General features: G+C 67.8%; 53 protein-coding genes and 2 tRNA genes (1 of these 55 running past the window's edge). 19 read left to right on the top strand and 36 right to left on the bottom strand.

Annotation, left to right across the window (positions count from 1 at the left end; all coding sequences use genetic code 11):
- The 6 genes from ICN82_RS00530 to ICN82_RS00555 form a co-directional block, all read right to left on the bottom strand.
- Positions 1 to 101, bottom strand: the 5' portion of a protein-coding gene (locus ICN82_RS00530) for a succinate dehydrogenase, hydrophobic membrane anchor protein (RefSeq protein WP_193178867.1). The gene continues 271 nt to the left of window position 1, outside the view; 101 of the gene's 372 nt are visible here — the first part of the coding sequence; the start codon lies at positions 99 to 101; its stop codon lies off the left edge, out of view.
- A 10-nt stretch (positions 102 to 111) separates the two neighbouring features.
- Entirely contained in the window at positions 112 to 510 is a 399-nt protein-coding gene (gene sdhC / locus ICN82_RS00535; protein ID WP_193178868.1) for a succinate dehydrogenase, cytochrome b556 subunit, read from the bottom strand.
- Positions 511 to 850: 340 nt separating this feature from the next.
- Complete coding sequence (locus ICN82_RS00540) at positions 851 to 1,888, bottom strand: MaoC family dehydratase (protein WP_193178869.1); 1,038 nt, start codon at positions 1,886 to 1,888, stop codon at positions 851 to 853.
- Positions 1,888 to 2,091 (bottom strand): DUF1737 domain-containing protein, encoded by a 204-nt coding sequence (locus ICN82_RS00545; protein WP_193178870.1) that lies wholly within the window; start codon positions 2,089 to 2,091, stop codon positions 1,888 to 1,890. Before ICN82_RS00545 ends, ICN82_RS00540 begins: the two co-directional genes overlap by 1 nt.
- A gap of 6 nt (positions 2,092 to 2,097) precedes the next feature.
- A complete protein-coding gene (locus ICN82_RS00550; RefSeq protein ID WP_193178871.1) occupies positions 2,098 to 2,646 on the bottom strand; it encodes an NnrU family protein in 549 nt (182 codons plus the stop codon).
- Positions 2,646 to 3,527, bottom strand: coding sequence for an HpcH/HpaI aldolase/citrate lyase family protein (locus ICN82_RS00555; RefSeq protein ID WP_193178872.1), 882 nt, complete (start codon positions 3,525 to 3,527; stop codon positions 2,646 to 2,648). Before ICN82_RS00555 ends, ICN82_RS00550 begins: the two co-directional genes overlap by 1 nt.
- A 341-nt stretch (positions 3,528 to 3,868) precedes the next feature.
- On the opposite strand from ICN82_RS00555, the gene ICN82_RS00560 reads away from it, so the two are divergent.
- From ICN82_RS00560 to lpdA (ICN82_RS00615), 12 genes are all read left to right on the top strand, one after another.
- Complete coding sequence (locus ICN82_RS00560) at positions 3,869 to 4,189, top strand: hypothetical protein (protein ID WP_193178873.1); 321 nt, start codon at positions 3,869 to 3,871, stop codon at positions 4,187 to 4,189.
- Positions 4,190 to 4,309: 120 nt separating this feature from the next.
- Positions 4,310 to 5,272, top strand: a complete 963-nt coding sequence (mdh, locus tag ICN82_RS00565; RefSeq protein WP_193178874.1) for a malate dehydrogenase — start codon at positions 4,310 to 4,312, stop codon at positions 5,270 to 5,272.
- A 79-nt stretch (positions 5,273 to 5,351) separates the two neighbouring features.
- Positions 5,352 to 6,206 carry a putative nucleotide-diphospho-sugar transferase gene (locus ICN82_RS00570; protein ID WP_193178875.1) on the top strand — a complete coding sequence of 285 codons (855 nt, stop codon included), beginning with the start codon at positions 5,352 to 5,354 and terminating at the stop codon, positions 6,204 to 6,206.
- Between the two features lie 245 nt (positions 6,207 to 6,451).
- Positions 6,452 to 7,645 (top strand): ADP-forming succinate--CoA ligase subunit beta, encoded by a 1,194-nt coding sequence (gene sucC, locus ICN82_RS00575; protein ID WP_193178876.1) that lies wholly within the window; start codon positions 6,452 to 6,454, stop codon positions 7,643 to 7,645.
- A gap of 5 nt (positions 7,646 to 7,650) precedes the next feature.
- On the top strand, positions 7,651 to 8,088 hold the full coding sequence (locus tag ICN82_RS00580; RefSeq protein ID WP_193178877.1) for a hypothetical protein: 438 nt from the start codon (positions 7,651 to 7,653) through the stop codon (positions 8,086 to 8,088).
- 69 nt (positions 8,089 to 8,157) lie between these two features.
- Positions 8,158 to 9,042, top strand: coding sequence for a succinate--CoA ligase subunit alpha (gene sucD / locus ICN82_RS00585; RefSeq protein ID WP_193178878.1), 885 nt, complete (start codon positions 8,158 to 8,160; stop codon positions 9,040 to 9,042).
- A gap of 301 nt (positions 9,043 to 9,343) precedes the next feature.
- Positions 9,344 to 12,307, top strand: a complete 2,964-nt coding sequence (locus ICN82_RS00590) for a 2-oxoglutarate dehydrogenase E1 component (RefSeq protein ID WP_193178879.1) — start codon at positions 9,344 to 9,346, stop codon at positions 12,305 to 12,307.
- Positions 12,308 to 12,311: 4 nt separating this feature from the next.
- Positions 12,312 to 13,808 carry a 2-oxoglutarate dehydrogenase complex dihydrolipoyllysine-residue succinyltransferase gene (gene odhB, locus ICN82_RS00595; protein WP_193178880.1) on the top strand — a complete coding sequence of 499 codons (1,497 nt, stop codon included), beginning with the start codon at positions 12,312 to 12,314 and terminating at the stop codon, positions 13,806 to 13,808.
- A gap of 470 nt (positions 13,809 to 14,278) precedes the next feature.
- A complete protein-coding gene (locus tag ICN82_RS00600; RefSeq protein WP_193178881.1) occupies positions 14,279 to 14,872 on the top strand; it encodes an outer membrane protein in 594 nt (197 codons plus the stop codon).
- A 216-nt stretch (positions 14,873 to 15,088) separates the two neighbouring features.
- Complete coding sequence (locus tag ICN82_RS00605; RefSeq protein WP_193178882.1) at positions 15,089 to 15,358, top strand: hypothetical protein; 270 nt, start codon at positions 15,089 to 15,091, stop codon at positions 15,356 to 15,358.
- Between the two features lie 79 nt (positions 15,359 to 15,437).
- Entirely contained in the window at positions 15,438 to 15,836 is a 399-nt protein-coding gene (locus ICN82_RS00610; RefSeq protein WP_193178883.1) for an MAPEG family protein, read from the top strand.
- Between the two features lie 84 nt (positions 15,837 to 15,920).
- Complete coding sequence (gene lpdA, locus ICN82_RS00615; RefSeq protein WP_193178884.1) at positions 15,921 to 17,309, top strand: dihydrolipoyl dehydrogenase; 1,389 nt, start codon at positions 15,921 to 15,923, stop codon at positions 17,307 to 17,309.
- A 72-nt stretch (positions 17,310 to 17,381) separates the two neighbouring features.
- Here the strand turns inward: lpdA (ICN82_RS00615) and ICN82_RS00620 are convergent, their stop codons facing one another.
- The 13 genes from ICN82_RS00620 to ICN82_RS00680 form a co-directional block, all read right to left on the bottom strand.
- Positions 17,382 to 18,578, bottom strand: coding sequence for an MFS transporter (locus ICN82_RS00620; RefSeq protein ID WP_193178885.1), 1,197 nt, complete (start codon positions 18,576 to 18,578; stop codon positions 17,382 to 17,384).
- 350 nt (positions 18,579 to 18,928) lie between these two features.
- Positions 18,929 to 19,003 (bottom strand) — tRNA-Phe (locus ICN82_RS00625).
- A gap of 85 nt (positions 19,004 to 19,088) precedes the next feature.
- Positions 19,089 to 19,256 carry a DNA gyrase inhibitor YacG gene (locus tag ICN82_RS00630; RefSeq protein WP_193178886.1) on the bottom strand — a complete coding sequence of 56 codons (168 nt, stop codon included), beginning with the start codon at positions 19,254 to 19,256 and terminating at the stop codon, positions 19,089 to 19,091.
- Positions 19,253 to 20,284: a ribonuclease E/G gene (locus ICN82_RS00635; protein ID WP_193178887.1), complete on the bottom strand. Its 1,032-nt coding sequence runs from the start codon at positions 20,282 to 20,284 to the stop codon at positions 19,253 to 19,255. Before ICN82_RS00635 ends, ICN82_RS00630 begins: the two co-directional genes overlap by 4 nt.
- Positions 20,281 to 20,859, bottom strand: a complete 579-nt coding sequence (locus ICN82_RS00640) for a Maf family protein (RefSeq protein WP_193178888.1) — start codon at positions 20,857 to 20,859, stop codon at positions 20,281 to 20,283. Before ICN82_RS00640 ends, ICN82_RS00635 begins: the two co-directional genes overlap by 4 nt.
- Positions 20,860 to 20,867: 8 nt before the next feature.
- Positions 20,868 to 21,086, bottom strand: coding sequence for a translation initiation factor IF-1 (gene infA / locus ICN82_RS00645; RefSeq protein ID WP_011455993.1), 219 nt, complete (start codon positions 21,084 to 21,086; stop codon positions 20,868 to 20,870).
- Between the two features lie 154 nt (positions 21,087 to 21,240).
- Positions 21,241 to 22,110 carry a nitrilase-related carbon-nitrogen hydrolase gene (locus tag ICN82_RS00650; protein WP_193178889.1) on the bottom strand — a complete coding sequence of 290 codons (870 nt, stop codon included), beginning with the start codon at positions 22,108 to 22,110 and terminating at the stop codon, positions 21,241 to 21,243.
- Complete coding sequence (locus ICN82_RS00655) at positions 22,092 to 22,679, bottom strand: GNAT family N-acetyltransferase (RefSeq protein ID WP_407943734.1); 588 nt, start codon at positions 22,677 to 22,679, stop codon at positions 22,092 to 22,094. Before ICN82_RS00655 ends, ICN82_RS00650 begins: the two co-directional genes overlap by 19 nt.
- A complete protein-coding gene (locus tag ICN82_RS00660; protein ID WP_193178890.1) occupies positions 22,676 to 23,161 on the bottom strand; it encodes a UPF0262 family protein in 486 nt (161 codons plus the stop codon). Before ICN82_RS00660 ends, ICN82_RS00655 begins: the two co-directional genes overlap by 4 nt.
- Positions 23,158 to 24,468 carry a histidinol dehydrogenase gene (gene hisD / locus ICN82_RS00665; RefSeq protein WP_193178891.1) on the bottom strand — a complete coding sequence of 437 codons (1,311 nt, stop codon included), beginning with the start codon at positions 24,466 to 24,468 and terminating at the stop codon, positions 23,158 to 23,160. The genes ICN82_RS00660 and hisD overlap by 4 nt, the downstream gene beginning before the upstream one ends.
- 99 nt (positions 24,469 to 24,567) lie before the next feature.
- Positions 24,568 to 25,044 carry a DUF2948 family protein gene (locus ICN82_RS00670; protein ID WP_193178892.1) on the bottom strand — a complete coding sequence of 159 codons (477 nt, stop codon included), beginning with the start codon at positions 25,042 to 25,044 and terminating at the stop codon, positions 24,568 to 24,570.
- Entirely contained in the window at positions 25,041 to 26,306 is a 1,266-nt protein-coding gene (murA, locus tag ICN82_RS00675) for a UDP-N-acetylglucosamine 1-carboxyvinyltransferase (protein ID WP_193178893.1), read from the bottom strand. The genes ICN82_RS00670 and murA overlap by 4 nt, the downstream gene beginning before the upstream one ends.
- A gap of 3 nt (positions 26,307 to 26,309) precedes the next feature.
- Positions 26,310 to 26,453: a hypothetical protein gene (locus ICN82_RS00680; RefSeq protein ID WP_193178894.1), complete on the bottom strand. Its 144-nt coding sequence runs from the start codon at positions 26,451 to 26,453 to the stop codon at positions 26,310 to 26,312.
- A 113-nt stretch (positions 26,454 to 26,566) separates the two neighbouring features.
- Here ICN82_RS00680 and ICN82_RS00685 point away from each other — a divergent pair.
- Positions 26,567 to 26,641, top strand: a tRNA-Thr gene (locus ICN82_RS00685).
- Between the two features lie 446 nt (positions 26,642 to 27,087).
- On the opposite strand, the gene ICN82_RS00690 is transcribed toward ICN82_RS00685, so the two are convergent.
- Complete coding sequence (locus ICN82_RS00690) at positions 27,088 to 27,906, bottom strand: alpha/beta fold hydrolase (RefSeq protein ID WP_193178895.1); 819 nt, start codon at positions 27,904 to 27,906, stop codon at positions 27,088 to 27,090.
- A gap of 49 nt (positions 27,907 to 27,955) precedes the next feature.
- On the opposite strand from ICN82_RS00690, the gene ICN82_RS00695 reads away from it, so the two are divergent.
- Positions 27,956 to 28,270: an ArsR/SmtB family transcription factor gene (locus tag ICN82_RS00695; RefSeq protein WP_226898179.1), complete on the top strand. Its 315-nt coding sequence runs from the start codon at positions 27,956 to 27,958 to the stop codon at positions 28,268 to 28,270.
- A 163-nt stretch (positions 28,271 to 28,433) separates the two neighbouring features.
- Complete coding sequence (locus ICN82_RS00700) at positions 28,434 to 29,504, top strand: sulfotransferase family protein (RefSeq protein ID WP_193178897.1); 1,071 nt, start codon at positions 28,434 to 28,436, stop codon at positions 29,502 to 29,504.
- A 9-nt stretch (positions 29,505 to 29,513) separates the two neighbouring features.
- Here ICN82_RS00700 and ICN82_RS00705 read toward each other — a convergent pair whose 3' ends face one another.
- The 5 genes from ICN82_RS00705 to dld all read right to left on the bottom strand — a co-directional run bounded on the left by ICN82_RS00705 (position 29,514) and on the right by dld (position 38,288).
- Complete coding sequence (locus tag ICN82_RS00705; RefSeq protein WP_193178898.1) at positions 29,514 to 29,885, bottom strand: hypothetical protein; 372 nt, start codon at positions 29,883 to 29,885, stop codon at positions 29,514 to 29,516.
- A 392-nt stretch (positions 29,886 to 30,277) separates the two neighbouring features.
- Entirely contained in the window at positions 30,278 to 32,317 is a 2,040-nt protein-coding gene (lpdA, locus tag ICN82_RS00710; protein ID WP_193178899.1) for a dihydrolipoyl dehydrogenase, read from the bottom strand.
- 12 nt (positions 32,318 to 32,329) lie between these two features.
- Positions 32,330 to 33,595, bottom strand: coding sequence for a dihydrolipoyllysine-residue acetyltransferase (gene aceF, locus ICN82_RS00715; RefSeq protein ID WP_193178900.1), 1,266 nt, complete (start codon positions 33,593 to 33,595; stop codon positions 32,330 to 32,332).
- A gap of 24 nt (positions 33,596 to 33,619) precedes the next feature.
- Entirely contained in the window at positions 33,620 to 36,277 is a 2,658-nt protein-coding gene (gene aceE, locus ICN82_RS00720; RefSeq protein ID WP_193178901.1) for a pyruvate dehydrogenase (acetyl-transferring), homodimeric type, read from the bottom strand.
- 301 nt (positions 36,278 to 36,578) lie between these two features.
- The gene (gene dld, locus ICN82_RS00725) at positions 36,579 to 38,288 is read right to left on the bottom strand and encodes a D-lactate dehydrogenase (protein ID WP_193178902.1); all 1,710 of its coding nucleotides are present in this window, start codon (positions 38,286 to 38,288) and stop codon (positions 36,579 to 36,581) included.
- A gap of 151 nt (positions 38,289 to 38,439) precedes the next feature.
- On the opposite strand from dld, the gene ICN82_RS00730 reads away from it, so the two are divergent.
- The 3 genes from ICN82_RS00730 to ICN82_RS00740 all read left to right on the top strand — a co-directional run bounded on the left by ICN82_RS00730 (position 38,440) and on the right by ICN82_RS00740 (position 40,819).
- On the top strand, positions 38,440 to 39,051 hold the full coding sequence (locus ICN82_RS00730; protein WP_193178903.1) for a gamma-glutamylcyclotransferase family protein: 612 nt from the start codon (positions 38,440 to 38,442) through the stop codon (positions 39,049 to 39,051).
- A gap of 9 nt (positions 39,052 to 39,060) precedes the next feature.
- Entirely contained in the window at positions 39,061 to 39,681 is a 621-nt protein-coding gene (locus ICN82_RS00735) for a TIGR02466 family protein (protein ID WP_193178904.1), read from the top strand.
- 118 nt (positions 39,682 to 39,799) lie between these two features.
- Positions 39,800 to 40,819, top strand: a complete 1,020-nt coding sequence (locus ICN82_RS00740; protein ID WP_193178905.1) for an LLM class flavin-dependent oxidoreductase — start codon at positions 39,800 to 39,802, stop codon at positions 40,817 to 40,819.
- A gap of 12 nt (positions 40,820 to 40,831) precedes the next feature.
- On the opposite strand, the gene ICN82_RS21440 is transcribed toward ICN82_RS00740, so the two are convergent.
- Complete coding sequence (locus tag ICN82_RS21440; RefSeq protein ID WP_193178906.1) at positions 40,832 to 45,937, bottom strand: PAS domain-containing protein; 5,106 nt, start codon at positions 45,935 to 45,937, stop codon at positions 40,832 to 40,834.
- Between the two features lie 122 nt (positions 45,938 to 46,059).
- Positions 46,060 to 47,523, bottom strand: a complete 1,464-nt coding sequence (locus ICN82_RS00750) for an aldehyde dehydrogenase family protein (protein ID WP_193178907.1) — start codon at positions 47,521 to 47,523, stop codon at positions 46,060 to 46,062.
- Positions 47,524 to 47,775: 252 nt separating this feature from the next.
- Between ICN82_RS00750 and ICN82_RS00755 the strand changes: the two genes are divergently transcribed.
- Complete coding sequence (locus tag ICN82_RS00755) at positions 47,776 to 48,888, top strand: aminotransferase class I/II-fold pyridoxal phosphate-dependent enzyme (protein WP_193178908.1); 1,113 nt, start codon at positions 47,776 to 47,778, stop codon at positions 48,886 to 48,888.
- 214 nt (positions 48,889 to 49,102) lie between these two features.
- Here ICN82_RS00755 and rplP read toward each other — a convergent pair whose 3' ends face one another.
- From rplP to rpsJ, 9 genes are all read right to left on the bottom strand, one after another.
- Positions 49,103 to 49,516, bottom strand: a complete 414-nt coding sequence (gene rplP / locus ICN82_RS00760; protein ID WP_138468560.1) for a 50S ribosomal protein L16 — start codon at positions 49,514 to 49,516, stop codon at positions 49,103 to 49,105.
- A gap of 11 nt (positions 49,517 to 49,527) precedes the next feature.
- Positions 49,528 to 50,259, bottom strand: coding sequence for a 30S ribosomal protein S3 (gene rpsC, locus ICN82_RS00765; RefSeq protein WP_193178909.1), 732 nt, complete (start codon positions 50,257 to 50,259; stop codon positions 49,528 to 49,530).
- Positions 50,259 to 50,639 (bottom strand): 50S ribosomal protein L22, encoded by a 381-nt coding sequence (gene rplV / locus ICN82_RS00770; RefSeq protein ID WP_193178910.1) that lies wholly within the window; start codon positions 50,637 to 50,639, stop codon positions 50,259 to 50,261. Before rplV ends, rpsC begins: the two co-directional genes overlap by 1 nt.
- A gap of 3 nt (positions 50,640 to 50,642) precedes the next feature.
- The gene (rpsS, locus tag ICN82_RS00775; RefSeq protein ID WP_193178911.1) at positions 50,643 to 50,921 is read right to left on the bottom strand and encodes a 30S ribosomal protein S19; all 279 of its coding nucleotides are present in this window, start codon (positions 50,919 to 50,921) and stop codon (positions 50,643 to 50,645) included.
- A 3-nt stretch (positions 50,922 to 50,924) separates the two neighbouring features.
- A complete protein-coding gene (gene rplB, locus ICN82_RS00780) occupies positions 50,925 to 51,767 on the bottom strand; it encodes a 50S ribosomal protein L2 (protein WP_193178912.1) in 843 nt (280 codons plus the stop codon).
- 283 nt (positions 51,768 to 52,050) lie between these two features.
- The gene (locus tag ICN82_RS00785; protein ID WP_193178914.1) at positions 52,051 to 52,347 is read right to left on the bottom strand and encodes a 50S ribosomal protein L23; all 297 of its coding nucleotides are present in this window, start codon (positions 52,345 to 52,347) and stop codon (positions 52,051 to 52,053) included.
- A complete protein-coding gene (gene rplD / locus ICN82_RS00790) occupies positions 52,344 to 52,964 on the bottom strand; it encodes a 50S ribosomal protein L4 (RefSeq protein ID WP_193178915.1) in 621 nt (206 codons plus the stop codon). The genes ICN82_RS00785 and rplD overlap by 4 nt, the downstream gene beginning before the upstream one ends.
- Positions 52,964 to 53,695 carry a 50S ribosomal protein L3 gene (rplC, locus tag ICN82_RS00795; protein WP_193178917.1) on the bottom strand — a complete coding sequence of 244 codons (732 nt, stop codon included), beginning with the start codon at positions 53,693 to 53,695 and terminating at the stop codon, positions 52,964 to 52,966. The genes rplD and rplC overlap by 1 nt, the downstream gene beginning before the upstream one ends.
- Positions 53,696 to 53,709: 14 nt before the next feature.
- A complete protein-coding gene (rpsJ, locus tag ICN82_RS00800) occupies positions 53,710 to 54,018 on the bottom strand; it encodes a 30S ribosomal protein S10 (RefSeq protein WP_108261210.1) in 309 nt (102 codons plus the stop codon).
- Between the last annotated feature and the right edge of the window lie 250 nt (positions 54,019 to 54,268).

Consider the following 54,268-nt stretch of genomic DNA (forward strand, 5'->3'; position numbering starts at 1 on the left):
ACCAGGGCGATGGAGCTGACCATCATGTGCCAGTGATGCTGCGTGCCGCCCCGGGCGGACCCCAGTCCCTGCGCGCGCTTGCGATCGGTCATGTATTTCATGATGCGCCCCTCAGAAGATCAGAAAGCCGAGAACGACCAGGACCGTCAGGACCGTGGCGAGGACGAACATGCCCATCCCCATCTTCCTGGAGATCTCGAGGTCCAGACCGTAGCCGAGATCCCAGATCACGTGGCGCAGGCGGCCGAGCAGGTGATAGAACATCGCCCAGAGCGCGCCCAGCATGATCAGGTAGCCGAACCAGCTGCGCAGGAACCCGTCCCATCCGGCGAAGGCGGAGCCCGACCCCGAGGCGGCCAGCAGCCAGGCCACGGGCAGGATGCTCAGGCACAGCAGGGCGATCCCGGTGATGCGCACCATGATCGACGACACGGAAGTGATCTGCGGACGGTAGTACTGTCCTATCATGAATGGGGAAAGCGGCCGGTTTCCCCGGTTCACATCTGCCATGGGTTGCCCTCTCGGAAGTTCGCCTTTGGTCGTGGCATCGGTCTTAGCACCTTTTGCTCCGATGTCATCCGCCCCACAATCGCAAAAGCGCGATCTTTTGGCGCAATTGGCGCTAACAGCGTGGATTTGTGATCACGCCCACCAATCGTGTGATCACAAACCAAATCCGACCAAAAGAGTCCCTCCCCTGCCGGCCCCGGGACGGCCCGAGATGAGTCGAAACGCCCCGCGGCGGCGGGGCGGAGGGGAGATCCCGCCCCGAACTGCCGGTACGGCGCAACGGCAGCCGCAATGCCTCCTCCCGCAGCGAAGCCGCCCCTTGCGGCCGCGCCGCGCCGCATCACGCCGGCATCAGCGCCCAGTAATCCAGGTCCAGCAAGATCCCGGGCAGGTAGCGCCCCCCTGCGTCGCGCAGCTCCCCCGGCGCCGCGGGGCCCGTCCCGGCCACCAGCCGAAGCCGGATGGCGCCGACCCCCGGCGCGGCGGTCGGCGCCTTGTCCAGCACCTGCGACCAGGCGCGGACGGTCATGCCGGCAAAGGCCGGATTCGCATGCGCCCCGGCATTCAGGCCGACGATCATCTGGGCATTCGCCAGCCCGTTGAAGCTGAGCGCGCGGGCCAGGCTGAGGATATGGCCGCCATAGATCAGCCTGCGGCCGTCCTCCCGGGCGGTGGCGTCGAAATGCACCCGCGCCGTGTTCTGCCACAGCCGGGTGGCCATCATGTGCTCGGCCTCCTCCAGCGTGACGCCGTCGACATGATCGATGATCTCGCCCAGCCGGTAGTCGGCCATGCGGTGCGGCTCGCCGGCCAGGGTGAAATCGTAGCGGGTGAAATCCAGCCCCGCGGGGACGGCCAGCGTCGCGGGATCGATCACGGCATCAAGCTCGGGGAGGACCGCCGCGGGGGCCGGCGCCCCGGGATCGCGCTTGCGCACCATCACCCAGCGGACATAGTCCAGCACCGGGTCGCCATGCTGGTTCAGCCCGCGGCTGCGCACATAGACCACGCCGGAGCGGCCATTGGAGGTCTCGCGCAGGCCGATCACCTCGGAGCTGGCCCGCAGCGTGTCGCCGGGGCGGACCGGGCGCAGCCAGCGGCCCTGTGCATAGCCCAGATTGGCGACCGCGTTCAGCGAGATGTCCGGCACCGTCTTGCCGAAGACGACATGGAAGGCGATCAGGTCGTCGACCGGCGCAGAGGCCAGCCCGCAGGCCTGCGCGAAGACGTCCGAGGAGTGCAGCGCGTGCCGCGCCGGATAGAGCGCGTGATACAGGGCGCGCTCCCCTCCGGACACGGTGCGCGGCACGGCATGGTCGATCACCTGCCCCACCGCGTAATCCTCGAAGAACCGGCCGGAGCCGGTCTTGGCGGCCATCACTGCGCCCCCAGTTTCATCTCCGGCGTATAGGGCGTGTCGATCTCCTTGGTCACCGCCTGGCCGCAGCGCATCACGCCGTTGGAGGCGTCGAAGGCATATTGCGGATCGCCATGCAGCTCCCAGCCCTTCGACAGGGCCTCGCTGACCTTGTGGCAGAAGGCGGAGGTGTCATCCTCGGTGAGGAAGCGATAGATTTTCATGGTCTCTCATCCCATCGGGTAGTGGCCGGTCCAGACATGCACCGCGACCGCGGCGGCATAGAAGACGATTCCGTAAAGAACCGCCTTGAGATCTCCGCGCCGGTCCTCGGCCGGTCTCTCCCAATGCGGCTCGGCGCGGTTGATGACGATGACCGACGCCACGGCCCAGCCCAGCATGCTGCCGAAAAGCAGGATCGAGGCGAGATCGCCATTCACCATCAGATGCGCCACCGCCCAGAGCTTGACCGCGCTCAGCATCGGGTGGCGGATGCGCCGCGCCAGCCCGCCCTTGGTCTGGCCCAGCATGAACAGGAAGACGGCGCCCAGCATCAGCACGTTGTTCAGATGCGTCATCAGCGCGGGCGGCGTCCAGACGGCGACATAGGGCGTCGCGCGGAAACCCAGCACCATCAGCACCACCGACAGCCCGACCAGCGCGGCGACGATCCCGCGGCCGGAGCGGCCCATCGCCTCGCGCCGCGCAGGGGCGAGCCTGCCGAGGAGATGCGCCCCGACCCACAGCGCGATCCCGGCGATGAGGGCAAGCCAGGCCATCAGGCGACCCCCTCTTCCAGCTTGGCGATGGCCGCGGCGCGCGCCAGGGTCTGTTTCGCGGTCACGATATGCAGGGTCTCGACGATGCGCCCGTCGACCACGGCGACCCCCTCGCCGCAGGCGGCGGCCTCCGCCTGCGCCGCAATCTGGCGCTGCGCCGTGGCGATTTCCTCGGTCGAGGGGGCGAAGGCGGCATTGGCGGCGGCGATCTGGTCGGGATGGATCAGGGTCTTGCCGTCGAAGCCCATGTCGCGGCCCTGCGCGCATTCCGCGGCCAGGCCCTCCGCATCGCGGAAGGCATTGTACACCCCGTCGAGAATCGTCAGCCCCGCCGCCCGCGCCGCCAGCAGGCACAGCTGCAGCGAGGTCAGCAGCGGTTCGCGGTCTGCCCGGTTTCTGATCATCAGTTCCTTGGCCAGGTCATTCGTGCCCATGACCAGCCCGCCCATGCGCGGCGCCGGCACGATCTCGCCGACATTGAGGATCCCGCGCGGGGTTTCCATCATCGCCCATATCTCTGTCGCTTCGCAGCCCGGCACGTCCTCCAGCATCGCGGCCGCCATGCGGATCGGCTCGGGGCTTTCGACCTTCGGGATCAGGATCGCATCGGGCGCGCAGGCCGCCATCGCGGCCAGGTCGTCGCGCCCCCATTCGGTGTCGAACCCGTTGATCCGGCAGATCTTTGCCCGCGCCCCATAGCCGCCTTCCTCCAGCACCTGCCGCAGCAGGTCGCGGGCGGCCTGCTTCTCGGTCAGGGCAACGGCATCCTCGAGGTCGAAGATGATCGCATCCGCCGGAAGGCGCCGCGCCTTGTCCAGCGCCCGGGCCTTCGAGCCGGGAATATAGAGTGTGGAACGATAGGGGCGCGCACGTTGGTCCATGATTCTTTCCTTCGGGGTGCCTGTTTTGTACTTATATTGCGCAGCCGGAAAACGCTCGCGGCCACTTGCCGCATCGCCGTCCCGGGGGGCGGACCATGACAGTTTTACGAAGCCATGCGGATCCCGGGCGCGCCGTGTTTACCTGATCTTCGAACCCCGGCGCCCAGGCTTCTGCCGCCGGCAGGGGCCGAAAGGAAGCCCGACATCCCGGCGCGACGAACCGGCCCGAGCACCCGGAGTGACCTAGAACCGGGGCGGCGCCTTCGCAGTGCCCTTTCCAGCGCCCCTCTCCGGCGCCCGGCCTGCGCAAGGGCTGCGCCCCTTTGGGAAAGGACGTAGCAATGAGGATATCCCTGACAAGCCTGTGCCTCGCGGCCATCGTCGCGGGCATGGCCCCCGCCCGGGCCGCGGACCAGCCGGCACGCAACTGCGCCGATCGCGGCGACGTGCTGAAACGGCTGTCGGGCAATTACGGCGAGACCCGGCAGAGCGTCGGACTGGGCGCCAACAACTCGCTGGTCGAGGTCTTCGCCTCGGACAAGACCGGCACCTGGACGATCACCGTCACCATGCCCGACGGCATGACCTGCCTGATCGCCTCGGGCCAGGCCTACGAGAAACTGCTCGGCGACAAGCTGCTGCGCCCGGGCGAGGACGCCTGAACCCGGTCCCCTCCCGCCGGTGCCGTTTTGCTTCGACTTGCCGCGCAGAGCCGTCTTGCACGGAAATGACTTAGCGACTAGGCAATCCGCAACATACGTCAAGGACTGGAGAGGATCATCATGGCCAGACCCAAGATCGCCCTGATCGGCGCGGGACAAATCGGCGGCACGCTCGCCCATCTCGTCGCGCTGAAGGAGCTGGGCGATGTCGTTCTGTTCGACATCACCGACGGCATTCCGCAGGGCAAGGCGCTCGACATCGCCGAATCCGGTCCGTCCGAAGGCTTCGACGCCGCAATGACCGGCACCACGGATTACGCCGATATCGCGGGCGCCGACGTCTGCATCGTCACCGCCGGCGTGCCGCGCAAGCCGGGCATGAGCCGCGACGACCTGCTGGGCATCAACCTGAAGGTCATGAAGTCGGTCGGCGAGGGCATCGCAGCCCATGCACCCGACGCCTTCGTCATCTGCATCACCAACCCGCTGGACGCGATGGTCTGGGCCCTGCAGAAATTCTCGGGCCTGCCCGCGAACAAGGTCTGCGGCATGGCCGGCGTGCTTGATTCCGCCCGCTTCCGCCACTTCCTCTCGCTGGAATTCGGCGTCTCCATGAAGGACGTGACCGCCTTCGTGCTGGGCGGCCATGGCGACACGATGGTCCCGCTGACCCGGTACTCTACCGTTGCGGGCATCCCGCTGCCGGACCTGGTGCAGATGGGCTGGACCACCCAGGACAAGCTGGACGCGATCGTGCAGCGCACCCGGGACGGCGGCGCCGAGATCGTCGGCCTGCTGAAGACCGGCTCCGCCTATTACGCGCCCGCCACCTCGGCGATCGAAATGGCCGAAGCCTATCTGAAGGACCAGAAACGCCTGCTGCCCTGCGCCGCGCATTGCAGCGGCGAATTCGGCCTCGACGGCATGTATGTCGGCGTGCCGACCGTGATCGGCGCAGGCGGGATCGAGCGGATCGTCGACATCAAGCTCGACAAGGACGAGAAAGTCATGTTCGACAATTCCGTCAACGCCGTGAAGGGCCTGATGGACGCCTGCAAGGGCATCGACGGCTCGCTCGCCTGATCCGGGCTTGCGCTCCCGGCGGGGAGTTGCTTTCACGAAGGGGGTCGCATCTGCGGCCCCCTTTGCGTGAGGAGAGACCATGCCCTGGGCCAGCCCCGAAAGCCTTGCCCCCGCCAGCTGCGGGTTCGTCCTTGCCGCATCGGGACGCAAATATGCCACCGCCGCCGAAGCCGCGGCGCGCAGCCTGCGCCGGTCGAACCCGGATTTCGAGGTCGACATCTTCACCGACGAGGAGGTGGACGCGTCGCTCTTCGGGCAGGTGCACCGGCTGGAGAAAAGCTGGTTCCGCCCCAAGTTCGAGGCGCTGATCAAGTCCCGCTTCGACCGCACGATCTACCTGGATGTCGATCTCGTCGTGCTGGGCGACATGTCGGACGTGTTCTTCGTCCTGGGCAAATACGACATCGCGGCGGTGCAGGCCACCAACCGCAACCAGGGCTTTGCCTGGAAACCCTGGCGCATGCCGCTGCCCAACGCCTTTCCGCAGATCAATGGCGGCATGATCGCGATCCGCCGCAGCGCGCCGGTGCTGCAATTCCTGCGCGACTGCCAGCAGGCCATGATCGATCACGACATGAAGCGCGACCAGCCGGTCTTCCGCGAGATGCTGTGGCAGAGCGACCTGCGGCTGCATGTGCTTCCGCCCGAATACAATGTCCGCAACCGCACGCTGTGGCAGTATGGCGGTTCGAAATTCGCCGCGCCAAGGGTGCTGCACCATACCGGCTTCGTCGCGCGGATGAAGGATGACCGGACGCCGGTGCGCCCGGAGGAGATCTATGGCCGCGGCTTCGTGCGGCACGTGCAGCGCCTGATCGGCGCCGACCGGCAGCTGACCCCCGGCGCAAGGGGAAGCGTCCCCGCCCCGCAATATGACAATATCCTGTTCCGGGGCCGCGACTGGCTGGCCGCGCGGCTGGGCGGGCGCGGCTGAGCGGCCGGGGAACGAGGTGATTCGCAGGTCCCGGCAGGGGCGCAGCGGCGGCTTCGGCGCAATTTCGCCAGTACCGCTTGATGATCCTGCAAGCTGCGCCGATTTGTGATCACACCATTCGGACGTGTGATCACAAATACGGGTTTCTGCCCCCGACGCGTCAAATGCGACAGATTTTCGGTTCAAAGGTCGCGCCGCGTGGTGTTTAGACAGGGGCACAACTTGCACAGGACGGGACAGCTTTCATGAACATTCATGAATACCAGGCGAAAGCCCTTCTTCGCAGCTACGGCGCTCCGGTGTCCGATGGCCGCGTCGTACTGAAAGCGGAGGAGGCGAAGACCGCCGCAGGTGAACTCGAAGGCCCGCTCTGGGTCGTCAAGGCCCAGATCCATGCCGGCGGCCGCGGCAAGGGCAAATTCAAGGAGGCCGAGGCCGGCGAGAAGGGCGGCGTGCGCCTGGCGAAATCGGTCGAGGAGGCCGAGGAACTGACCAAGCAGATGCTGGGCCGCACCCTGGTCACGCATCAGACCGGCCCGGCCGGCAAGCAGGTCAACCGCATCTACATCGAAGACGGCTCCGACATCGAGACCGAGCTGTACCTTGCGCTGCTGGTCGACCGCGTGACGTCGCGCATCTCCTTCGTCTGCTCCACCGAGGGCGGCATGGACATCGAGGAAGTCGCCGCGAACACCCCCGAGAAGATCCTGTCCTTCTCGGTCGATCCGGCCACCGGCTACCAGCCCTATCACGGCCGCCGCATCGCCTTCTCGCTGGGACTGACCGGCGCGCAGGTCAAGCAGTGCGTCAAGCTGATGGGCGATCTCTACCGGGCCTTCGTCGAGAAGGACATGGAGATGCTGGAGATCAACCCGCTGATCGTCATGACCGACGGCAACCTGAAGGTCCTGGACGCCAAGCTGGGCTTCGACGGCAACGCCATCTACCGTCATCCCGACATCGCCGCGCTGCGCGACGAGACCGAGGAAGACGCCAAGGAACTGGCCGCCTCGAAATTCGACCTCAACTACATCGCGCTGGACGGCGAGATCGGCTGCATGGTCAACGGCGCGGGCCTGGCGATGGCGACGATGGACATCATCAAGCTCTACGGTGCCGAGCCTGCCAACTTCCTCGACGTGGGCGGCGGCGCAACCAAGGAGAAGGTGACCGAGGCCTTCAAGATCATCACGTCCGACAAGAACGTGAAGGGCATCCTGGTCAACATCTTCGGCGGCATCATGCGCTGCGACGTCATCGCCGAGGGCGTTCTGGCCGCGGTGAAGGAAGTCGGCCTGCAGGTCCCGCTGGTCGTCCGTCTCGAAGGCACGAATGTCGAGAAGGGCAAGGAAATCATCGCGAATTCCGGCATGAACGTGATCGCGGCCGACAACCTGTCCGACGGCGCCGAGAAAATCGTGAAGGCCGTCAAAGGCTGATGGGAATGCTCGGCAAAACGGCGATTGTCCTATCCATGCTCAGCCTGACCGCCTGTGCGGTCGGCGAGGTTGGCGCGGACGGTCAGGCGGCATCCGGCCCGATGGGGCAGAAGCCGCTGATGACCGACACCGTGCAGGCCTCCTTCTCGCAGGCCCTGTCGGCCTGCCAGAAGGGCACGGGGCTGGATAGCCTGGGAACGCGCGGGTTTTCCCCGGTTCGCAACGGCTATCAGGCCAAGATCGACAATCCCAACTTGCTTGGGCGCTCCGTCGTCTCGGCGAAGCAGACCCGCGAGGGCTGCATCGTCGGCGTGACACCGATCTTCCCGGTCGAGGAAAGCACCGTCCGAAACCTGGTCGCCCGGATTTCGGCACCGGCGAACACATCGATGCGCAGCGGCACCCGCGGCGGCGTCGGTTTCGCCGAGGTGATCTTTCCGTAAGTGAGTTTGCAGGCGGAACCGCCTGCCCCGAATGAACGCGGTCAACCGCACGAATACAGGAGAAGCCACATGGCTGTCCTCGTTGACGAAAACACCAAGGTCATCTGCCAGGGCATCACCGGCTCGCAGGGCACCTTCCACTCCGAGCAGGCGATCGCCTACGGCACCAAGATGGTCGGCGGCGTGACCCCCGGCAAGGGTGGCACCACCCATCTGGACCTGCCGGTCTTCAACTCCGTGCACGAAGCCAAGCACGTGACCGAAGCCAACGCGTCGGTCATCTACGTGCCGCCGCCCTTCGCGGCCGACTCGATCCTCGAGGCGATCGATGCCGAGATGGAGCTGATCATCTGCATCACCGAGGGCATCCCGGTGCTCGACATGATGAAGGTCAAGCGCGCGCTGGTGGATTCGAAGTCCCGCCTGATCGGGCCGAACTGCCCGGGCGTCATCACGCCGGATGCCTGCAAGATCGGCATCATGCCGGGCCATATCCACCGCCGCGGCCGCGTCGGCGTCGTGTCGCGTTCCGGCACGCTGACCTACGAGGCCGTGAAGCAGACCACCGATCTGGGCCTGGGCCAGTCCTCGGCTGTGGGCATCGGCGGCGACCCGATCAAGGGCACCGAGCATATCGACGTGCTGGAGATGTTCCTGGCCGATGACGAGACCGACGCGATCATCATGATCGGCGAAATCGGCGGCTCGGCCGAAGAGGACGCGGCGCAGTTCCTGGCCGACGAGAAGAAGCGCGGCCGCTGGAAACCGACCGCGGGCTTCATCGCCGGGCGCACCGCCCCTCCGGGCCGCCGCATGGGCCATGCCGGCGCCATCGTCGCCGGCGGCAAGGGCGGTGCCGAGGACAAGATCGCCGCGATGGAAGCGGCCGGCATCATCGTCGCAGACAGCCCCGCCACGCTGGGCGAGGCCGTTCTGAAGGCAATGGGCAAGTAAATTCCGCAGGCGCGCGGGAAACCGCGCGCCGCATTCCCGCCCGCAGACCGCCGGTCTGTCTTTCTTTACCACCCCGAGGCTACCTCTCCCCGATGGGACAAGGAAACGCGATCAGAGCCCGTGACATGCAGCCGGCCGCCCCCGTGGCGCGCCGGCCGCACGGGTTCCGCTGGCAGTTCCGCGATGTCCAGGTGCTGACATCCGGTCCCGCGACCTTATCTGACAGCATATCGTCCGCAGAGGCCCTGCCGGGCGCCGCCGCACCGAATTCATTGGGATGCAACCCCCGAGAGGCACAGCCATGACCGAAATGAGCAAGAACGACATATTCCATGCCTCCAGCTTTCTGCAGGGCCAGAATGCGGAGTATATCGAACAGCTCTACGCGATATATGCAGCGGACCCGTCCAGCGTGGACGCCGCCTGGGCGGAGTTCTTCGCCTCGCTCGGGGATGCCGGGACCGATGTGACCGCCGAGGCGAAAGGCCCCTCCTGGGGCCGCATGGACTGGCCGCCGACCCCCAATGACGACCTGACCCAGGCCCTGGACGGCCAATGGGCCAGCCCCGCCGTCGAGATGAAAGCCGCGGGCGACAAGATCAAGTCCAAGGCCGCCGAGAAGGGCGTCTCCGTTTCGGATGACGCGGTGAAGCGCGCCGTCCTGGATTCCGTGCGCGCGCTGATGATCATCCGCGCCTACCGGATCCGCGGCCACCTGGTGGCCGACCTGGACCCGCTGAACATGCGCCAGGTCACGCCGCATCCGGAACTGGATCCGAAATCCTACGGCTTCACCGATGCCGACATGGACCGCCCGATCTTCATCGACAACGTGCTGGGCCTGCCGCTGGCCTCGATGCGCCAGATCATGTCGATCATCAAGCGCACCTATTGCGGCACCTTCGCCCTGCAATACATGCACATCTCGGATCCCGAGCAGGCCGGCTGGCTGAAGGAGCGGATCGAGGGCTTCGACAAGGAGATCACCTTCACCCGCGAAGGCCGCCGCGCCATCCTCAACAAGCTGGTGGAGGCCGAGGGCTTCGAGAAGTTCCTGCATGTCAAGTACATGGGGACCAAGCGCTTCGGCCTCGACGGCGGCGAGGCGCTGATCCCCGCGATGGAACAGATCATCAAGCGCGGCGGCAATCTGGGCGTCAAGGAAGTCGTGATCGGCATGCCGCATCGCGGCCGCCTGAACATCCTCGCCAACGTGATGCAGAAACCCTATCGCGCGATCTTCAACGAATTCCAGGGCGGCAGCTTCAAGCCTGAATCCGTGGATGGCTCGGGCGACGTGAAATACCATCTCGGCGCCTCCTCGGACCGCGAATTCGACGGCAACTCGGTGCACCTGTCGCTGACCGCGAACCCCTCGCACCTGGAGGCGGTGAACCCGGTCGTCCTCGGCAAGGCGCGCGCCAAGCAGGACCAGCTGTCGGACAAGGAACGCCGCGCGGTCATCCCGATCCTGCTGCATGGCGATGCGGCCTTCGCGGGACAGGGCGTCGTGGCGGAATGCTTCGCGCTTTCGGGCCTGCGCGGCCACCGCACCGGCGGCACCATCCATATCGTGGTGAACAACCAGATCGGCTTCACCACCGCGCCGCATTTCTCGCGCTCCTCGCCCTATCCCACCGACAACGCGCTGGTGGTCGAGGCGCCGATCTTCCACGTCAATGGCGACGATCCCGAGGCGGTGGTCCATGCCGCCAAGGTGGCGACCGAGTTCCGCCAGAAATTCGGCAAGGACGTGGTCATCGACATCTTCTGCTATCGCCGCTTCGGTCACAACGAGGGCGATGAACCGATGTTCACGCAGCCCGAGATGTACACCAAGATCAAGCGCCACAAGACCACGCTGCAGCTCTACACGGAGCGGCTGGTCCAGGACGGGCTGATCCCCGAGGGCGAGATCGAGGACATGAAGGCGCAGTTCCAGGCGCTGATGAACGAGGAATTCGAGGCCGGGAAAGAATACAAGCCCAACAAGGCCGACTGGCTGGATGGCCGCTGGTCCTCGCTGGACCAGGAAGGTCAGGAATACCAGCGCGGCCAGACCGGCATCAAGGAAGAGACCTTCCGCGAGATCGGCCGCGCGCTGACCCAGATCCCCGACTCCGTGCATACCCACAAGACGATCGGCCGCTTCGTCGGCGCCCGCGCCGAGATGTTCGAAAGCGGCAAGGGCTTCGACTGGGCGACCGCCGAGGCGCTGGCCTTCGGCTCGCTGCAGACCGAAGGGTTCCCCGTGCGCCTGTCGGGCCAGGACGTGACCCGCGGCACCTTCTCCCAGCGTCATTCCGGCCTCGTCGACCAGAAGACCGAGGACCGCTATTACCCGCTGAACCATATCCGCGAGGGCCAGGCGCATTACGAGGTGATCGACTCGGCGCTTTCGGAATACGCCGTCCTGGGCTTCGAATACGGCTATTCGCTGGCCGAACCGAATGCGCTGGTGCTGTGGGAAGGCCAGTTCGGCGATTTCGCCAACGGCGCGCAGATCATGTTCGACCAGTTCATCTCCTCGGGCGAACGCAAGTGGCTGCGCATGTCGGGCCTGACCGTCCTGCTGCCGCACGGTTTCGAGGGCCAGGGCCCCGAGCACAGCTCGGCCCGGCTGGAACGGTTCCTGCAGATGTCGGCCGAGGATAACTGGATCGTCGCGAACTGCTCGACCCCGGCGAACTACTTCCACATCCTGCGCCGCCAGCTGCACCGCAACTTCCGCAAGCCGCTGATCCTGATGACGCCGAAATCGCTGCTGCGCCACAAGCTGTGCGTGTCCGAGCTGAAGGATTTCGTCGAGGGCTCCAGTTTCCACCGGGTGCTGAAGGACCATGCGGATATCGGCGAACACCCCACCAAGCTGGTGTCGGACGACAAGATCAAGCGCGTCGTGCTGTGTTCGGGCAAGGTCTATTACGACCTGCTGGAAGAACGCGACGCCCGCGGGATCGACGATGTCTACCTGCTGCGCGTCGAGCAGTTCTATCCCTTCCCGGCGATGAGCCTGGTGGAGGAGCTGCAGCGGTTCAAGGGCGCCGAGATGGTCTGGTGCCAGGAAGAGCCCAAGAACCAGGGCGCCTGGAGCTTCATCGAACCCAATATCGAATGGGTGCTGGACAAGATCGGCGCCACCCACAAGCGGCCCGTCTATGCAGGGCGCGCCGCCTCGGCCTCGCCGGCGACCGGCCTGGCCAGCCAGCACAAGGCACAGCAGAACGCGCTCGTGAACGCAGCGCTTACGACCGAAGGGAACTAAAGCAATGTCGACCGAAGTCCGTGTCCCCACGCTGGGGGAAAGCGTCACCGAGGCAACCGTGGCAACCTGGTTCAAGAAGCCGGGCGACACCGTCGCGGTGGACGAGATGCTGTGCGAGCTGGAAACCGACAAGGTGACGGTGGAGGTTCCCTCCCCCGCCGCCGGCACCCTGGCCGAGATCGTCGCCAATGAAGGCGACACGGTCGGGGTCGATGCGCTTCTCGCCTCGATCTCCGAAGGCGCCTCCGATGCCGCCCCGGCCGCCGCACCCGCCGCCGCCAAGGAAGAGGCGCCCGCCGCCTCCGGGTCGGGCGAAAGCATCGACGTGATGGTTCCGACCCTGGGCGAATCCGTCTCCGAAGCCACCGTCTCGACCTGGTTCAAGAAGGTCGGCGATACCGTCGCGCAGGACGAGATGCTGTGCGAGCTGGAAACCGACAAGGTGTCGGTCGAGGTTCCCTCGCCCGCCGCAGGCGTCCTGGCCGAGATCATCGCCCCCGAAGGCGCGACGGTCGATGCCACCGCCAAGCTGGCCGTGCTCAGCTCCGGCGGCGCCGCGCCGAAAGCCGCCGCGCCCAAGGCCGAGGCCGCTCCGGCGCCGGCCGCGTCCGGCAAGGACGTGGAAAACGCGCCCTCGGCCAACAAGATGATGGCGGAAAAGGGCATCGACCCCGCCTCCGTCTCCGGGTCTGGCAAGGATGGGCGCATCATGAAAGGCGATGTGCTGAAGGCCATGAGCGCCCCCTCGGCAGCCCCCTCCGCCCCGGCCGCGCCGCGCGCCCCCTCGCCCGCCGAGGATGCCGCCCGCGAGGAACGGGTGAAGATGACCAAGCTGCGCCAGACCATCGCGCGCCGCCTGAAGGACAGCCAGAACACCGCGGCCATGCTGACCACCTATAACGAGGTGGACATGTCGGCGACGATGGACCTGCGCAAGGAATACAAGGACCTCTTCGAGAAGAAGCACGGCGCCCGCCTGGGCTTCATGTCCTTCTTCACCAAGGCCTGCGTCCACGCGCTGAAGGAAGTCCCCGAGGTCAATGCCGAGATCGACGGCACCGACGTGGTCTACAAGAACTACGTCCATATGGGCATCGCCGCGGGCACCCCGCAGGGCCTGGTGGTTCCGGTCATCCGCGACGTCGACCAGATGTCCTTTGCCGATATCGAGAAGGCGATCGCCGACAAGGGCAAGCGCGCCCGCGACGGCAAGCTGTCCATGGCGGAAATGCAGGGCGGCACCTTCACCATCTCCAATGGCGGCGTCTACGGCTCGCTGATGTCCTCGCCGATCCTCAACCCGCCGCAATCGGGCATCCTCGGCATGCACAAGATCCAGGACCGCCCGGTCGTGGTGAACGGCCAGATCGTCATCCGCCCGATGATGTACCTGGCGCTGAGCTACGATCACCGGATCGTCGACGGCAAGGGCGCCGTGACCTTCCTGGTCCGCGTCAAGGAAGCGCTGGAAGACCCGCGCCGCCTGCTGATGGATCTGTGATCCGCCACTTTGCCGGATGACGGGGGCGCCCTTCGGGGCGCCCCTTTCTTTTTGGCCCCTCTCCGCCCCGCGATTCTGTGCCATGCCCCCCGCCTCCTGCGGCTCCGCCTCCCGCCGGAAACGGGCGCAGGCGAAATACCGCCGGTTCCCGCCCGTTTTTCGTCAAGGGGGCCCATCCGGGAGGCTGCGCGATCGTGAAGGATTGACAGGATGGCTATGGACCGGATCTCACCATATTTTCATTCTTAATCAGGTACTTATATTATGTTTCAGTCTTGGGCGGAAGATGGCGTATCGCGCCGATCTCAACTAAATGTGAAAGACTGATGGCATTCGAGCAACAGTCAGGCGGATAACGCGGCCCCTCCCGTTCCTTTCCCCCGCACCGGGTCTATCTCTCCTCTCGAGCCGCACGCGGACCGCTCAGGAAAACCGTCCGCCTCTTTTGAGAGAAACTTAGGAGTACTCACATGCGTGCAGTCTACGCTCTGGCCACCGCATCCGCCCTCGGCCTGGCCGCAACCCCGATCTTCGCCGGCGCTCTGGAAGAGCCGGTCATCACCCCGGCACCGGCACCCGTCGCCGCAGCGCCGATCGGCAGCCTCTGGGACGGCTTCTACGCCGGTGGCCAGTTCGGCGGCGCATGGCTCGACGCCGATGGCGACGCGGCCAATGGCGATTCCGACGACTGGCTGGGCGGCGCCCATATCGGTTGGCAGGGTGTCTCCGCCAACGGCCTGGTCTACGGTGTCGAAGGCGACATGAACGGCACCGCGCTGGAACTCGACGGCCATGACGTCAACAGCCTGAGCCACCTGAAGGCGAAACTCGGCTACGACATGGGCCGTTCGATGATCTACGCAACCGGTGGTGCCGCTTACACGGACATCAAGGGTCTCAGCGAATCCTGGGGCTGGACCGGCGGCGTCGGCTACGACTACATGGTCACCGACGATCTGTCGGTCGGTGCTGAAGTCCAGTACCAGGCCTTCGACGATTTCGACGGCGGCGACACCGATGTCGACGGCACCAGCGCCGTGGTCAAGGTTTCCTACCACTTCTGATCTGCCTCCGCGCAGGATCACATGGAGAGGGCATCGCGCAAGCGGTGCCCTTTTCCTTTGCCCATTGCCCGCGCGACAGGCAGGACGCCGCGAAATCCGGCAAGGGCCCGCCGCGCCGCGCGTGTTGCGCTGCACCGCGGCATCGGCGGCGGCGCGCATCAAGGCTCTGGTGATACCTTCCATGGCAGGGAGGATGGCCAGCACAGGAGCCATGCCATGCGATGCCGCGCCCTACTCCCCCTGCCCCTTGTCCTCAGCGCGGGCATGGCCGCCGCCGCCTGCAGCGATGGCGGCGGTGCGGATGCCTATGCCCTGGGACAGCGCCTTGCCCTGCAGGGGCTGGAGACCCGCGCGCGCGAGGCTGTCGCCGCCCGCCATGCGACCTGCTATGTGCTGGGCCATCGCGAGGGGCGGTTGATGCGGATGCTGGCGGTGCAGCCCGTGCCGCCGCGCAAGGCAGCGCCCGTGCGGCCGCGCCGCGGCTGAGGCATCCCGCCGCTGCGCCTTGCCTGAATCACCCCGGCGGATTAGGTCCTGCCCCGACCGTCCTTGCCGGAGCTGCCGCATGACCGCCGAACTGACCGCGCTTGTCCTTGCCGCCCTGCTGCAATGCCTGCAGTTCCTTCTGGTCGCCATCCCGGCAAACCGCGAACTGGGCCCAGGCGTCACGATGGGACCGCGCGATGACGGGCCGCTGGCCGAGCGCGTCAGCCCCCGGACCGCCCGGCTGGCCCGCGCGCTGCAGAACCATTTCGAGGGGCTCATCCTCTTTGCCATCGCCGTCACCGCCGTCACGCTGGGCGATGCCGCAAGCACCCTGACCGCGGCCTGTGCCTGGATCTACCTCGCCGCGCGGATCCTCTATGTTCCGGCCTATTACTGCGGATTGTCACCGTGGCGCTCCTGCATCTGGTCGGCGGGATGGCTCGCAACGGTTGTCATGCTGGTGGCGGCGCTTCTATGACATCTGTAAGGACAGGGCTGTCCGCCCCCGGTGGACATCCGTATACCGAAACGCCACGCCCCAATGTTTCGCCAGGAGGAAAGAATGGCAGACTATGATGTGATCGTGATCGGCGCCGGCCCCGGCGGCTATGTGTGTGCGATCCGCTGCGCCCAGCTGGGCCTCAAGACCGCCTGTGTCGAAGGCCGCGAGACGCTCGGCGGCACCTGCCTCAATATCGGCTGCATCCCCTCCAAGGCCCTGCTGCACGCCTCTCACGAAGTGCACGAGATGCACGAGAATTTCGCCAAGATGGGCATCATGGCGGGCACCCCGGACATCGACTGGGCGCAGATGAAGTCCTACAAGGACGATGTCATCAAGTCGAACACCACCGGCATCGAATTCCTGTTCAAGAAAAACAAGATCGACTGGCTGAAAGGCTGGGGCTCGATCCCGAAGGCCGGCGAGGTCAAGGTCGGCGACAAGACCTATACCGCCAAGAACATCATCGTCGCCTCGGGCTCCGTGCCAGCCTCGCTGCCCGGCGTCGAGGTGGACGAGAAGACCGTCGTGACCTCCACCGGCGCGCTCGAGCTGGCCGAGATCCCCAAGAAGATGGTCGTGATCGGCGCGGGCGTCATCGGGCTGGAAATGGGCTCCGTCTATGCGCGGCTCGGGGCCGAGGTGACGGTTGTCGAATATCTCGACGGCATCACCCCCGGCGCGGATGCCGAGGTCGCCCGCCAGTTCCAGAAGATGCTGTCCAAGCAGGGCTTCGACTTCGTGCTGGGCGCCGCGGTTCAGTCGGCCACCCCGAAGGAAGGCGGCGCGAGCGTCACCTACAAGCTGAAGAAGGATGACAGCGAGCACACGGTCGAGGCCGATGTCGTGCTGGTCGCCACCGGCCGCACCCCCTTCACCGACGGGCTGGGCCTCGCGGATCTGGGCGTCGAGATGACCAAGCGCGGGCAGATCGCCACCGATGCGCATTGGAAGACCTCCGTCGACGGCATCTATGCGATCGGCGACGCGATCAAGGGGCCCATGCTGGCGCACAAGGCCGAGGACGAGGGCATGGCCGTCGCCGAGGTGGTCGCGGGCAAGCATGGCCATGTGAATTACGACGTCATCCCCGGCGTGATCTACACCTGGCCCGAGGTCGCGTCAGTCGGCAAGACCGAGGAGGCGCTGAAGGCCGAGGGCCGGGCCTACAAGGTCGGCAAGTTCTCCTTCATGGGCAATGGCCGCGCCAAGGCCGTCTTCGCCTCGGACGGCTTCGTCAAGATGCTGGTGGACAAGGAAACCGACCGGATCCTGGGCTGCCACATCATCGGCCCGTCGGCCGGCGATCTGATCCACGAGATCTGCGTGGGCATGGAATTCGGCGCGGCCGCGCAGGATATCGCCCTGACCTGCCATGCGCACCCGACCTTCTCCGAAGCGGTGCGCGAGGCGGCCCTGGCCTGCGGCGACGGCCCGATCCACTCCTGATCCGGCCCTGCCCCGAAACGAGAAACGCCCGCCTGATGGCGGGCGTTTTTCTGTCCGGGCCCCGCAGAGGGCTCAGGCGGGCACGGCCGCCCCGCCGCCGGGCAGGCCGCCGCGACGCGATTCCGCCCAGGCCACGCCCAGCACGGCGATCCCGCAGAGCGCCAGCACCGCACCGACCCAGCCGGTCGCCGCCCAGCCATAGCCCGCGCTCAGCGCCAGCCCGGCCAGCAGCGGCCCGATCGCATTGGCGAAGTTGAAGGCCGCGTGGTTCAGCGCCGCGGCCAGGTTCTGCCCGTCCGCCGCGACATCCATCAGCCGCATCTGCAGCGGGATCACCAGGCCCGCCGTGGCCCCCAGCACCAGCAGCGTGACGGTCATCGCCACCCAGTTGCCCATCACCATCGCATAGGCCACGGGCGCCGCCGCCATGCCGATCAGCAGCACCAGCGCCCCGCCGAAGCGCGACCAGCTGGCAAGCCGCCCGGCCAGCTCATTGCCGAAGGTCGCCCCCAGGCCGAACCCGGCCAGCGCCAGCGGGATCGCCCAGGCGGGTGCATCCGTCGCGTCGATCATCGCGGCGGAGAAGAACGAATAGACGGCAAACACCCCGCCGAACCCGACCGAGCCCACCAGCAGCGTCAGCCAGACCGCGCGGTTGCGCAGCACGCCCAGTTCGCGCAGCGGGCTGGCGGCGGGATCGGCAGGTTCCAGCGGCGCGACCCGGCGGATCATCAGCGCCGAGGCGGCGGCGATCAGCGTGACGATGACGAAGCACCAGCGCCAGCCGAAGCCCTGCCCGATCGCCCCCGCCAGCGGCACGCCGACGATATTGGCGACGGTCAGCCCCATCAGCACCTTGGCCACGCCCTGCGCCCGCTTGCCCTTGGGCAGGATATCGGCGGCAAACAGCATCGCGATCCCCAGATAGGCGCCGTGCGGCAGGCCCGACAGCACGCGCGAGGCGATCAGCGTATTGGCCGTGGGCGCCAGCGCGGCAACCGCATTGGCCAGGGCGAAGAAGGCGATCAGGAGCGTCAGGAGCCGCTTGCGGGCAACACGCGCCCCCAGCACCGCCAGGACCGGCGCGCCGATCACCACGCCGAAGGCATAGCCCGACACGGCATGGCCCGCGACGGGCTCGGACACGCCTAGGTCGCGGGCGTAATAGGGCAGAAGCCCCATCGAGGCGAATTCCGACACGCCGATGGCAAAGGCACCGAGCGCGAGCGCGAGGATGGTCCGGCGGACCTGGGCATCCGGATAGGTCATGGGCAGGCCCCAACTGTGATTACGGGTCATTGCGGAAACGCACCGGACGGCCCCGGCCATGCCGAGGGCTCCGCTGCAGTGCGGCAAGGCTAGGGCATCACGATCCGGCCGTTAGCGCAATCGCCATTCCTGCAAGGGCGCCCTTCGCAGAATGCATGACGCCGCCCGCGCAGCCTCCCGTCCGCCGCGCGAACCACTCCCGCGATCCGTCGCCCCGCACGCAAGGGCCGCAAGGCAAAACCCGCCCTGCCGCAGAAGATCAGCCCGCAGCATCGCATTCGGCCCTGGCTGGACATGACCGTTCATTTGCATCGAATTGGTAAATTTCGCGAACGCCCCTTGCGGTAGCGTGGTGCCCGGGGGCGGAATCGAACCACCGACACGAGGATTTTCAATCCACTGCTCTACCCCTGAGCTACCCGGGCACGGGCGGAGCGGCTGGTTCACCGCTCGGGTTGCGGCGTTCTAGGCAAGGCGGCCGGGACTGTCCATAGCGAAAATCGAAAAACTTCAGTGACGCGGCGGCAAGTCGGGCAGGTCCTCGCCGGACGGCTCCTCCTCGGCCGGGATGGCATAGGAGCCGTTCAGCCAGCGCGCCAGGTCGACATCCGCGCAGCGCCGGGAGCAGAAGGGACGATAGCGCGGATCCCCGCGCCTTTCGCAAACCGGGCAGCTCATGCGCGGATCTCGTGCAGCGGCAGGCGCTCGCGCTTGCGCTGCAGTTCCGCATGGCCCAGGGGCGTCCAGCCGACGAAGCTGGTCTCCACCGGATCCTCGCGCAGCGCGGCCTTCAGCACCTGTTCCCAGGTGGTGCGGTCCTTCTTCGGCATCGGGGCGAGGTCCAGCACGATCTGCCCCGACAGGCCCTTGAGCCGCAAGAGCCGCGGCAGCGCGCGGGCGGCGGCGATATTCGCCTTCAGCCCGGCCGCGGGCGAGGTGTCTGCCCCGGTATTGACATCGACCGCCACCAGGGCGCGGGTCGGTTCGACAAAGACCGAACCGCCGCCGTCCAGGGCGGTCTGCGGATCCAGCAGCGCGTCGATCATCTCGGCGACGCCGAAATGCGCGAAATCGGCCTCGTCCTTCAGGACCTCGTCGGGCTCCGGCCAGTCGCGCCAGGCCAGGTCGGCAGGGGCAGGCCCCTCGACCAGGAGCTCGGGCTCGCCCTGCGCATCGGCGCAGACCTGTGCCGCCAGCTCGGCCATGGCGGCCAGGTCGTCGGCCAGCTCCTCCGCCCCCGCCTCGCCCGCGACGGAGCGCAGGATGGCACCGTGACCGGGATCGAGCGCGATGCCATGGGCGATGGCGGCGATCTTCTCGCGCAGATCCTCGTCGCGGATCCGGCGCGAGATGTTCACCCCCGGCGCATCCGGCGTGACGATGGCATAGCGGCTCTTGAACAGCAGGCGGGGCGTCACCGGGACGGCCTTGCCCGGCTCGGCATAGCCGGTCACCTGCACCAGCATCCGGTCGCCCGGCGCCAGTCCGCGACCCTGCCGGAAATAGCCCTTCTGCCCGCCGCCCAGGCTGAGGATGACCCCGCCCTGTCCCTTCAGCGGACGCTCGACCTTCGCGCGATAGATCGCGCCGATGGCCGGGCGGTCGTCTTCCGGTGCGACAAGAAGGTCCTCGATCACGCCGCCTTCGAGAAGCACCGCCGTCTCGCGGCCGCGCCATTCGCCCAGAAGAACCTGATATCCGTTCATGCGGACCCTCCCGTCACAGGATAACCGAAACTGGCCAGAAGCGCCGAGGTCTCGGCCAGGGGCAGGCCGACGATACCGGTGAAGGACCCCTCGATCCAGGCGACGAAGGCCGCGGCGCGACCCTGGATGGCATAGCCCCCCGCCTTGCCCTGCCACTCGCCGCTGTCGATATAGGCGTCGATCTCGGCTTCCGACAGGCGCTTCATGCGGATCTGGCTCTGCACCACGCGGTCGCGGGTCACGCCGTCGCGGCCAAGCGCCACCGCGGTGAAGGCCCGGTGCCTGCGCCCCGACAGGAGCCGCAGGAAGGCCCTTGCCTCGGCCGCATCGGCGGGCTTGCCGAGGATGCGCCGGCCTACCGCGACGGTCGTGTCGGCACACAGCACCAGATCGCCCGCAGCGGCGGGGATGGCGGCCAGCTTCTCGGTCACGATCCGATGGCAATAGACCCGCGGCAGTTCGCCTGCGCGCGGGTCCTCGTCGATTTCGGGGGGAAGGATCGCATCCGGCACGATGCCGATCTGCGACAGCAGTTCACGCCGCCGCGGCGACCCCGATCCCAGGATCAGTCGCAAGCCTGACCTTACTTGAAGCGGTAGTTGATCCGACCCTTGGTCAGATCATAGGGGGTCATCTCGACCTGAACTTTGTCGCCGGCAAGAACACGAATCCGGTTCTTGCGCATCTTTCCTGCCGTATGCGCGATGATCTCATGGCCGTTTTCCAGCTCGACCCTGAACGTCGCATTCGGCAGGAGTTCCTTCACGACACCAGGAAATTCGAGCATTTCTTCCTTGGCCATGGTCACTCCATGATTGATTTCATACAAATTCCGGCACTGAGTCCGGAATCAGCGTGTAGATGCGCCGAAACCCCGTGCAAATCAAGGGCACGAATCGCCGGGGAGGCGAATGTTACCGGGAAACACCTGAGAAATCCGCAATTCCCCCCGCGACCTAGAGGCTCACGCGCCGGCGCGCCACCTCGTAGGCCCCGTCCGTCCAGTCGGCGCGAAGCCGCGCCTCGCCGTCGCTGCGCCGCGCGCGCAGCAGATCCAGCGGCGCATCGGCGATCACCCAGCCCGGACGATCCGTCTCGCCACGGGCCAGAACGCCATCCGCGGGCAGCCCGCGATCCGGCGGGGTGTAGATGCCGGCGCAGCCGGTGCTGACATCGATCAGCGGGCAGCGCGTGCGCCCCAGCAGCGTCGCATGGACGGTGACGCACTGGCCCTCCAGCGCGCGGGCCTGCGCGGCAATGCGCAGCCGCCCCTGGCCGGAAGGCGCATCGGTGCAGGACGGGATCAGCAGGATGTCGCAATCCAGCGCCCGCGCCAGCAGGGGAAATTCGCTGTCATAGCAGATGACGATGCCGATCCGCCCCAGCGGCGTGTCGAAGGCGGCCAGCGCGTCGCCGGGGCAAAGCGCGGTATTCTCCCGCTCCCACGGCGTCAGCATCCGCTTGTCGACCGGCGCCATGGTGCCGTCGGGGAGGCAGAACCAGGCACGGTTCAGAAGCCGCCCCTCCACCCGCTCGGGCGCCGAGCCCGTCACCACGGCAATGCCATGCGCCTGCGCAAGCCCGGCCAGGTGATCGCGATAGGCCCCGGCGCGCGCCGCCGCGACCTCCAGCCAGTCCTCGGGATCGGCATCGCCGATCAGCGCCGGTTCCATCCCGGCATATTCGGGGAAGACCGCGATCTGGGCGCCCTGCCCGGCCGCCTCTCGGACCCAGGCCGCCAGCTTCGCCTCCAGCGCCGCCGCATCGGGCAGGGCCTCGACCGGATAGGCGGCCGCCGCCAGCCGGATCACAGCTGTTTCAGCCATATCTGAAGCTCCTTCACGCTTTCCTCCGCCTCGCCCAGATCCGTCCAGGAAAACCGCTCCACCGCGCCGCCCAGGGGCGCATAGCCGCGCTTGCGCCAGAACGGGTCCAGCGGCCGGTAATCCGGCGGGCGCATGGGATGGGCCTGCGGACGGATCACCGCCGCGAAACAGGACCAGCGATAGCCCGCGCGGCGGGCATGGGATTCGCGATGGTCGAAGAACATGTGGCCGATCCCCCGCCCGCGATACTCCGGCAGCAGAACGCTTTCGGCGCAGTAGAACACCTGCTCCTGCGGCGGTGCGCCTGCGGGCCAGTCGCCGCCCGGGGCGGCCGCGTGATGGGCCGATAGCGGCATGCCCGTCGCCGCCCCCACCAGGCGGTCGCCATCCCAGGCCCCGGCGAGGATCGCATCGGGCGTGTCGGCATAGCCTGCCAGATAGCCGCGTTCATAGGCCCGGTCGCCGTCATAGAGATAGGGCCAGGCGCGGAACACCTCGATGCGCAGCGCGGCCAGCCCGTCCAGCGCCCCGGCCAGGGCCGCCCCGGTCAGCGGGCGCAGCGCGATCACGGCCGGTCCTCGGACAGCAGAACGCAGACCAGGGTGAACAGCCGCCGTGCGGTTTCCGCGTCGACCGCCGCCTTGCCCGCCAGCCCCTCGACCAGCGCCCGGGCGCCTTCGCGATGGATGGCCCGGCGGGCATCGTCCAGCGCCTCGATCTCGCTGGCCCGCGCGGTCTTGACCGCCTCGTAATAGCCCGCGCAGATCTCGCCGTAATCTTTCACGACCTGGCGCAGCGGGCCCAGCGACAGGTCGAACCGGCCCGCCCGGACGCCGTCCGCGACGCCGTCCGCGACGGTCAGATCGAAGCTGACCCGCGAACCGCTGCGCCCCAGAACCAGACGGTAGGGACCGGGCGGGCCGTCAGGCAGGGCAAAGCTGTTCTCCTCGAGCAGGTCGAAGACCGCCACCTGCTGTTCCTGCAGCATCTGCGGCGAGGGGCTGCCTGCCTCGCCCGGATCCAGGTCGATATGCGACAGCCGGTCGGTCATGCCCCGCCCCGGTTCAGCCGGTCCAGCCTTGCGCGCACCGACAGGCCATGGGCCTCCAGGCTTTCGGACATGGCCAGGGTCTCGGCCGCCGGACCGATCGCCGCCAGCGCGCCGGGGCTCATCCGGGCCAGGGTCGTGCGCTTGAGGAAATCCATCACCGACAGCCCCGAGGAGAACCGCGCAGAGCGCGCGGTGGGCAGGACGTGGTTGGGCCCGCCGGCATAGTCGCCGATCGCCTCGGGCGTCCAGGCGCCCAGGAAGATCGCGCCGGCATGGCGGATCCTGGCAGACAGCGCCTCCGGATCGGCCACGCACAGTTCCAGGTGCTCGGGCGCGATCCGGTCCGAAAGGGCGGCGGCCTCGCCGAGGTCGCGCACCGTGATGACCGCGCCGAAATCGCGCCAGCTGGCCGCCGCGATGGCGCGCCGCTCCAGCGTGTCCAGCCGCGTCTCGACCGCCGCCGCGACGGCCCGGCCGAATTCCGCGTCATCGGTGATCAGGATCGACTGGGCGCTTTCGTCATGCTCGGCCTGGCTCAGCAGGTCGATGGCCAGCCAGTCGGGGTCGTTGTCGCGATCGGCGATCACCAGGATCTCGGAGGGTCCGGCGATCATGTCGATGCCGACCTTGCCGAAGACCCGCCGCTTGGCCGCCGCGACGAAGGCATTGCCCGGCCCGGTGATCTTGTCCACCGCCCCGATCGTTTCGGTGCCATAGGCCATGGCCGCCACCGCCTGCGCGCCGCCGATGCGATAGACCGTATCCACCCCAGAAAGACGCGCGGCCAGAAGGACCAGCGGATTGACCTGCCCGCCGGGGGTCGGCGCGCAGATCGCCAGCCGCTCCACCCCCGCGACGGCGGCCGGGATCGCGTTCATCAGCACCGAGGAGGGATAGCTGGCCAGACCGCCGGGCACATACAGCCCCGCCGCCTCCACCGGCGTCCAGCGCCAGCCGAGTTCCGCCCCCGACGCGTCGGTCCAGCGTGCATCCGCGGGCATCTGCCTCTCGTGATAGGCCCGGATGCGCGCCGCCGCCAGTTCCAGCGCCTCGCGCTCGGCGGCGGGCACGGCGGCGCAGGCGGCGTCGATCTCGGCGGCGGAAAATGCCAGCCTGTCCGGGCTCAGGTCGAGGCGGTCGAATTTCGCCGTCAGCTCGATCACCGCCGCATCGCCGCGGGCGCGCACATCTGCGATGATCCCGGCGACGATCGCGTCCACATCGGGACTGTCCTCGCGCTTGGCCGACAGAAGCGCGGAAAACGCCGCCTCGAAATCCGGGTTTTCGGTGGACAGGAACTGTACCATGGCGCCCTCGCTTGGCGTTTTTTCTATCCGCCCCGGCTGCAGGCCACAAGTCCGGGGCGCCTCGTCCTTTCGGAGCAGGCCGGATCGTGCCCGGCCGGATCAGTCGGGATGATGCGGCACGCGCCCCGAGGGCGCGACATAGGGACGGGTGACGTCCGACAGCGTCGCATCGAGGCACTCGACCTCGAGCCGCAGCGCCCCGTCCCCGGCAAAGGACAGGATCACGGCGCCCTGCCCGTCCTCGCCCGGCTCGAAGCCGATCCCCAGAAGCGACAGGATCAGCTCCGGATCCCGGCGGTCGAGACCCTGGCTGGACACCCGGCGCACATCGCCCAGGCTCAGGACGCTCTGCACCCGCTCCACCGGGCGCCCGGCACGCTCGGCGGCGGCGCGATCCTCCCAGCGGAACCGGTTCAGCAGCAGCGAGAACCGCCGCGCCTTCGGCTCCCAGGTCATTTCCGCCGCCGGCAGGACCGCATCCTGCACCAGCGCCGAGATCACCTGCAGGTCGTCGGCATCGGCCGCGATCAGGCGCAGCGGCTGTTCGGCCCCGTCCTCGAAACGTGCATCGCTCATGCCGCCACCCGTTCGATCAGCGCCCCGCAGGCGCCCAGCTTCTCCTCGACCCGCTCATAGCCGCGATCCAGGTGATAGACCCGGCTGACCAAGGTCTCGCCCTCGGCGGCCAGAGCCGCGAGGATCAGCGAAACGCTGGCGCGCAGGTCGGTCGCCATGACCGGCGCGCCCTTCAGCCGTTCGACCCCGGTGACGGTCGCGGTGTTGCCGTGCACGTCGATCCGGGCGCCCATGCGGATCAGTTCGGGCGCATGCATGAAGCGGTTCTCGAAGATCGTCTCCTCCAGCGTGCTCGCCCCCTCGGCCGTGCACATCAGCGCCATCATCTGCGCCTGCAGGTCGGTGGGGAAGCCCGGGAAGACCTCGGTGCGCACATCGACGGCACGGATCCGCTCGGCCGCGCGCCGCACGCGGATGCCCTCGTTGGTCGGCGTCACCTCGACACCCGCCTCGTGGAGCTTCTCGACGAAGGAGCCCAGAAGCTCGATCGACCCGCCGACAAGTTCCACCTCGCCATGGGTGATGACCGGGGCCAGCATGTAAGTGCCCATCTCGATGCGGTCGGCGACGACCCGGTGGGTCGTGCCGTGCAGCCGGTCCACCCCCTCGACGGTCAGGGTATCCGTCCCCTCGCCCTCGATATGCGCGCCCATGGCCCGCAGGCATTTCACCAGGTCGACGATCTCGGGCTCGCGCGCGGCGTTTTCCAGAACGGTGGTGCCGCGGGCCAGCGTGGCAGCCATCAGGATGTTCTCAGTCGCCCCCACGGAGGCGAAGGGCAGCCGGTGCCGGGCCCCCTTCAGCCCGCCGGGCGCCGAGGCGTGGACATAGCCGTCCTTCAGGTCCATCTGCGCCCCCAGCGCGGCCAGGCCCTCGAGGTGGAAATTCACCGGCCGCGCGCCGATGGCACAGCCGCCGGGCAGCGACACGACCGCATGGCCATGCCGCGCCAGCAGCGGCCCCAGCACGTGGAAGGAGGCGCGCATCTTGCGCACGATGTCGTAATCGGCGCGGTCGTTGGAAATCTCGTGCGAGGAGGTGACGATCACCCGCCCCTCGTCCAGCGCGGCCACCTCGGTGCCCAGCGATTCGAGCAGCCGCGACATGGTCGCGATATCCGACAGCCGCGGCACGTTGGTCAGCGTCAGCGGTTCCTCGCTGAGCAGCGTCGCGGGCATCAGCCCGAGGCAGGCATTCTTTGCCCCGGCGATCGGAATGCGCCCCCGCAGCGGGCCGTTGCCCTTCACCAGAATGGAGTCCATCGCTCAGTCCTCGCTGTTGTCCGACGCCTCGCGCGCCCGCGTCTGCGCCTTGCGCCGCTGCAGGTTCGCCTTGAGAGCGGCCTTGAGCCGGTCCTCCCGCGTCGGGCGGTCGGACTTCTCGGTTTTGGGGTCGGTTTGCTTTGCCATGGGAGGCTCATAGAGGAGTTGCAAAAAACCGTCCAGATTGCGCTTGCATCCCTTCGCCGTTCTGCATAGAAGCCGCCCCACGCCACCCGGGCAGCCCCGGAACAGGCGACGGCGCCGCAGTAGCTCAGTGGTAGAGCGCACCCTTGGTAAGGGTGAGGTCGGGAGTTCAATCCTCCCCTGCGGCACCAGAAAACACCCATGACACGACCAGATCCGTGCACCCGTTCCCCGGCGTGACCTGCAGCATGCGTCACCTGGCGGGACCAGACGGGGCCGTTCCGGCAAGGATCCGGGCAGATCCCGCGCAGGCAGGGGCCAAGCCGGGCGTTTCGTGCCACAGGAACCCGGGCTGCGCTGGCGGGCATGACCCGGGCGGTCGGCGATGGATCATGCGCCCCTCGCACCAGCCGGGCGCGGCCGCGCAATGGCAACGCCTCCGCCCGGCCGCGTCGAGAGGCTGAACCGCGCCCCGGACCTCCATGCACCGGCATCGCGATGCCCGCCCGCAATGGCCCGGCCATGCGCAAACCCGTCGCGGCAGGGGATGATGGCACGGCCCTGCCGCCCAGGCGCCGCGACGCGCCCGACGCAACCGCCGGGAACGGCGGGCCGCCGCAGGTCGGGCATCCTGCCGTCAGTCGTCCCCGAGACGGTTCAGCACGGCCGCCACGATCGCCTCCGGGCGGTCCTCTTGGACGAGGTGGCCGGCGCCGGGGACGGAAACCACGGGATGATCCGAGATCAGGGCGGCAAGCTCCGCCCCCTTCGCCCGAGGGATCCAGCGATCCTCCTCCCCCCACAGGACCGAGACGGGGCAATCCAGACGACCGTAAAGCGGCTGGATCTCGTCGGTGTACCGCTGGTCCATCTGCGCGATCTGGCGATAGAACCCGGATTGGCCGACCTGCCCGAGCCAGGGCGCGCAGTAGATCTCCAGCGCCTCCTCGGAGAGGGGGACATGCGCCGCGGTCTGCAGATAGGCCCGCAGCAGCGCGAGATGCATGTAATCCGGCATCCCGCGAAACGCCGCTTCGTGCTGACGCACATGCCGGACGAAGGGCGACCCCCAGGGCGCAAGGGCAACGGCATCGAAGATCGTCAGGGACCTGTAGCGCAAGCCGTTCAGGTACCAGGCCCGCAGCGCCGTCGCGCCGCCGAAATCATGTGCCAGGATGTCGGGGCGCTCCAGCTCCCATTCCGCGAAGAGCGCGGCGAGAACCCGGTTCTGCATCGCCAGGGACACATCCTGCCCGTCGCGCATCTCCGACAGCCCGTATCCGGCCAGATCGTAATAGTAGACCGTCCTGCGATCGGCGATCAGCGGGACGATCCGGCGCCAGACCTGCGCGGAGAAGGGCGTGCCGTGAATCGCGACAAGCGGCGGGCCGCGTCCGGTCGCGCCCCAGCGGATGAGATTGCCCTCGATAACGGCGGCATGGGGAAGGTCCAGCATGAGATGATTCCGCATTGTCATTTAGCTAAGTAGCTATATGAATGGCGGCATGGACAGATCAACCCAAATCCGCGCCATGGCCAGCACCCGGCGCCTGCGCATCCTGTCGCTGCTGGCCCGGCCGAAGGCGCAGTTCGGGCATCAGGAGTCCGCCGACCCAGAGGCGTTCGGGGTCTGCATGAGCCTGATCGCCGAGGCGCTGGCCGTCGCCCAGCCCACCGCCAGCAGACATCTCGAGATCCTGCGGCAGGCCGGGTTCATCACGGTGCGCCGACACCTCAAATGGTCCTATTGCAAACGCGACGAGGCCGCGATCAGCGGCTACCTGGACTGGCTGCGCCGGGAGGTCGGGGGCGCCGGCTAGGGGCTTTGCCCATCCGCCCGGCACGCCGACGGACCGGACCGGCACAGTCGCCCCCCGGAGCAGGACCCGCGCCCGACCTCCGCGGGCGCGGCGGCGGGTCGCTTGACACGCTTCCCGGCTGCTGTACCGCTGTGCCCGGACGCGGCCGAGGAAGGAACCGGAGATGACGCAGGACGACAGGGTCAGGATCGTGCTTGCCCATTTCAGGCTCTGGGATCCGAAGGTCAGCGGAACCGCACCGGCCCGCGACGGCGGATTGCGGCTGCTGGATGCTGAGGGGGCGCCGCGCTGGCGGATCATCCCGGGCGACCGGCCCGAGGCGGAATTCTGGAGCGCGATCCGCAACAGGGGCACCCGCCAGGTACGCAAGACCGCTGGCGCGCTGCTGCTGCGCCGGGACCTGACCCCGGCCGAGACCGAAGCGCTGTGGCGGCGCGAGGATGCGCTCGACCCGCAGCGCGCGGTGGCGCTCTTCGCCCTGGCGGCAGGCGAGGCCGCGGCCGATGAGGCGCTGCGCCGGCCCGACTTCCTGATCCTCGGCACCATGAAGGGCGGCACGACCTCGCTTTACGACCACATCTGCCGCCACCCGCGCGTCGCCGCGCGCCGCCCCAAGGAGATCCACTATTTCTCGCTGCGCCGCGATCTCGGGGAAGACTGGTATCGCGGCTTCTTCGCCGGCAAGCGGCCCGGCGAGCTGACGGGCGAGGCCAGCCCCTCCTATTTCGACATTCCCCGCCCGGACATCCCCGCCCGGATCCGCGCGATGGCCCCCCGGGCGCATCTGTTCGCGATCCTCGCGGACCCGGCGCGCCGGGCGGTGTCGGAGTATTACCACAACCTGCGGATCGCGCGGAACGCGGCGCCCGACAGCGATTTCATCCGACCGCAGGACGTGCTGACCGCAGAGCGCGCCCGCGCCGATCTGGCGGCCGGGGCCTCCTATCTGCGCACCGGTTTCTACGAGACACGCCTGCCGCTGTGGCGCGAGGATCTCGACGCCGGGCGCATGACCATCCTGACCCAGCGCGCGCTGAAGGCCGATCCCGTTGCCGTGACGCAGCAGGCCTGGGCGGCGCTCGGCCTGTCCCCGGTCCCGCTCGGGCCGGACAAGCTCAGGGTCCTCAACCGCAACAGCTATCCCGCGCCCGATGCCGGGCTGCAGGAATTCCTCTCCGACCTCTATGCCGGGACGGTGGCGGCGATGCAGCGCGATTACGGCGTGACGCTCTGATCCCCCGGTTCAGCCCAGCCGGTTGAGCCCCTCCCCCGTCAGGATCGTCACCCTCGGGGTGATGACCCCTTCCGGCCCCGGCGCCGCGGTGACCTGAAAGGTCGCGCCGCTGTCATGATGCCGTCCAGAAATCGGGTCGTCATAGTCGAGCAGAATGTTGATCGCGGTTCTGCAGGCCCCGTCTTCTTCCTGAAAAAGCGAAACGCGTGCGGCATGAAAAAAGGTTTCGCCGCCCGGCGGCAGCACGCCTGAATCGGCACCGCCGCCGTGACCGAATACCAGCGGTTCGCCGCGCGTGATCCTCTTGGGCTGAACGGACCGGACGATATTCACCGCAGGCGCATGCCCCACGTTCCGCGCCCTCAGTTCCACCTCGACCACCGCCTGTCCCGCCACTTCCGTCAGGCGGCATGCCGGCAGCGGAACGACCAGCCGGGGGGCGCATCTGGTTCCGCCCGATCTCCCGTGTCGCGGAGAATGTTTCCTCGCTCACCCGCAAGGTCCAGGCCACGAATGCCACAGCCATCGCGCTGACCAGCGCCGGGGCCACGCCGACCAGGGCCGTGATCCAGTCGGTCACCGTGTCCTGCCCGCCGACCGGCAGGATGCCCAGATGCACGAGGACCAGCGTCGTCCCCCCGATCCCCGCGACCGGACCGAGGCAGACCCCGTTGCGTTGATCCTTCCATCCCTTCATGGCCTCGCCTTTCCCCTGCCGGACATGAAAACGCGCGCCCGGGGGCGCGCGTCAAGCATTGCCAAAGCGAGGAAGCTCAGTGCTTCTTCTTCTTCGGCGGCATCAGGTCGGTGATCGTGCCCTCGAACATCTCGGCGGCGAAATTCAGCGTCTCCGACAGGGTCGGGTGGGCATGGATCGTGTGGCCCAGATCGACCGCATCCGCGCCCATCTCGATGGCCAGGGCGGCCTCCGCGATCAGGTCGCCCGCATTGGTCCCGACGATGCAGGCGCCGATGACGCGCTGGTCCTCGGGGTTGAAAAGCAGCTTGGTCATGCCCTCGGAGCGCCCGTTCGACAGCGCCTTGCCCGAGGCCGCCCAGGGGAAGACGCCCTTCTCATAGGCGATGCCCTTGGCCTTGGCTTCGGTCTCGGTCAGACCGCACCAGGCGACTTCCGGGTCGGTATAGGCCACCGACGGGATCAGCCGCGCGTCGAACCAGCGGTTCTCGCCGGCGCAGACCTCGGCCGCGACCTTGCCCTCATGCACCGCCTTGTGGGCCAGCATCGGCTGGCCGACCACGTCGCCGATGGCGAAGATATGGGCAACGCCGGTGCGCTGCTGCTTGTCGACCGGGATGAAGCCCCGCTCGTCCACCAGGACCCCCGCCTTCTCGGCATCGATCAGCTTGCCGTTGGGACGGCGGCCGACCGCGACCAGCATCATGTCGAACGTGTCCTCGAAGGTCTTGCCATCGGCGCCCTCGAAGGTGACTTTCAGCCCCTTCTTCTGCGCCTCGACATTGGTGACCTTGGTCTTGAGGAAGACATTCTCGTAGCGCCCGCCGATGCGGGTGGCCAGCGGCTTGACGATGTCCTTGTCGGCGCCGGGGATGATCTGGTCCATGAATTCCACGACCGTGATCTTCGCCCCGAGCGCGTCATAGACGCAGGCCATCTCCAGCCCGATGATGCCGCCGCCCAGCACCAGCATCCGCTTGGGGATCTCGCGCAGCTCCAGCGCGCCGGTGCTGTCGACGATGCGCGGATCGTCCTTGGGAATGAACGGCAGGCTCACCGGCTCGGACCCGGCCGCGATGATGCACTGGTCGAAGCTGACCGTCTTGGTCCCGTCCTCGCCCGCGACCTCGATCATGTTGGGCCCGGTGAACTTGCCCATGCCGCGCACGACCTCGACCTTGCGCGCCTTGGACAGGCCGGTCAGCCCGCCGGTCAGCTGGCCGACCACCTTGTCCTTGAAGGCGCGGACCTCGTCGAGGTTGATCTTCGGCTTGGCGAAGCTGACGCCATGGGCGCCCATCTCCTCGGCCTCGGTGATCACCTTGGCGACATGCAGCAGCGCCTTCGACGGGATGCAGCCCACGTTCAGGCAGACCCCGCCCAGCACCGGATCCTTCTCGATCAGGATCACCTTCTTGCCCAGGTCGGCTGCCCGGAAGGCCGCCGTGTAGCCGCCGGGGCCGGAGCCCAGAACGACCACCTCGGCATGCAGGTCGCCCTTGCCCGAGGCGCTGCCGGTGGCGGCGACGGCGGCAGGCGCCGCCGGCGCAGCCGCGGCCTTGGGCGCCTCGACGGCGCCCGAGGACGCGCCCCCCTCGCCTTCCAGCACCATGATCAGCGACCCTTGCGAGACCTTGTCGCCCTCGGCGACCTTGATCTCCTTGACGGTGCCGGCGGACGGGGACGGCACTTCCATCGTCGCCTTGTCGGATTCCAGCTCGATCAGCGCATCCTCGGCGGCGACCGTGTCGCCCACCGAGACCAGCACCGAGACCACCGGAACGTCGTCGAAATCGCCGATATCCGGCACGGTCACGTCGATCGTGCCGCCGCCTGCGGATTTCGCCTCCGGCGCGGCCGGGGCCTCGGACGGCGCCGCCTCGGCGCCTTCGGCCTCGAGGACGATGATGAGAGTGCCTTCCGACACCTTGTCGCCCTCGCCCACCTTGATCTCGGCGACCTTGCCGGCCGCCGGGGACGGCACTTCCAGCGTGGCCTTGTCGGATTCCAGCTCGATCAGCGGATCCTCGGCGGCGACCACGTCGCCCACCGAGACCAGGACCGACACCACGGGCACATCGGTGAAATCACCGATATCGGGTACTTTGACATCCATCGGGACTTCTCCTTACCACATCAGCTTGCGCATGTCGCCCAGCAGCGTCTTCAGCGTCACGCAGAAGCGGGCTGCCAGCGCGCCGTCGACGGCCCGGTGGTCATAGGACAGCGACAGGGGCTGCATCAGGCGCGGCACGAATTCCGAGCCGTTCCAGACCGGCGCCATCTTCGAGCGGGTCAACCCGAGGATCGCGACTTCCGGCGCATTGACGATCGGCGTGAAGGAGGTGCCGCCGATACCGCCCAGCGACGAGATGGTGAAGGTCGCGCCCGACATGTCGCCGCCCTTCAGCTCGCCCTTGCGGGCCTTGCCGGACAGCTCCATCAGGTCCTTGGAGATCTCGACCAGGCCCTTGCGGTCGGCATCCTTGATCACCGGCACGACAAGCCCGTTCGGCGTGTCGGCGGCAAAGCCGATATTGTAGAAGTTCTTCTTGATCAGCTTGTCGCCATCGGGATGCACCGAGGAGTTCAGCTCCCAGTGTTCCTTCAGCGCCGAGACCGAGGCCTTGATCACGAAGGACAGCAGGGTCACGCGATAGCCGTTCTCCTTGGCCATCGTGTCCATTTCCTTGCGGTACTTGTCCAGATCGGTGATGTCCGCCTCGTCATTATGCGTGACGGCCGGGACATTCAGCCAGGAGCGGTGCAGCGCCGGGCCCGAGATCTTCTTGATCCGGGACATCTCCACGTTCTCGACGGGGCCGAATTTCGAGAAATCGACCGCCGGGACCGGCGGGATGCCCATGCCGCCCGAGACCGCGCCGCCCTTGGCAGGCGCCGCCGGGGCGGCCGCCTTCAGCGCCTTGGCGATGTCCTCGCGCAGGATGCGGCCCTTGCGGCCGGTGCCGTTCACCTTGGCCAGGTCCACGCCGACCTGCCGGGCGAAGGCCCGGACCGAGGGCGAGGCATGGGCCTTGGAGAACCCGCTATCGGTGACCGAGGCCGGGGCGGCGGCGGGGGCCGCCTTGGGCGCCTCCGCCTTGGGGGCCTCGGCTTTCGGGGCCTCCGCCTTCGGCTCTTCCTTGGCGGCCGGGGCCTCCGCGCCGTCCAGGATGATGATCAGCGATCCCTCGGACACGGTGTCGCCTTCGGAGACCTTGATCTCCTTGACGGTGCCTGCCGCGGGGGACGGGACTTCCAGGGTCGCCTTGTCGGATTCGAGTTCCAGCAGGGCGTCTTCCTCGGCCACGGTGTCGCCGACGGCGACCAGGATGCTCACCACCGGAACATCCTTGAAATCGCCGATATCCGGAACCTTAACTTCGATTGCCATAGTCATGTCTCCTCGTCCGCCGCCTTACACCAGGCGCGGGTTCGGCTTTTCGCCGTCGATCTCGTACTTCTTCAGCGCCTTCTCGAGCTGAGCCTTGGTCACGTCGCCCGCCTTGTAGAGGTCCACCATGGCGGCGGCGGCGATGTGATTGGCATCGACCTCGAAGAACCGGCGCAGGTTGACCCGGCTGTCCGAGCGGCCGAAGCCGTCAGTGCCCAGAACCGTGAAGCTGCGGCCCTCGGGGACGAAGCCGCGGATCTGCTCGGCATAGTTCTTCATGTAGTCGGTGGCCGAGATGATCGGACCGGTGGATTTGCCCAGCTGCTCGGTGACGAAGGGCACCTTCGGCTCCGCCAGCGGGTTCAGGCGGTTCCAGCGCTCCGCATCCTGCCCGTCCCGGGCCAGTTCGTTGTAGCTGGTTGCCGACCAGATCTCCGCGGTGACGCCGAAATCTTCCTGCAGCATCTCCGCCGCCTTGATCGCCTGCACCAGGATCGTGCCCGAGCCCATCAGCGTGACATGCTTCTTGCCCGGCTTGGCCACATCCTTGAGCTTGTACAGCCCCTTGATGATGTCGCCTTCCACGCCCATCGGCATGTCGGGATGGCTGTAGTTCTCGTTCATCAGCGTGAGGTAGAAGAACACGTCCTCCTGGTCCTCGTACATCCGCTTCAGCCCGTGCTGCACGATCACCGCGACCTCGTGCTGGAAGGTCGGGTCATAGCTGATGCAGTTGGGGATGGTGCCGGCCAGGATGTGGCTGTGGCCGTCCTCGTGCTGCAGGCCTTCGCCGTTCAGCGTGGTGCGTCCCGCGGTGCCGCCCAGCATGAAGCCGCGGCAGCGGCTGTCGCCCGCGGCCCAGGCGAGGTCGCCGATCCGCTGGAAGCCGAACATCGAGTAGTAGATGTAGAACGGGATCATCGGCACGCCATGCACCGAATAGGAGGTCGCCGCGGCCATCCAGTCGGCCATGGCCCCCGCCTCGTTGATCCCTTCCTGCAGCACCTGGCCGTTGACGCTCTCCTTGTAGAACATCATCTGGTCGGCATCCTGCGGCGTGTAGTTCTGCCCCAGCGGGTTGTAGATCCCCACCGAACGGAACAGGCCCTCCATGCCGAAGGTGCGGCTTTCGTCCGGCACGATCGGCACGACCTGCTTGCCGATCTTCTTGTCGCGCAGCAGCGTCGTGAGGATCCGCACGAAGGCCATCGTGGTGGAAATCTCGCGCTCGCCGGTGCCCTTGAGTTCCTTGCCGAAGGCGTCGAGGCCGGGGATCTCCAGCTTGGGCGCGTCGTGATGGCGTTTCGGGAACTCGCCTCCCAGCGCCTTGCGGCGATCGGCCAGATAGGCCTTCTGGGCATTGTTCAGCTTGACGAAGGGCGCCTTGGGCAGATCCTCGTCGGTGACCGGGATCTCGAACCGGTCGCGCATCGCGCGAAGCTGGTCATCGGCCATCTTCTTCTGCTGGTGGGTGGTGTTCTGGCCTTCGCCGGCCGTGCCCATCCCGTAGCCCTTGACGGTCTTGACCAGAAGGCAGGTCGGCTGCCCCTCGACCTTGGTCGCGCGGTCGAAGGCGGTATAGACCTTCTGCACGTCATGGCCGCCGCGGCGCAGATCCCAGATCTGGTCGTCGGTCCAGTCCTCGACCAGCGCCGCCGTCTCGGGGTACTTGCCGAAGAAATGCTTGCGGATATAGGCGCCGTCCTTGGACTTGAAGGTCTGGTAGTCGCCGTCGATGGTTTCATCCATCAGCTGGCGCAGCTTGCCCGAAGTGTCCTTCTCCAGCAGCTCGTCCCAGCCGCGGCCCCACAGAAGCTTGATGACTTCCCAGCCCGCGCCGCGGAACGCGCCTTCGAGTTCCTGCACGATCTTGGAGTTGCCGCGCACCGGACCGTCCAGGCGCTGCAGGTTGCAGTTCACCACGAAGATCAGGTTGTCGAGCTTCTCGCGCGCGGCCAGGGAGATCGCGCCGAGGGACTCGGGCTCGTCCATCTCGCCATCGCCGAGGAAGCACCAGACCTTGCGGTCGGATTTCGGGATCAGCCCGCGGTTCTCCATGTATTTCATGAACCGCGCCTGGTAGATCGCGCAGAGCGGGCCGAGGCCCATGGAGACGGTCGGGAACTGCCAGTAATCGGGCATCAGCCACGGATGCGGATAGGAGCTGAGCCCGCCGCCATTGGCCTCGGAGCGGAACGCCTCGAGCTGCTCCTCGCTCAGGCGGCCTTCCATGAAGGAGCGCGCGTAGATGCCCGGCACGATATGGCCCTGGAAGAAGACCAGGTCGCCCAGGTTGGTGGCAGACCGGGCGCGCCAGAAATGGTTCAGACCGACATCGTAAAGCGCCGCCGAGGAGGCGAAGGATGCGATATGGCCGCCGTATTCGGAACTTTCCTTGTTCCGCCGCACCACGGTCGCCATGGCGTTCCAGCGGTTGATCGTGCGGATCCGCCATTCCATTTCAAGATCGCCCGGATAGTCGGGCTGGTCATCCACCGGGATGGTGTTCTGGTACGGCGTCGTCGCCGAGAAGGGCAGCATCGCGCCGGCGGCGCGGGCCTGCTGCACCGCCTTGTCCAGAAGGAAATGGGCACGATCCGCGCCGTCCCGCTCGATGACATCGGCAATCGCCTCCTGCCATTCCTGGGACTCGACCGGATCGATATCAGGCTGATCTTTCATGGAATCTCTTCCCGTGCATGAAGCACACCAAGAGACTCCGCGAAACCGGCTCCTCCCAGTGCTGTTTTCCCCCGGGACGGTATTGCGGAAACGGATGGGTTTCCAGCCCGGGCATTCAGATCGCGGCGGTTGTTTTCTTGCGCATTCCGGGTCGGCCCGTTATAAATGTTCTGCGCAAGAATGTTTCGCTCTTCGTCGTTGTTTTGCTGGCAATTCAAGGCACTAGGGGCCGAAGCCGACAGCGCTCTTTACCTACATGACAGATTTCCGGCCTGACACCCCCCTGACCGCATATCCGCCCTTACAGGGCTGCATGGCCACAATTATCTGTCCCGTAATGCTTGTCACGCGACATTTTTCCTATGCCCGGATTCATCGAATTCGTCGGATCGCAGTCCCGGTAATGGGCGGCAAGCGCCGGCTTGGCCCGATACAGGTGGCCGACATTGTGTTCGGCCGGGTATTCCGCGCCCCGCGCATCGAGGATCGCCAGCATCTCCTCCTTCAGGGCCTTCGCATCCACGCCCTTGCGCAGGATATAGTCCTGATGCAGCACATGGCACAGGAAATGCCCGTAATAGAGCCGGGCCACCAGTTTCTCGCCGATATGCGCGGGCAGCTGCTCCAGCCAGTCGCGGTCATTGCGGCGCAGCGCGATGTCCAGCGCCAGGATGTCCTCCACCTCCCCGGCATGGACATGGCCATAGCGCACCGCCGCCCCCGCCGCGGCGAAGCGGTGCAGCCCGGCAATCCTGGCCTCGCGCGGGGTGCAGGCGAAGAAACCGCCCTCCTGCCCGTCGAAGATCGCGGGCAGCAGCGCCTCCGCCTCGGCGATGCCGCCATCATGCATCTTCAGGATCAGGTGGTGTTCATAGCGGTCGCGCCAGTCGCGCAGCCGTTGCGGCAGATGCTCCGGCCAGAGCCGCGCCAGCCCCTGCATGAACCGGTCGGTGAGCCCGCGGGTCGGCCCCCATTTGTTCAGCCGCGCGTCGATCGCCCCCTTCAGCGCGAAGAACCCCGGCAGCCGGTCGGTCCCCAGCTTGTCGATCATCACCACCGTGTCCTTGCCGTAGACCGCCGAGATCTCGAAGACCTCGCGATGCATGTACTCGGCGGAAACCGGCAGCGTGCGGAATTCCGACAGGATGCGGCGGCGCAGCTCGGTCAGCTCGGCGGGATCGTTCGTGCCGACATAGAACACCTGCTCGGCGCCGTTGACCGGGTAGGTGTCCAGCCGCAGGGCAAAGACCGCCAGCTTGCCCGCGCAGCCCGCCGCCTCGTGGAGCCGGCGCGCATCGGCATTGAACCGCGCCGGGCTGTCGGCCTCCACGTCGCGCACCCGCGCCGCGTAATCGGTATCGGAGGCCTTGCGATTGGTCGGCGCGGGGCTGTCATGGTCGTAGCGCCCCGCCTCCAGCCGCGTCAGGATCTCCTCGGGCGTGTCGCCCAGGTCGAGGCCGAGATGGTTCACCAGCTCCAGCTCCCCCGCCGCGGTGATCCGCGCGAAGAGCGACAGCTCGGTATAGCTCGGCCCCCGCTCCACCAGCGAGCCGCCGGAACTGTTGCAGACCCCGCCGGTGATCGACGCGCCGATGCAGCTTGACCCAATCTCGGAATGCGGCCGCCGCCCCAGCGGTTTCAGCAGCTTCTCCAGCGAGAACAGCGTCGCGCCCGGAAAGCTGAGGATCTGCCGCCCGCCCTGCAGCGTGTGGATCGCGTCCATCCGGCTGGTGCTGAGGATCACCACGCCGCGCCCGTAGCGGCCCTTGGGCGTCGAGCCCTCCGTCAGCCCGGTATTGGCCGCCTGCAGGATGACGATCCGGTCGGCGGCGACGCAGGCCTGAAGCACCCGCCACTGCTCCAGCAGCGTGCCGGGACGCACCACGGCCAGCGCCTCGCCCTCGCCCGAGCGGAACCCCTTGCGGAACCGTTCCGTCGCCTTCTCGCCGGTCAGCACATGGCGGCGTCCGACCGCGCGGCGCAGCGCCTCCAGTAGGTCCTGATCGGTCATCGCGGGTCCTCCTTCGCAGCGCCCCGCGGGCGGCTGTTCCTGCCCCGCCTGTCGAACCAGACCGGCGCGCCTGCGTCAAGCGGGCTGCCGCCGCTGGCCCCGGGCCGCGCCTTGCGCGATACTGGCGCCGCAGCCAGTGGAGAACATGCCCATGACCACCCCGCCCGCATCCGCCACCGCCCTGCCCGGCTGGGTCTTCGGCTACGGCTCGCTGGTCAACCACCTCACCCATGACAGCCGTCCGCTGCGCCCGGCGCGGCTGCGCGGCTGGCGGCGGGAATGGTGCCTGACCGCGCTGCGCCCCGTGGCCTTCCTGTCGGTGCGCCCCGATCCGGGCGGGCGCATCGACGGGCTGGCGGCCGAGGTCCATCCCGATGCCTGGCCTGCGCTGGACCTGCGCGAACACGCCTATGACCGCCATGCGGCAGAGCTGGAAACCGCCCTGCCGGGACAGGCCGCGGTCTATGCCGTGGCCCCCCGGCACCGCGCCGCGGGCCCCGGCGGCGCCATCCTGCTGAGCTATCTCGACGTGGTGGCCGAAGGCTATGACCACCATTTCGGCGCGGCCGGGCTCGACGCCTTCTTCGCCACGACCGATGGCTGGGACCGGCCTGTCGCCGATGACCGCGCCGCGCCGCTCTATCCGCGCCACCGCGACGTGGCCGCCGGGCTGCGGGACAGGGTCGACGCGCATCTGGACCGGCTGGGCCTGTCCCCGTGTTCGGCGGAAATAACCCTCGCCAAAGCGGCGGGGCAGTTCTAGGAACCCCGCATGGCCCAGATCGATTCCCTCTTCGTCACCCGTCTCTACCGCGCCCGGCTGGCCGAACTCGGCCATGACATCGACCCGGACGAGCTGAGAGAGTCCTGCTATGTCATCGCCGAGGATGACGAGGCCGGCCAGGAATGGTGCGAGCAGAACGGCTATCCCGGCTACACCTCCTACGCCTCGCTGACCGACCTGCCCTGGCGGTTCCCCATCTTCGCCGAGATGAAGAAGGCGCTGGACGCCCATGTCGCGGCCTTTGCCGGGGACCTGGAATTCGATTTGGGCGAAGGCCGGCTGGAGCTGGAGGACCTGTGGATCAACATCCTCCCCGAGGGCGGCATGCATGCCTCGCACCTGCACCCGCATTCGGTGATCTCCGGCACCACCTATGTCGCCATGCCCGAGGGCGCCGCGGCGCTGAAGCTGGAGGATCCCCGCTCGGCCCGGATGATGGCCGCGCCGGCCCGGCGCAAGGATTGCCGCGCGGATCTGCGCACCTTCGTCTATGCCAAGCCCGCGGTCGGGGATGTCCTTCTGTGGGAAAGCTGGCTGCGCCACGAAGTGCCGATGAACCTCTCCGAGGAGGAACGCATCTCGGTCAGCTTCAACTACAAGTGGGTCTGACCGGCTGGGCTCTGGCGCAGACATCCTGCGCGCCCGGGAACAGACCCGGCCGCTGACGCGGGCCGCCCGGGCGATTATCTAGGGGACAAGCGGCGCCCGGCGCCAGAAAGGATGTCCCATGAAGAAGATCGGTTTCCTGTCCTTCGGCCACTGGAACCCCGAGCCCGGCTCGCCGCTGCGCTCGGCCGGCGAGATGCTGCGGCAGTCCATCGAGCTGGCCGTCGCCGCCGAGGGGCTGGGGCTGGACGGCGCCTATTTCCGCGTGCACCATTTCGCCCGGCAGATGGCCTCGCCCTTCCCGCTGCTGGCCGCCGTCGGCGCGCGGACCTCGCGGATCGAGATCGGCACCGGCGTCATCGACATGCGCTACGAGAACCCGCTCTACATGGTGGAGGATGCGGGCGCGGCCGACCTGATCTCGGGCGGGCGGCTGCAGCTTGGCCTGTCGCGCGGCTCGCCCGAACAGGTGATCGACGGCTGGACCCATTTCGGCTACCAGCCCGCCGAGGGCGAAAGCCCCGCAGACATGGCGCGCCGCCATGCGGAGGTCTTCCTGCAGATGCTGGAGGGCAAGGGCTTCGCCCGGCCGAACCCGCAGCCGATGTTCCCCAACCCGCCCGGCCTGCTGCGGCTGGAGCCGCAATCGCCGGGGCTGCGCGACCGCATCTGGTGGGGCGCGGGATCGGACGCGACCGCCGTCTGGGCGGCGAAGATGGGCATGCATCTGCAGAGTTCCACGCTGAAGGATGACGAGACCGGCGAGCCGTTCCACGTGCAGCAGGCCCGGCAGCTGCGCGCCTACAAGGCCGCCTGGGCGGAGGCGGGCCATGCGGGCGCGCCGCGCACCTCGGTCAGCCGCTCGATCTTCGCGATCACCAGCGATCTGGACCGCCGCTATTTCGGCCGCGGCGGCAAGGAGCGCGACCAGTTCGGATTCATCGAGAGCCAGCGCTCGGTCTTCGGCCGGTCCTACGCGGACGAACCCGATCGCCTGATCGAGCAGCTGGCCGCCGACGAAGCCATCGCCGAGGCCGATACGCTGCTGCTGACGGTGCCGAACATGCTGGGCGTCGATTACAACGCCCATGTGATCGAAAGCATCCTCACCCATGTCGCCCCGGCGCTCGGATGGCGCTGAGCGCGGCCGGGCTCAGGCGCTGCGCTGCGCGCCGCCGCGGCGCAGATAAGCGGCCAGCGCCTCCTCGCTGAGGGGGCGGGCGAAGGCATAGCCCTGCAGCATGTCGCAGCCCGCCTGGCGCAGCACGGCGACCTGGTCCTCGGTTTCCACGCCCTCGGCGATGGTCTCGATGCCCAGGGTCTCGGCGATCTCGACGATGGCGCGCAGCAGGTTGCGGGACCGGTGGCTGCGCGCCACCGGCATGACGATGCGGCGGTCGATCTTCAGGGCGTCGGGCGCGATCTCCATCAGCCCGATGATGGAGGCATGGCCCGAGCCGAAATCGTCGATCTCGATCTCGATCCCCGCCTCGCGGATCATGTCGACATGGTACTTGAACGCCTCGCTCTCCTCCTCGACCAGGATGGATTCCAGCAGCTCGAAGGCGACCTTGGTCTCGCCCGTGGCCAGCGACCGCGCCATGTCCACGACATCCGGGTCATGCATCCGCCCCGAACTGACATTGAAACTGATCTTGGGGATGACCAGCCCCGCCTGCCGCCAGCGCGCCAGCGCGCCGCCGGATTTCAGCATCATGATGCGGTCGATTTCCGGCACCAGCCGCAGCTGCTCGGCCACATGCATGAACTCCCCCGGCGCCAGCACGCCGCGGTCGGGATGGTTCCAGCGCAGCAGGGTTTCCACCCCCACGAGGCGGCCGTCGCGCGCCGAGACCTGCGGCTGGAAATAGGGGACGAATTCGTCGCGTTCCAGCGCGGCATGGATCTCGGCGGCCAGGCGGCGGTCATTCAGGATCCCCCGGTGCAGATCGGCCGTGAAGAACTCCATGCGGTTTCGCCCCGCCGCCTTGGCCTTGTAGAGCGCGGCATCCGCGAAGATCTGCAGCTCGGGCCCCAGCTGCGCCACGTCCCGGGCATAGGCGATGCCGAAACTCGCCCCGAACCGGCACAGTCGGCCGTCATAGGTCAGCGGTTCGGCGATGCGGGCCTGGATGCGCTCGACGATCTCGCGGGCGTTCTCCTCGGTCATGCCGGGGGCCAGCAGGACGGAAAACTCGTCCCCGCCGATGCGCGCGGCGAAATCCTCGCCGCGCAGGCAGGCGCGCAGAACCTGGGCCACCCGTGTCAGCACCAGGTCGCCCGCTTCGTGGCCCAGCGTGTCGTTGACATACTTGAAGTGATCCAGGTCGATCCGGATCAGCACGCAGCCGCGGCCGCCCGATCCGCGCGCCTCCTCCAGGCGGCGGGCCATCACATTGTCGAAATACCGCCGGTTCGGCAGGCCCGTCAGCCCGTCATGCAGCGCCTGGCGTTCGTTCTCGGCGCGCATCTTCTCGGCCAGGTCATGGGCATGGCGCAGCTCCGCCTCGCGCTCGACATCGGCCGTCACGTCATGGATCGCCCCGGTCCAGATGATCGTCCCGGCGGCATCCTTGCGCGGGATGGACGACCCGGCGAGCCAGATCAGCCCGCGATCGGGATGATGCAGCCGGAACCGCGCCCGCCATGGCGTCATGCTGCGCGCACTCTCGCGGGTGCTGGCCAGGATGCCCGGCAGATCCCCCGGATCGATCCGCCGGTAGACCTCGGCGGGGCTGGCCTCGGCCGCGCCGCCCGGCCATCCCATCAGGTCCTCGAAACGGCTGCTGACATAGCTGAAATCCTCGCTGCCATCGGGATGCTGGCGGAATTCGTACAGCCCCACGGGCGCGATGTCGGCGACGTTGCTCAGCCGCTCATGCGCGTGGCGCAGCTCGGCCGCGGCCTCCGCGGCGCGATGCTCCACCTCCAGGCGCTCGGTGATGTCCATGAGGTTGCCGTACCAGATCACGGCGCCATCCGCCTGCGCCGCGGCGCTGGCGCTGCACATCAGCCAGCGCAGGCCGCGCGCGGGGTGGAACAGGCTGAACCGCATCTCCGCCTGCCCGGCCGCGCCGGGGCGCGTGCCCCCGGCATCCCCCGCCCGGAACGTGGCCCATAATTCAGCGGCCTCGGGCCCGGGCAGGTTGCGCAAGGCCGCCTCTGCATCCTGCTGCAATTCCGCCATCCCGACGCCCAGCAGCTCCGGCAGCCGCGGCGTGCAATAGCGCCACTCGGCCCGGCCCTGCGGGTCCAGCCGCAATTCGAACAGCGCGCCGGGCGATTTCTCGGCGATGGTGTTCAGCCGCCGATGAACCTCGCCCAGCCTGGCATCGGCCTCGCGCGCGCGGCGCTCCGCCTCCAGCTGGTCGGTCACATCCAGCGTGTTGCCGTACCAGGTGACGGTCCCGTCGGGATTGGAATAGGGCAGCGCCTTGACCAGGATCCAGCGCAATCCGCGCTCCGGATGCAGGATGCGGTGCTGGTATTCGAAAGCCTCTCCGCCGCGCCGCGCCTGTTCCACCCGGCGTTGCGCCCCGGGCAGGTCCTCCGGCAGGATCGTGCTGTAGATGGCGCTCCCATCCGCGGCCAGTTCCTGCGGCGCGACCCCCATGATGTCCGGCAGGGCCGCGCTGAAATAGCGGAAGACCATGCGGCCCTCGGGATCGGTCTGGTACTCGAACAGCGCGCCCGGCGCGCGGTTGGCGAGGGCGTTCAGCCGCTCGACGGCTTCCTGTGCCTCGCGCACCGCCCGGTTCAGCCGCGCCTCGCTGTCCTTCTGGCTGTCGATATTGAAGATCGCCCCTGCCAACACGAAGGGCAGGCCCTCCGCGCTGCGGTCGATCTTGCGGGCCACGACGCGGTACCAGTGATAGCTGCCATCCTTGTGGCGCATGCGCGCGGCGCAGTCGAAGACATCGAGGCGATCGGCGAAAAGCGCCTCCATCCGCTCCACTGCCGGGCCCAGATCCTGCGGATGGTACAGCGCGCGCCAGCCTGCATCGGTGCAGGGAAACTCCCCCGGCTCGTAGCCCAGCTGCCGGTAGGTCAGGTCCGGCGCAACCCCGTCATCCAGCTCGGGATAGATCATGAAATGCCCGATCCGCCCCGCCTCCGAGGTGATGGCCATGACCTCCTGGCGCAGCAGCGCCACCGAGGTCGCCTCCTGCGCGGCGGCCAGGGCGGCGGCCAGCTCGCCCTCCTTCTGCTTCAGCGCGTCGATGCAGGTATGGGCGCCCGCGATGACCATGCCCTGCCCCGGTTCCGCCCCGCCCGCCCTGCGCCCGATCGAGCGGTGCCAGTGATAGCTGCCATCGCCATGGCGCAACCGCATCTCGATATCGAAAACGTCGGTACGGCCGCGCAGCAGCGCGATCAGGCCGCGCCGCGCGGCGGCCCTGTCCCCGGGATGGATGATCGCGTTCCACCCGGCGAAATCCGGGCGGAAGGCGTCGGGCGCATAGCCGAGCTGGCGGAAGCCCTCCGCCTCCATCCAGGCCGACCCCTCCTGCGGCGCGATCCGCCAGGCGCCCATCGCACCGCAGCGCGCGGCAATGCCCAGCATCTCGGCCGTGGCCTTGGCCGCCTTGCGGGCCGCCTCGGCATCCTCGAGCGCGGCGGCCAGCCGCGCCTCCGCCGCCTTGCGCGCGGAGATATCCACGAAGGCGCCGCAGACCATGCCGGGAAGCCCTCCGGCGACGGGCTCCACATGGCGGCCGACCGAGGTCACCCAGCGCCAGCCGCCATCCGCGTGGCGCAAGCGGAAATCCAGCGCCATTTCGCGCCCCTGGGCGAGAAGCGCGTCGAATCCCGCCTGCGCCGCCGGGCGGTCGCCGGGATGAACCAGGCCGATCAGGTCCGCCCGATGCAACCTGGTGCCCGGATCCAGCCCCAGGATCATTGCCAGATGGGTGCCGATCTCCTCCTCCCCGGTGGAGGGCACGGCATACCAGGGCACGACCCCCGCGCTTTCCGAGGCGATGCGCTGCAGCTGCAGCGTCCGCTTGGTGGCCAGCCGGGCGGACTCTGCCTCGTCGCGCGCCCCGCGCAGCGCCGCCTCCGCCTGCTTGCGCGCGGTGATGTCCATGGTGATCCCGCAGATCGCCAGCACATCCGGCCCCTCCCCGGCGGAGGCGGGCCGCTGCAGCGGCTGCGCCTCCGAGCTGAACCACAGCCAGCGCCCGTCGCGATGGCGCTTGCGGTAATCGACCGCGGCGCGCGGCAGGCTGCCCTCCACCAGCCCCGCCATCGCCGCCCGCACCGGCCCCAGATCCTCGGGATGGATGTCGTCCTGCATCTCCGAAAGGGGCTGCTCCAGCGCCGTGCCGGGATGCCCCAGCGCCGCGCGCGGCGGCATCGTATACTGCACCCGTCCCGTCGCCGGCGTGTAGTACCAGGCGACGACTCCGCCGAATTCGGTCGAGATGCGCAGCAATTCGGCGCTGCGCTCGGCCGCGTCGCGGGCGCTGCGCGCCGCGTCCAGCGTGTCGCGCAGCCGCGCCGCGGCGGTCTTGCGGCGGTCGATATCGACGAGGCTGCCGCAGATCACCGGCGCGTCTCCCCCGCCCTCCATCCGGCGCGAGGATGCCTCGAACCAGCGGAAATGCCCGTCGCGGAATCGCAGCCGCAGCTCGAACCGCACCTGGCGGCAGCGCCCGCGCAGCAGATCCTCGATCGCGCGGACCGCCGCGCCCAGATCCCCGGGATGGATCCGGGCCCGCAGCCAGGCCTTGTCCATCCCGCCCGGCGGCGGCGCATGGCCCAGCAGGGCGAAGACGCTTTCCGTCGCCCAGAGGCGCCGCGCCGCCATGTCGAGATACCACTGGCCGAGGCTGCCCGTTGCGGCGGCGGCATCCAGGATGCGGCCGTGTTCCGGGGCGGGCAGGCGGATCGTCTCCGCCCCGGTCGCGATCCGCATCTGCGGCAGCGGCCGCAGCCTCAGGATGACGCGGCCCTCCCCCGCCGGGTCGAGGTCGCAGGCGGCGAGGCCTTCGCTGCCGTCCTGCCGGCGGAAGGCCGCGCAGCAATCCTGGGGCGTCCCGTCGCGCAGGACCCGGTCCCGCGCCGCCGCCAGAACCGCGCCGAAGCCGCCGCCGCACAGATCGCCGGGCCGCCGGCCGCGCAGCGCAGCGACGCGGCAGCCAAGGAACCGGCCCATCGCGCGATTGGCAACCGCCACCTCGCCGCCGGGACCGATCAGACAGGCCGGCGCGGCCAGGCCCCTGACGACCCGGGCAGGTTCTTTCAGTCCCTCTTCCATACATATCCCAGCGCAGCCTGTGGCACCCGGCAAGGAATGATCGGAAATGACTAACCCGGCCTTGAGACCGGCCGGGTCGCTAAACTTGATCCTTCTTTCCCGCCCCGCGCGGGCCCGGAGCGCTAGAGGTCGATCAGCACGGTCTTGGTCCTGAGGCTGGACAGGTAGGCTTCGCGGCCGAGGTCCTTGCCCAGCCCGCTGGACTTCCAGCCGCCGGTCGGCAGGATGTGGTCGCGGGTGCGCCCGTAGCGGTTGACCCAGACGGTCCCCGCCTCCAGGCGGCGCGTCAGGCGCATCGCCCGGCCCAGATCGCGGGTGTAGAGCCCGGCGCAGAGCCCGTAGACCGGATGGGCCGCCAGCGCCATCGCCTCCTCTTCGGTGTCGAAGACCTGCAGCGTGGCGACAGGACCGAAAATCTCCTCGGTGATCGCCGGGCTGGCCGCGTCCACCCCGCCGATCAGCGTCGGCCGGTAGAAGCTGCCGGGCCGGTCGAAGCGGGTGCCGCCGCAGAGGATCTCCGCCCCCTGCGCGACCGCCGCGCCGACGATGCCGTCGATCCGCGCCAGCTGCTTTTCCGAGATGATCGGCGAGAACCCGGCCGGGTCCTCCCAGGTTGCGGCCGGGACGGGACGCGCGAAACGTTCCGCCAGCTTCGCGGCCAGCTCCTCGGCGATCTCCCGCTGGACCAGGATGCGCGAACCGGCCACGCAGAACTGCCCGGCATTGGGCAGGATGCCCTTCTCGAGACTGTCGAGCACCACATCCATATCGGCATCGGCAAAGACCAGCTGCGGAGATTTCCCGCCCAGCTCCAGCGTCATCGGCTTGATGCCGCTGCGCGCGACGGTCTCCATGATCTGCGACCCGGCCCGGGTCGAGCCAGTGAAGCTGACCTTGTCGATGCCGGGATGCGCCGTCAGCGCCGCCCCCGTCCCGGGCCCGTCGCCCAGCACGATATTGACCAATCCCGCCGGAATCCCCGCCTTCACCGACAGCGCGGCCATGGCCAGGGTCGAATAGGGCGTCATCTCGGAGGGTTTCAGCACGACCGCATTGCCCGCCGCCAGGGCCGGGCCCAGTTTCCAGGCGGCCATCGACAGGGGGAAGTTCCAGGGGGTGATGGCGCCGACGACGCCATGGGGCTGGGCCGAGATGAAGCCCATCTGGCTGTCCGCCGTGGGCACCAGCGTGCCGGCCTCCTTGTCGGCGAATTCGGCGAAGAACCGGATCTGCTCGGCGGTGGAGGCCACGTCCCCGGCCAGGGCCTGGGCGACCGGGCGGGAGGAGGCGACCGCCTCGATCCGGGCGATCTCGGCGCCGTTGGCCTCGATCAGGTCGGCCCAGGCATGCATCGCGCGGATGCGCGCCCGCGGCTGCCAGCCCGCCCAGCCCGAGGATTTCAGCGCGGCGCGGGCGGTCTCGACCGCGCGATCGACCAGCGCGGCATCCGCCTGCGGGATCGGCGGCAGGGCGCGGCCATCCGACGGCGCGGCAAGATCCAGGGCCGCCGCGCCGCGGACGAAATCGCCGCCGATGAAATGCGCGGCGGGCAGGGTCAGGGCGGCAGGGTCGAAAGCGAGGGTCATCATGCGCTCCGGTCTGGGGGTTGCGGTCCCCTTCCTCCTAGCCCCGCGCGGGCGCGGCGCCTATCGCCGGGCCGCGGCTGGTCCGGTGGAAAAGCCGCGGCTGGACCTAACCGGGAGGAGACCGCGCGCCCGGCTGCCTGCTGCTTGGGCAGAAGCCGCATCGGGGAGGCCCCGGCTCGGGGGCCGGGGCGGGGCAGGCTTGCCTTCCGCGGCGGGCTCTGCTCAATCATGTCTATACATAAGAGGACCGAGATGCCCGAAGACTCCCTCCTGCGCCCGGAGCTAGGCGCGCTCGCCCCCTATAATGCCGGTCTCACCATCGAGGAGATCGCCGCCCGTCCCGGCGTGACCCGCATCGCCAAGCTGGGATCGAACGAGAACCTCCACGGCGCCGCGCCCGGCGTCGCCGCCGCGCTGCGCGACGCGGCAGCGGCCACCCATCTGTATCCCGATCCGCAGGGGCGGCGGCTGGCGGCGCGGCTGGGCGAGGAACTGGGCGTGCCCCCCGGCTGGATCGTGCTAGGAGACGGTTCGGAGGATCTGCTGAACGTGATCGCGCGCGCCACGCTGCGCCCCGGCGACCGGGTGGTGGTCCTCTATCCCTCCTTCCCGCTGCACGAGGATTACGCGCGCATGATGGGCGCCGAGGTGATCCGCATCGGCCTGACCGCGGAGGGGCGCATCGACATCGATGCGCTGGCGGCGGCCATGGCCGCGCCGGTGCGCCTGGTGATGATCGCCAACCCGATGAACCCGGCGGGCGCCTGGCTTGACCCGGCGGCGCTGGACCGGGTGCTTGCCGCGCAGCGGCGCGACACGCTTCTGGTGATGGACGAGGCCTATGTCGAATACGCCGCCCATGGCGATTTCCGCTCGGCGGCGGAGAGCCTGACGGCGCATGACCGGCCGATGATCGTGCTGCGCACCTTCTCCAAGGCCTGGGGGCTGGCGGCGCTGAGGATCGGCTTCGGCGCGACCAACGATGCCGGGCTGCGGCGGGGACTGGACCTGGTGCGCACGCCCTTCAACACCAGCCACCTCGCGCAGGTCGCCGCGCTGGCCGCGCTCGAGGACCCGGCGCATATGGAGGCCGCGGTCGCCGCCACCGTCGCCGAGCGCGAGAAGCTGGCCGCGGCGCTGCGCGGACGCGGGCTCAGGGTCCTGCCCTCGCTGGGCAATTTCCTGTTCCTCGATACCGGCCGGCCCTCGGTCGACGTCGCGGCCGGGCTGCTGGATCACGGGGTGATCGTCAAGCCGTGGAAACAGCCGGGATACGAGAGCTGGCTGCGCGTCTCCATCGGTCTGCCCGAGGACAGCGCCCAGTTCCTCGCCGCGCTGCAGGCGGTCCTGGACCGGCCGGCCTGAGCCGCGCCGCCATTGCAGGCCTGCCCGGCGCGTTTCCGGCAAACGGCCGGGGCGCCACGCGGCGGGACCGAATGCGGGACAGGCGGGCCGCCCGGATCCGGACGTCGCTGACGGTTTGCCAGTCGCCCCGCGCCGCCGCCGAATGGCCGGGGACCCAAAGCAAAAGCCCCGCCGGATCGGCGGGGCTTTCGCAATTTCGGGGGCTCTGTGCCGCTTACCAGTCTTCGCGAACCACGACGCGGGTCTTGATCGGCAGCTTCATTGCGGCCAGACGCAGCGCCTCGCGGGCGGTTGCCTCCGGAACGCCTTCCAGCTCGAACATCACCCGGCCCGGCTTGACCTTGCAGGCCCAGTAATCGACCGAACCCTTACCTTTACCCATCCGGACTTCGGTGGGCTTGGAGGTGACGGGCAGGTCCGGGAAGATCCGGATCCAGACGCGGCCCTGACGCTTCATGTGACGCGTCATGGCACGGCGGGCGGCTTCGATCTGGCGGGCGGTGATGCGCTCGGGCTCCACCGCTTTCAGACCGTAGTGACCGAAGGCCAGGTCAGACCCGCCCTTGGCTTCGCCATGGATGCGGCCCTTGAACTGCTTGCGGAATTTCGTACGCTTTGGCTGAAGCATTGTCCTATTCCTTACCGGTCGTTGTCGCGGTTGCGACGACGATCACCACCGGCGCCGCGCGGGGACGGGCCGTCCTGCAGCTCCTGGGCCTTGCGATCGCGTGCGGACGGATCATGTTCCATGATCTCGCCCTTGAAGATCCAGACCTTGATGCCGATGATGCCGTAGGGCGTCATGGCTTCGGCGGTTGCGTAGTCGATATCGGCCCGCAGCGTGTGCAGCGGCACGCGGCCTTCGCGGTACCATTCGGTCCGTGCGATCTCGGCACCGCCCAGACGGCCGGCGACGTTCACGCGGATGCCCAGGGCACCCATGCGCATGGCATTCTGCACCGAACGCTTCATCGCGCGGCGGAAGGACACCCGGCGCTCCAGCTGCTGCGCGATGGACTCGGCAACCAGCTGGCCGTCGAGTTCCGGCTTGCGGACTTCGACGATGTTCAGGTGCAGTTCCGATGCGGTCATCGCGGCCAGCTTCTTGCGCAGGACTTCGATATCCGCGCCTTTCTTGCCGATGATGACGCCCGGGCGGGCAGTGTGAACGGTCACCCGGCACTTCTTGTGCGGGCGCTCGATGATCACGCGGCTGACGCCGGCCTGCTTGCATTCCTTCTTGATGAACTCGCGGATCTTGATGTCCTCGAGCAGAAGGTCGCCGTAGTCCTTCGTGTCCGCGTACCAGCGGCTGTCCCAGGTCCGGTTGACCTGAAGGCGCATGCCGATCGGATTGACTTTATGACCCATTAGGCTTGCTCCTCGACCTGGCGGACCTTGATGGTCAGTTCAGAGAACGGCTTCATGATCCGGCCATAGCGGCCGCGCGCCCGCGGGCGGCCCCGCTTCATGACGAGGTTCTTGCCGACGAAGGCTTCGGCCACGACGAGTTCATCCACATCCAGGTTGTGGTTGTTCTCGGCATTGGCGATCGCCGATTGCAGGCACTTCTTGACGTCGTTGGCGATCCGCTTCTCGGAGAAGGTCAGATCGGCCAGGGCCTTTTCCACCTTCTTGCCGCGGATCAGCTGCGCGACGAGGTTCAGTTTCTGCGGGCTGGTGCGAAGCATGCGGATTTTCGCCATTGCCTCGTTCTCAGCCACGCGGCGGGGATTCTTTTCCTTGCCCATGGCTTATTTCCGCTTCGCTTTCTTGTCCGCCGCGTGACCGTAATAGGTCCGGGTCGGAGAATATTCGCCGAATTTCTGGCCGATCATGTCCTCGGTGACGTTCACCGGGATATGCTTGTGACCGTTGTACACGCCGAAGGTGAGACCCACGAATTGCGGGAGAATCGTCGACCGGCGGGACCAGATCTTGATGACTTCGTTACGCCCGGAATCCCGGGACTTCTCGGCCTTCTTGAGGACATAAGCGTCCACGAAAGGCCCTTTCCAAACGGAGCGTGCCATGGATTAGCGGCCCTTCTTCTTGGCGTGACGCGAGCGGATGATGAGCTTCTGCGACGCCTTGTTGGTGTTGCGGGTGCGCATGCCCTTGGTGTCCTTGCCCCAGGGGGTAACCGGGGTGCGGCCACCGGAGGTGCGGCCCTCGCCACCACCGTGGGGGTGGTCGATCGGGTTCATGACGACACCGCGGACGGAGGGGCGGACGCCCTTGTGGCGCATGCGGCCGGCCTTGCCGAAGTTCTGGTTCGAGTTGTCAGGGTTCGACACGGCACCGACGGTGCACATGCATTCCTGACGGACCAGGCGCAGCTCGCCCGAGGACAGGCGGATCTGGGCATAGCCGCCGTCACGACCGACGAACTGGGCATAGGTGCCTGCGGCGCGGGCGATCTGGCCGCCCTTGCCGGGCTTCATCTCGATATTGTGGACGATCGTGCCGATCGGCAGACCCGAGAACGGCATCGCGTTGCCCGGCTTGATGTCCGCCTTGGCCGAAGCCACGACCTTGTCGCCGACAGCCAGACGCTGCGGGGCCAGGATGTAGGCCTGCTCACCGTCTTCGTAACGGATCAGCGCGATGAAGGCGGTCCGGTTCGGGTCGTATTCGATCCGCTCGACGGTTGCCGCCACATCGAATTTGCGACGCTTGAAATCGACGACGCGATAGAGGCGCTTGGCGCCACCGCCGCGACGGCGAGAGGTGATCCGTCCGGTGTTGTTCCGGCCGCCCGACTTGGTCAGACCCTCAGTGAGGGATTTGACCGGACGCCCTTTCCAAAGCTCCGAACGGTCGATCAGAACCAGCCCGCGCTGGCCAGGCGTCGTCGGTTTATACGACTTGAGTGCCATAGTTTCTGTCTTCCGTTGTTGAAGGGCCCTGCCGTGGCGAGGTCCCCGAAGTGAAGGCCCCCGGAGGTGCCCGAATTCAAAAACTGCGGCCCCGGAGCGAATCCGAGGCCGTTCAGGTCCGCCGCGTTTAACAGAGCGGTGACACCTCGTCCAGAGCTGTCGCGCGCATATCGCGGCACCGGGTCGCATTCCCGCGGCCCTGCCCCCGCCCCCGCCGCGAAAGCGGGCGGAAACGCAAGGGGCCCCCGCGATGCGGAGGCCCCTGCCTGACGGTCCGACCGGATCAGAGACCGGTGGAGACGTCGATCGTGTTGCCCTCTTCGAGGGTCACATAGGCTTTCTTGACGTCCTTGCGCTTGCCCAGCATGCCGCGGAAGCGCTTGACTTTGCCCTTGGTGATGGTGGTGTTGACCGCCTTCACCTTGACACCGAACAGGCTTTCGATCGCCTGCTTGACCTGCGGCTTCGTCGCGTCGATGGACACTTCGAAGACGACCGCGTTGGCCTCGGAGGCCATGGTGGCCTTCTCGGTGATGATCGGACGACGGATGACGTCGTAATGTTCCGGCTTCACGCTCATTTCAGGCGGGCCTCCAGAGCTTCGAGTCCTGCCTTCGTGACGACCAGGGTGTCACGCTTCAGGATGTCGTACACGTTGGCGCCCTGGCTCGGCAGCACATCGACACCTTCGATGTTGGCCGCGGCCTTGGCGAAGTTCTCGTTGACTGCCGCGCCGTCGATGACCAGCGCACGCTTCCAGCCGAGGTTCTTGACCGCCGCTGCAAGCAGCTTGGTCTTGGCTTCGGCCAGGTTGACGTCCTCAATCACGATCAGTTCGCCGGCCTTCCGCTTCGCGCTCAGCGCGTGCTTCAGGCCGAGCTTGCGGAATTTCTTCGGCAGATCGTGCTCGTGGCTGCGCGGGGTCGGACCCTTGTAGATACCACCCTTGCGGAAGATCGGTGCGTTGCGGTCGCCGTGACGGGCGCCGCCAGAGCCTTTCTGGCGCACGATCTTCTTGGTCGAGTAGCTGGTCTCGGACCGGGTCTTGACCTTGTGGGTGCCCTGCTGGAGGCGCGCACGCTGCCAGCGGACCACGCGGTGCAGGATGTCGGCACGCGGTTCCAGACCGAAGATGTCGTCGTTCAGATCGACTTCGCCGGCTTCACCCGCGTCGAGCTTGATAACGGGAGCTTTCATTATTCATTCCCTCCTTCGGCCGGAGCCTCGGCGGGGGCCTCAGCGGCCGGAGCTTCCGCAGCCTTCAGCGCGGCCGGGAACGGCACGCCCTCGGGCAGCTTCTTCTTGACGGCGTCCTTGACGGTGACCCAGCCACCCTTGGAGCCCGGCACGGCGCCCTTGACCATGATCAGGCCACGGTCTGCGTCGATGCGGACGACTTCCAGGTTCTGGGTGGTGACACGGGCGGCGCCCATGTGACCGGCCATTTTCTTGCCCTTGAACACCTTGCCCGGGTCCTGGCACTGACCGGTGGAGCCGTGCGAACGGTGCGAGATCGACACGCCGTGCGATGCACGCAGGCCGCCGAAATTGTGCCGCTTCATGGCACCGGCGAAACCCTTACCGATCGAGGTGCCCGACACGTCGACCTTCTGCCCGGCAATGTAATGCTCGGCAGAGATCTCGGAACCGACCTCGATGAGGTTCTCGGGGGCCACGCGGAATTCCACGAGCTTCCGCTTCGGCGCGACCGAGGCGGCGGTGAAGTGGCCACGCATCGCCTTGGAGACGCGCTTGACCTTGGCAGTGCCGGCGCCCAGCTGAACGGCGGAATAGCCGTCCTTGTCGGCGGTGCGCTGTGCAACCACCTGAAGGGCGTCGAGCTGAAGCACGGTCACCGGGATCTGGCGGCCGTCTTCCATGAACAGGCGGGTCATGCCCACCTTCTTCGCGATGATACCGGAGCGCATCGTCTATACCCTCCTTACACCTTGATCTCGACGTCGACGCCTGCAGCGAGGTCGAGCTTCATCAGCGCGTCCACGGTCTGCGGGGTCGGATCGACGATGTCGAGAAGGCGTTTATGCGTGCGGATCTCGAACTGGTCGCGCGACTTCTTGTCGACGTGCGGACCGCGGAGAACCGTGAATTTCTCGATCTTGTTCGGCAGCGGGATGGGCCCGCGAACCTGGGCGCCCGTGCGCTTGGCGGTATTGACGATCTCCTGGGTGCTGGCGTCCAGAACCCGGTAGTCAAACGCCTTCAGCCGGATGCGAATGTTTTGGCTTTGCATCGTTATCTGCTTTCGCGGCTAAGGAAACGAGAGGTGGAGCGCACATCATTATGCGCCCCACTTGCATTCCCGAAGGTCTTGGGGGTCGCGCCTTCTGGCGCGAAACGGGCAGATTCGCAAGGGCTTTCCGCCCCTTTGACGGCCCGGTCTTCAAAAAAAGGATGCGGGGCCGAAGCCCCGCATCCCCGCAAGAGTACCGATTACTCGATGATCTTGGAGACGACGCCTGCGCCGACGGTGCGGCCGCCTT

This window comes from Mangrovicoccus algicola, from assembly GCF_014903745.1.
GTDB lineage: Bacteria > Pseudomonadota > Alphaproteobacteria > Rhodobacterales > Rhodobacteraceae > Mangrovicoccus > Mangrovicoccus algicola.

Coding starts and splice junctions, on each gene's coding strand:
- ICN82_RS00605 (WP_193178882.1), top strand. CDS start 15,089: ATGCGATGCCGCGCCCTACTCCCCCTGCCCCTTGTCCTCAGCGCGGGC.
- ICN82_RS00670 (WP_193178892.1), bottom strand. CDS start 25,044: ATGAGCGATGCACGTTTCGAGGACGGGGCCGAACAGCCGCTGCGCCTG.
- rplP (WP_138468560.1), bottom strand. CDS start 49,516: ATGCTTCAGCCAAAGCGTACGAAATTCCGCAAGCAGTTCAAGGGCCGC.
- ICN82_RS00700 (WP_193178897.1), top strand. CDS start 28,434: ATGACGCAGGACGACAGGGTCAGGATCGTGCTTGCCCATTTCAGGCTC.
- ICN82_RS00660 (WP_193178890.1), bottom strand. CDS start 23,161: ATGACCGACCGGCTGTCGCATATCGACCTGGATCCGGGCGAGGCAGGC.
- ICN82_RS00740 (WP_193178905.1), top strand. CDS start 39,800: ATGAAGAAGATCGGTTTCCTGTCCTTCGGCCACTGGAACCCCGAGCCC.
- ICN82_RS00650 (WP_193178889.1), bottom strand. CDS start 22,110: ATGGCTGAAACAGCTGTGATCCGGCTGGCGGCGGCCGCCTATCCGGTC.
- rpsS (WP_193178911.1), bottom strand. CDS start 50,921: ATGGCACGCTCCGTTTGGAAAGGGCCTTTCGTGGACGCTTATGTCCTC.
- ICN82_RS00680 (WP_193178894.1), bottom strand. CDS start 26,453: ATGGCAAAGCAAACCGACCCCAAAACCGAGAAGTCCGACCGCCCGACG.
- sucC (WP_193178876.1), top strand. CDS start 6,452: ATGAACATTCATGAATACCAGGCGAAAGCCCTTCTTCGCAGCTACGGC.
- lpdA (WP_193178899.1), bottom strand. CDS start 32,317: ATGGATGTCAAAGTACCCGATATCGGTGATTTCACCGATGTGCCCGTG.
- ICN82_RS00580 (WP_193178877.1), top strand. CDS start 7,651: ATGCTCGGCAAAACGGCGATTGTCCTATCCATGCTCAGCCTGACCGCC.
- rplB (WP_193178912.1), bottom strand. CDS start 51,767: ATGGCACTCAAGTCGTATAAACCGACGACGCCTGGCCAGCGCGGGCTG.
- sdhC (WP_193178868.1), bottom strand. CDS start 510: ATGGCAGATGTGAACCGGGGAAACCGGCCGCTTTCCCCATTCATGATA.
- ICN82_RS00635 (WP_193178887.1), bottom strand. CDS start 20,284: ATGAACGGATATCAGGTTCTTCTGGGCGAATGGCGCGGCCGCGAGACG.
- ICN82_RS00610 (WP_193178883.1), top strand. CDS start 15,438: ATGACCGCCGAACTGACCGCGCTTGTCCTTGCCGCCCTGCTGCAATGC.
- ICN82_RS00590 (WP_193178879.1), top strand. CDS start 9,344: ATGACCGAAATGAGCAAGAACGACATATTCCATGCCTCCAGCTTTCTG.
- ICN82_RS00545 (WP_193178870.1), bottom strand. CDS start 2,091: ATGAAAATCTATCGCTTCCTCACCGAGGATGACACCTCCGCCTTCTGC.
- odhB (WP_193178880.1), top strand. CDS start 12,312: ATGTCGACCGAAGTCCGTGTCCCCACGCTGGGGGAAAGCGTCACCGAG.
- ICN82_RS21440 (WP_193178906.1), bottom strand. CDS start 45,937: ATGGAAGAGGGACTGAAAGAACCTGCCCGGGTCGTCAGGGGCCTGGCC.
- rpsJ (WP_108261210.1), bottom strand. CDS start 54,018: ATGCAAAGCCAAAACATTCGCATCCGGCTGAAGGCGTTTGACTACCGG.
- ICN82_RS00755 (WP_193178908.1), top strand. CDS start 47,776: ATGCCCGAAGACTCCCTCCTGCGCCCGGAGCTAGGCGCGCTCGCCCCC.
- ICN82_RS00570 (WP_193178875.1), top strand. CDS start 5,352: ATGCCCTGGGCCAGCCCCGAAAGCCTTGCCCCCGCCAGCTGCGGGTTC.
- dld (WP_193178902.1), bottom strand. CDS start 38,288: ATGACCGATCAGGACCTACTGGAGGCGCTGCGCCGCGCGGTCGGACGC.
- ICN82_RS00620 (WP_193178885.1), bottom strand. CDS start 18,578: ATGACCTATCCGGATGCCCAGGTCCGCCGGACCATCCTCGCGCTCGCG.
- aceE (WP_193178901.1), bottom strand. CDS start 36,277: ATGAAAGATCAGCCTGATATCGATCCGGTCGAGTCCCAGGAATGGCAG.
- rplV (WP_193178910.1), bottom strand. CDS start 50,639: ATGGGCAAGGAAAAGAATCCCCGCCGCGTGGCTGAGAACGAGGCAATG.
- rplC (WP_193178917.1), bottom strand. CDS start 53,695: ATGCGCTCCGGTATCATCGCGAAGAAGGTGGGCATGACCCGCCTGTTC.
- rplD (WP_193178915.1), bottom strand. CDS start 52,964: ATGAAAGCTCCCGTTATCAAGCTCGACGCGGGTGAAGCCGGCGAAGTC.
- ICN82_RS00600 (WP_193178881.1), top strand. CDS start 14,279: ATGCGTGCAGTCTACGCTCTGGCCACCGCATCCGCCCTCGGCCTGGCC.
- mdh (WP_193178874.1), top strand. CDS start 4,310: ATGGCCAGACCCAAGATCGCCCTGATCGGCGCGGGACAAATCGGCGGC.
- ICN82_RS00735 (WP_193178904.1), top strand. CDS start 39,061: ATGGCCCAGATCGATTCCCTCTTCGTCACCCGTCTCTACCGCGCCCGG.
- hisD (WP_193178891.1), bottom strand. CDS start 24,468: ATGGTACAGTTCCTGTCCACCGAAAACCCGGATTTCGAGGCGGCGTTT.
- rpsC (WP_193178909.1), bottom strand. CDS start 50,259: ATGGGTCATAAAGTCAATCCGATCGGCATGCGCCTTCAGGTCAACCGG.
- ICN82_RS00785 (WP_193178914.1), bottom strand. CDS start 52,347: ATGAGCGTGAAGCCGGAACATTACGACGTCATCCGTCGTCCGATCATC.
- ICN82_RS00730 (WP_193178903.1), top strand. CDS start 38,440: ATGACCACCCCGCCCGCATCCGCCACCGCCCTGCCCGGCTGGGTCTTC.
- aceF (WP_193178900.1), bottom strand. CDS start 33,595: ATGGCAATCGAAGTTAAGGTTCCGGATATCGGCGATTTCAAGGATGTT.
- ICN82_RS00550 (WP_193178871.1), bottom strand. CDS start 2,646: ATGGCCTGGCTTGCCCTCATCGCCGGGATCGCGCTGTGGGTCGGGGCG.
- sucD (WP_193178878.1), top strand. CDS start 8,158: ATGGCTGTCCTCGTTGACGAAAACACCAAGGTCATCTGCCAGGGCATC.
- murA (WP_193178893.1), bottom strand. CDS start 26,306: ATGGACTCCATTCTGGTGAAGGGCAACGGCCCGCTGCGGGGGCGCATT.
- ICN82_RS00540 (WP_193178869.1), bottom strand. CDS start 1,888: ATGGCCGCCAAGACCGGCTCCGGCCGGTTCTTCGAGGATTACGCGGTG.
- ICN82_RS00695 (WP_226898179.1), top strand. CDS start 27,956: ATGGACAGATCAACCCAAATCCGCGCCATGGCCAGCACCCGGCGCCTG.
- lpdA (WP_193178884.1), top strand. CDS start 15,921: ATGGCAGACTATGATGTGATCGTGATCGGCGCCGGCCCCGGCGGCTAT.
- ICN82_RS00630 (WP_193178886.1), bottom strand. CDS start 19,256: ATGAGCTGCCCGGTTTGCGAAAGGCGCGGGGATCCGCGCTATCGTCCC.
- ICN82_RS00690 (WP_193178895.1), bottom strand. CDS start 27,906: ATGCTGGACCTTCCCCATGCCGCCGTTATCGAGGGCAATCTCATCCGC.
- ICN82_RS00555 (WP_193178872.1), bottom strand. CDS start 3,527: ATGGACCAACGTGCGCGCCCCTATCGTTCCACACTCTATATTCCCGGC.
- infA (WP_011455993.1), bottom strand. CDS start 21,086: ATGGCCAAGGAAGAAATGCTCGAATTTCCTGGTGTCGTGAAGGAACTC.
- ICN82_RS00560 (WP_193178873.1), top strand. CDS start 3,869: ATGAGGATATCCCTGACAAGCCTGTGCCTCGCGGCCATCGTCGCGGGC.
- ICN82_RS00750 (WP_193178907.1), bottom strand. CDS start 47,523: ATGACCCTCGCTTTCGACCCTGCCGCCCTGACCCTGCCCGCCGCGCAT.